Below are 57,671 nucleotides of genomic sequence, written 5' to 3'. Positions count from 1 at the left end.
TAATTCGCAATTCGTAATTCGTAATTTCAAATCTTATTTATCTTCCCCGAACCCTTCACCTCCGTTTCCACTAAACCAGGATTACCTGCATAGGTAACGTCGCCACTACCGTAAATGCCTACACGAAGTTCAGACTTCACACGAATACTGTGATCTCCGGAACCACGGATGGAGATTTCAGCATTATTTACTTCCATACCCAGCCCGTCAATATCCCCGCTTCCCTTGATCTCGCTGTTCAGCGAAACGGCATGCCCTTTCATATGGAGGTTGCCGGAACCGCTCACCACGGTTTTAAGATCGCGTGCATCCAGCACCAGCGCAGCATCACCGCTGCCGTTATTCTGATACGTAAAGATGGCGCTTTGTATGGTATCCTTATTATCCAGCGAACCGGAGCCCCAGAACTGAACGCGCTGGAAAATACGGCTGTGCACATAAATGTGTATGGGCAGATGCCTGCGCAGATTTACGCTGCTTTTTACCCGCACAAACAATGTATTGCTGGAAGTGCCCGTCTCAATCACGCCGATAATATTATCTTCCGCCTTTATTTCCACAACACCGGAACTGTCCTGTAATAAATGCACTTCAAAAGGGCCGTTTATTTCCACATCCGTAAAAGGGGAAATGCTACGCTTCTCCGCTACTACATTGCCGGAACCGGATATGCGATCCTTTGTGCAACTACTTAAAATAAGCGAGAATATGGTGATCATGAGCAGCAGCCAACTCACACTTAAACTGGTATAGGTGATGATAAACTGTTTCTTCATAAATGTCTTTTTAAGCAGTACGTTTAAAAGATGACGAATGAAGAATCATTTACCCCTACTGGAGCTGCCTTAAAAAAATAAGCCGGCCGTACAGACGTACGGAACCGGCTTTTGATTAACCCCTATGAAAACCAACTATTGCGCTTATTTATATGCTTTGCTGTCAACTTTCTGACAACTTTTTTTCGCTATAATCAGTTTTGCAATTTCGGTGCCATAATAAGTGGTAACATCTTTCTTTAACAATTCTTTTGTAAGACATTAACAAAACAAAAAAGTCTTCCGGTATTCCGGAAGACTTTCGCTTGATAACTTTGTTTGAAAGACTATCTTCTGTTCAACTTGCTTAACAGGCGCAGAATTTCGAGGTACAGCCATACCAGGGTAACCAGCAGGCCGAAAGAAGCGTACCATTCGAAGTATTTCGGAGCGCCCTGTGCAGCACCCTGCTCAATCATATCAAAATCGAGGATCAGGTTCAGCGCAGCAATACTCACTACTACCAGGGAAAAAATAATACCGATGGTACCGCTGCTGTGGATCATCGGCATTTCAATGTGGAACAGGCGCAACACCAGTGCTATCAGGTAAAATACCGCAATACCGAGGGTCGCCGTCATCACAATGGTTTTGAAACGCTCAGTAGCCCTGATGACACCGAAACGGTACAGCGCCAGCATGGCAATGAATGTACCGAAAGTAAGACCAACGGCTTGCAGTACAATACCCTGATACTGGGCGTTGAACATGGCAGAGATGGCGCCGAGGAATAAACCCTCTGCAATAGCATAGGCAGGAGCCAGGTAACCGGACCACTCCTTCTTAAAGATAATGATCATCGCCAGCACAAAGCCGCCGATCGCACCGCCTATTACCAGAGGAAGTACATTACTGCTGCCCCTTAAAAATTCACCGTAGGAAAATACTGCCGCTGCCATCAGCATAATCAGCAGAAAAGACATTTTGTTAACAGTGCCACGGATGCTCATGGTCTCACCTTCAGAATGAGCAACCTTGTCAAATACGCTTTGCTTCAGTACAGGATTGTTCGATTGAAATAATGCCATAAATTCAAGTTTAACATTTTTATAGGTTAAAAATACGATTTGATTTGACACCGAGCTATTCTATCAACATTTTTTGTAATAAAATTAGCATTTGAAGCTGATAACTTCCGGTTATCACCCATAACAAGAAGTAATCGTCAGCGCGGATTCTGCGGATAACAGTCTACCAAAGTTGTGTACTTTTGTAATCAAATCCGGAATGAATTTGAGCCGATATGGTGATAACACCTCCCGATTACCTAAATTTACAGCTTTAATAGAATACCTTAAAAGATAAATAGATGCCTAATACTTCGATTCAACAACTGGATGATGTAGTGATAAAATTCGCAGGCGACAGTGGAGACGGGATGCAGTTGACAGGTAGCCAGTTTTCAAATAATACCGCTTTGTTTGGTAACGACCTGAGCACCTTCCCGGACTTCCCGGCGGAAATCCGTGCTCCGCAAGGTACGCTGCCCGGAGTGAGCGGCTTCCAGCTTCATTTTTCTTCCAACCGAATATTTACGCCCGGCGATTCCTGCGATGTACTCGTAGCCATGAATGCGGCTGCCCTGAAAGCCAACCTGAAAGGACTTAAAAAAGGTGGTATCATCATCGCCAATACCGATGGCTTCGACGCTAAAAACCTCCGCCTCGCCAACTACCCGGATGGTATAAACCCACTGGAAGACGGCTCCCTGGCCAACTACCAGCTGCATACCATGGATGTTACCAAAATGACGCGCGAAGCGCTGAAAGATATCAACATGGGTATGAAGGAGAAAGACCGCGCAAAGAATATGTTTGTGCTGGGATTCCTCTACTGGCTCTATGACCGCAATATGGAAAACACCGAAGTTTTCCTGAAAGATAAATTCGGTAAAAAACCGGAAATCCTGGACAGTAACCTGAAAGCACTGCATGCCGGCTATAATTTCGCAGATACGGTAGAAGCATTCTCTACCCGCTTCCGCGTGGAAAAAGCCCGCATGGAACCAGGCACCTACCGCAGCATCACCGGTAATACCGCGCTGGCATACGGTCTGGTGGCAGCCGGCCGCAAAGCCAACCTGCCCCTGTTCCTCGGTACCTATCCCATCACGCCCGCATCAGACATCCTGCATGAGCTGAGCAAGTTCAAGAACTTTGGTATCCGTACCTTCCAGGCGGAAGATGAAATCGCAGGTATCGCCTCCGCTATCGGCGCCTCCTACGGCGGCCATATGGGTATTACCACCACCTCCGGCCCCGGTATGGCCCTGAAAGGAGAAGCTATGGGACTGGCTGTAATGCTGGAAATTCCGCTGCTGATCATCGATATTCAACGCGGCGGCCCTTCCACAGGGCTTCCTACCAAAACAGAGCAATCCGACCTGTTACAGGCCTACTATGGCCGTAACGGCGAATGCCCGATGCCGGTAATATCTGCCTCCACGCCGGCAGACTGCTTCGATGCCGTATTTGAGGCATTCCGCATCTCCGTGCAACACATGACACCCGTTATATTCCTGAGCGACGGTTATATTGCCAACGGCGCCGAACCCTGGAAATTCCCTAAATCGGAAGATCTCCCGGCCATCGAGGTGAAGTTCAAAAAAGGACTGGACGAAGGTGAAGAACACTTCCTGCCATACCACCGCGATGAAAACCTCGTACGCCCCTGGGCAGTACCCGGCACACCCGGACTGGAACACCGTATCGGCGGCCTGGAAAAACAGAATATCACCGGTAACGTGAGCTACGATCCCGAAAACCATGAACTCATGGTTAAAATACGCCAGGAGAAAGTAGATAAGATCGCTGATTTTATTCCCGCACAGAAAATAGAAGTAGGCCCTGAAAAAGGAAAAGTACTGGTACTGGGCTGGGGCTCTACCTTCGGCGCCATCAAAAGCGCAGTACTGGACCTCGTGGCGGATGGGCACCAGGTAGCACACGCCCACCTGCGCCATATGCGCCCGTTCCCTAAAAACCTGGGCGAAATACTGCACAGCTACGATAAAGTACTGATTCCTGAAATCAACAACGGCCAGCTGATCAAAATTATCCGCGAGCATTACCTGATCGATGCACAGGGCTATAATAAGATCATGGGCGTACCTATCACCAAAGGTGAGCTGATTACAAAGATTAAGGAAATGTTATAAAATAAAGGCGGAAACGCTATCCTGCTGAGGGCGCAAAGGTTATCAACACCTTTGCGCCCTCTTTCTTTATATCCCCCGCAGTTACTGTTCAAACTTCATGGAATTGTTGTATTTTCCATTATGGGGACTATTACAGCTACCTCCCCTCCAACTTTATTCGTCAGTTTAAGTCACCTATTATGAAATGCCTTTTTCATGTATTGTTATGCTTTACAACGGTTGCTGTATTATTTACACATGCCCAGGCACAGACCACTACCTTTGAAGTAAGGGTAGCCAATCATGCAGTCGGTACGATAGAAGCACAACGTAAAGTAACAGGAGCCAGTAAGAGTATTGTTATCAAAACCCGCATACAGACGCTCCTGGCCAAAGTTAACAGCGATATTACCAATGAGTACTCCAACAACGTACTCACCATGGCCAGATCATCGCGCGTATCCGGTAAAAACGGAGAAGACAAGCAAACTACTACCAGACGTAACGGTAATGACTATACGATAGTTTTAAACGGCGCACAGTCTGTTATCGATAATGCTGAAATTGAGCATTGCGTGGCCGACCTCTACTTTGCAGAGCCCAAACAGGTAACACGCATCTTCTCAGAAGCACTGGGCCGTTTCCTGGTGCTGAAACCCCTCGGTGGCGGCGAATATGAACTGATTCTCCCGGAAGGGAAAAAGAACATCTATAAATATCTTAACGGTAAACTGGTGGAAGTAGAGGTAAACCATACGTTTGGGAAGGCGCTGTTTGTGAGAAACAGCTAGAAATAAAATTGCGAATTACGAATTGCGAATTACGAATGTAGCCCGAAGATAAAAGCGAAGACCAAAGCGGATACAAAAGTATTACCGCTTTGGTCTTCGCTTTTATCTTCGGGCTACATTCGTAATTCGCAATTCGTAATTCGCAATTACTACTCTGTTCGTTCTATAATACTCCCCGTAACCTTATCCTTCAGGATGAGCTTTTTGGCGCCGAAGTGCGTCATTTCTTCTTTTACCAGGTAGTACTGATCGTTATAGTCGGTGAGGGTTTTGGTTTTGGATACACCTTCCTGACCGCGCCAGATGTCGAGCTGTACTGGCTCCCATTGCTTGGAGGCTGCGCTTTTGTAGGCGGCATCCAGGATAGCGTTGACTACATAGCCATCGTAGAAGGTTTCACGGGCGGGGGTATTGTTTTCCATGGCGTTGAACATATCCGTGAACATGTGGTTGTAGCCGAGTTCATTGAGTTCGTCGCCCACGGGGAACAGCCAGCCGGAATTGCTTTCTGCCTTTTCTGCTACGTAATCGGCGCCCTTGCCGGTGGTAAACATGTCAAAGCCGGTGCGCAGGAAGCTGTTGAGCCAGATGGTACCTTCTGTACCCATCACTTCGTCGCGGAGATCGAGGCCGCCACGGAAGGTCCAGCTGACTTCAAACTGACCGATAGCGCCGTTTTCATATTTAACAAGTCCGATAGCATGATCTTCCGCATCGATCGGCTTTACCTGCGTATCGGCCCAGCACATTACTTCTACGGGTTTGATATCTTTCCCGATAAAGCTGCGCGCAATTTCCACACAGTGACAGCCAAGATCCAGTATACATCCGCCGCCGGCCTGTTCTTTGTCCCAGAACCATTCGCTGTGCGGGCCAGGGTGGGTTTCGCGGGATTTGGCCCAGAGAATACGGCCTAATGCTCCTGCCTGCACGCTTTGCAGCGCTTTGGAAAACTTGGGGGTATATACCAGGTCTTCCAGGTAGCCATGGAAAATACCGGCCTTTTCTACCGCTTCCAGCATACGTTTGGCTTCCTGTGCATTTCTGCCCAGCGGTTTGGTGCAGATCACTGCTTTTTTGTGTTTACAGCAAAGATTCACTGCCGCCTCGTGGAGGTTGTTGGGCAGTGAAATACATACCACTTCCACATCCGGTTGGGATACGGCGGCTTCCATCTCTGTAGTCCAGTGCGCTACGTTATAATCTTCTGCAAACTTCTTTGCACTTTCTTCGCGGCGGGAGTAAATACTGACTATCTTATCCCGGCTACGCTGCCCCTGCAGTGAATCTGCATAAAATCGCCCGATGAAGCCCGAGCCTAACATTGCTATCTTTGCCATAGTATGAGAATTTTTTGATTTTCGGTTTTTTGATGTTGGAATTTTAAAATACAGCGAAGATTTTCGCGTATGTCTTCTAAAATTCCAACATCAAAAAATCAAAAATCCGTCAATCAGGTAGTTTGTTTTTGGTCTTTAAAGAATGCGAGGAACAGCAGCAGCACGGCGGCCGCGATGCTCGCAGGAATCAGCCATACAGCGTGCCAGTCGTGGCCGGTGCCGGTTTTGTAAGACTCTACAATCGGGCCGGAGATGAGGAAACCGATGAGCATACCTACTCCATAAGTGGCCAGTGTAACAAAGCCCTGCGCTGAACTTTTGAATTCTTCTCCGGCGAGTTTATCCGTATAGATCTGGCCGGTTACGAAGAAGAAGTCATAGCAGACGCCGTGGAGTACGATACCAACAATGAGCATCCAGTAGTTGGAATCCACGTTGCCGTAGGCGAAGAGCAGGTAGCGCAGCACCCAGGCGAGCATACCCAGTCCCAGCATTTTCTTGACACCCAGCCGGCTGAAGAACAGCGGCATTACCACCATGAAGGCTACTTCAGAAACCTGTCCCAGTGCCTGTTTACCGGCAGCGGCATTCATACCGATCTCGTTCAGGAACGGATTGGTGAAGTTGTAGTAAAACGCCAGCGGAATGCAGATGGCGATAGATGCCAGGAAGAACAGCAGGTAGGAGCGGTTCTTGAGCATGCGGATCGCATCCAGGCCGAGGATTTCCTTAACGGAAATTTTGGAACCCTTTTTCAGCGGTGGTGTTTTAGGAAGGGTGAAACTGAACAATCCCAGCACCAGAGAGGCTATAGCAGCCATTTTAAAGGTGAGGTCCAGCGTGTTGTTTCTTTCCCAGTTAAGCCATCCGATGAGCAGTCCTGCGATGATCCAGCCGATGGTGCCGAATACGCGGATAAAGGAGAAGTCCTTGCTGGGATCGTTCATCTGCCGGAAAGCAATGGAGTTGACCAGTGCCAGGGTAGGCATGTACAACACCATGTACCAGAGCAGTACCGGATAGAAACTGCCGAAGGTGGTCATGCCGGAGCACATCCACAGCAGTGCGGCGCCAACAAGGTGGATAGCGCCCAGTATCACCTGGGCGGAAATAAAACGGTCCGCAATAATCCCCACAATGAAGGGCGCAATGATGGCGCCGATGGACTGTGTAAGGAAGGCAACGCCTACTTCGGTGGCGGTAGTGCCTTGCAGATTTTTTAATACAAAAGTGCCCAGTGTTACAAACCATGCTCCCCAGATGAAAAACTCCAGGAACATCATAAAGGACAATTGTACTCTAACGGCTGATTTCATAACGTTTAATTCTTGATTATCTGATATCTAAATGAACTGTTTAAGATAGCAAATAAATATAAATCGTTATGAAAATTAATGACGGAAGAAAAAAACGGGACTGGTTTCCGGAGGTCAGGAAAAAGCTGTTCGTCCACGTATAACAATAACGGGGATCCGGCTGACCGGGGATGAAGGCGGCGTCGTTGAACGGACGACAAGGCTTATTGCGCCTTTATGGCCTGCTGGTAATACTTACACGCAGGGCGCAGGCCGCATTCACCGCATTTGGGCGTTCTGGCCACGCAGATGTATCTGCCATGCAGGATCAGCCAGTGGTGGGCTATATGTACCTTTTCTTTCGGAATATATTTCAGCAGCTGCAGCTCTGTCTGCAATGGAGTTTTGGCGTTGGTTGTCAGCCCTATTCTCGCGGAAACCCTGAATACGTGGGTATCTACGGCCATATTGGGTTGTTCGTATACAACGGAGGTGATGACGTTGGCGGTTTTACGGCCTACACCGGGGAGTTTTACCAGCTCCGGTACGGTGGAAGGGATTTCGCCGTGGAAGTCTTCCATCACCATCTGGGCCATCCCGATGAGGTGTTTGGTTTTGTTGTTGGGATAGCTGATACTGCGTATCAGCGGGAACAGTTCATCGAAAGTGGCGTGGCTGAGGGCTGCTACGTCCGGGTATTTTTCAAATATAGCCGGAGTGGTCATATTCACCCTTTTGTCGGTGCACTGCGCGGAGAGTATAACAGCTACCAGCAGCTGGTAGGTATTGTCGTAAATCAGTTCTGTTTCTGCATTAGGCGCATGTGCCTCGAAGTAGTTGAGCACGAATGCAAAACGCTCTTTTTTGGTCATGCTGTAAAGATAGGGAAAATGAGAGAGGTTACTGCGTGCCGGAGGCAGCAGTAATCGCCGGAAGTGTTTATATGGTGTTGTTTACTTCAGTGCCGGCCTGCTGGCGGCATAATCAAAAATAACCTGCAGGGTGGCTGCTCTTGGCGAATAGCGTACAGTATTGAGTGCTGCTTTGGTATCTTCGAAACAGGCCTGCTCTTCGCGGGTTAAGGTTTCTTCCTGTTGAAGACTTTTTATTTCGCTATCAGTAACAAGACACAGGGTTGACAGGGGAGATAGTGTAAAATTACTCATGCATTAATAATTTAATAAAAGAATCGTGTTCAGGAATAATAACGACAGAAAGGGAGAATGTATTGTTAATTTAAGAATAATTTTTGAGATTACCCGGAACGGGGAAAAGGCTTATTTCTCTGGGGCAGGGGTGATAATGAACAGGTCTTCATTATCTTTCTTCATATAGTATTTCTCCCGGGCAAATTTTTCCAGCTTTTCCGGGCTGGAAAGGAGTTCCTGCTGTTCTTCCCTGGTCTGTTTGATTTCTTTGATGAAGAACTCTTTCTGGCCTTCCAGTTTATTCACTTCAGACTGGAACTGATATTGGAACATGAGGTTGGTTTTGTCCAGGAACGCAATCCAGATGACAAAAGCAAGCCCCGTGATGAAGAACTTGTTCTTCACATATTTAGGCAACCTTATGGATTTGAGTTTGGACATACGTGCAAGATAGTAAATTCTGAATTGCGAATTACAAATTGCGAATTACGAATGTAACTCGAAGATAAAAGCGAAGACCGAAGCGATCATACTTTAAGTATCCGCTTCGGTCTTCGCTTTTATCTTCGAGTTACATTCGTAATTCGCAATTTGTAATTCGTAATTACTTCTTCAAATTACTTCTTCACACTAATAGCATTAGTCGGATAGTAAGCCACATCTCCCAGTGCTTCTTCGATGCGCAGCAGCTGGTTGTATTTAGCCATACGGTCGGTGCGGGAAGCGGAGCCGGTTTTGATCTGGCCGCAGTTCAGGGCAACGGCGAGGTCAGCGATGGTAGTATCTTCGGTTTCACCGGAGCGGTGGCTCATGATGGAAGTGTAACCGGCTTTGTGTGCCATGTTAACAGCGTCGATAGTTTCTGTAACGGTACCGATCTGGTTTACTTTAATCAGGATGCTGTTACCGATATGTTGATCGATACCTTGTTTCAGGCGTTTTACGTTGGTAACGAACAGATCGTCACCTACCAGCTGTACGCGGTTGCCAACGGATTCGGTCAGTTTTTTCCAGCCTTCCCAATCGTCTTCAGCCATACCGTCTTCGATGGAAACGATCGGATATTTGTTGCACCATTCAGTCCAGTAAGCCACCATTTCATCGCTGGTGATTTCTTTCTGGGAGCTTTTGTAGAATTTATATTTTTTGGTTTCGTCGCTGTACATTTCGCTGCTGGCGGCATCCAGGGCGATAGCAATCTGTTCGCCGGGAGTGTAGCCTGCTGCTTTGATAGCTTCGATAACGGTTTCGATAGCTTCTTCGTTGCTCTGGATTTCAGGAGCAAAGCCGCCTTCATCACCTACGTTGGTGCTGTAGCCTTTGCCTTTCAGTACAGATTTCAGTTTGTGGAATACTTCCACGCCCCAGCGCAGGCCTTCGGAGAAGGTGGCAGCGCCTACCGGCACGATCATAAATTCCTGGAAATCAATTTTATTATCTGCGTGCGCACCGCCGTTGATGATGTTCATCAAAGGAATGGGCAGTGTGTAAGCGTTTACGCCGCCGAGGTAGCGGTAGAGTGGCTGGTTGCATTCTTCTGCGGCAGCTTTGGCAACGGCCATGCTCACTGCGAGGGTAGCGTTGGCGCCCAGTTTGGCTTTATTGGGAGTGCCATCCAGTCCGATCAGCATTTTATCTATACCAGCCTGGTCGGTTACTTCCCAGCCAACCAGCTCTTCAGCGATGATTTCATTTACGTTCTTAACGGCTTCCAGTACGCCTTTTCCGCCATAAACACTCTTATCGTTGTCACGCAGTTCCACGGCTTCGTGTTTACCTGTAGACGCTCCGGATGGAACGGCAGCACGGCCGAAATGACCATCTTCTGTGGTTACATCCACTTCAATTGTAGGATTACCGCGGCTGTCGAGGATCTGCCTGGCATGGATTTCTGAAATAGTACTCATAATTCGAAAGTTATAATTGTTAGCTGTTAGCGGTTAGCGGCTTTGGCACCGGGCCCAAAGCTAGTGGCTTTTCGTTATTTCCCGGAATATGGTTTCCAGGTTTTGTGAATTGCTATGCAAAGAAAGGATGTTCCGGTTATTAATCAAAGCAAATTGCAACAGGTTTTTTCGCACAAGGTCTGCTTCGCTGGTAAACAGCTGCCAGGAGTTGCCTTCCTGCGCCACCACCCTGGTAATGCCGGCTATCGCCTGTAATTCGGCCAGGGTAGCAGGCTCTCCGAAAGTTACCTGCAGGCAGGTATTGTCTGCCTGCCCGGCCTGCAGCCCGGATAACCGGTCGTCGGCCACTATTTTCCCCTTGTTGATGATAATCACCCGTTCACAGAGCGCTTCCACTTCCTGCATGATGTGGGTGGACAGTATCACTGTTTTATCTTTCCCCAGCGTTTTGATCAGCTGCCGGATATCCGCCAGCTGGTTGGGATCCAGCCCGGTGGTAGGCTCGTCCAGGATGAGTACTTCCGGATTGTGCAGCAGTGCGGCTGCCAGCCCGGTACGTTGTTTATATCCATTGGAGAGGGCGCCTATCTTTTTCCGGCTTTCCGGTGTCAGGCCCGTCTGTTCAATGACCGCTGCAATACGCGCCGGTGCTGCGTCGCCCAGCTGATGCACGCCGGCAATAAACGCCAGGAACTCCTTCACGTACATATCGTAGTACAGCGGGTTGGACTCCGGAAGGTATCCTACTCGTTTGCGCACTTCCAGCGATTGCGATACTATATCGAACCCGCAGACACTGGCGGTGCCGCTGGTTGGCGGCAGAAAACCGGTGATCATTTTCATGGTAGTGGATTTACCCGCGCCGTTTGGCCCCAGAAAACCGGTGATCTCCCCCTTTTTCAGTTCAAAGGATATAGCATCTACTGCCCGCTGTTCGCCATAGACTTTACTCAATTGTGATACCTGGATAGACATGTATGATTGCTCGTTTTGCGGCAACTAAAGTACATAACAAATTATGAATTATCAGAAAGAAACAGCTGTTTTTTGAAGGATTTAACGGTTGTATAAAACGTCGTGCGTGCGGGTATCATGAAAAGCTGGCTACCTGTGTCTTTCCGTAATTATCGTGTTATTTCTGCAGTTGTTTAGAAACTTCTGACAATAATATATATATTTAGCACAAATTCCTTAGAACCTATGTGTGAAGAGCCTTACCTGTGACAGATCTGGCATGCGAGTTGCATATCTGGCATCACCTATACGGTTATAACCTATACGAATATACGACTACACAAATATCACCTTACATGTATCAACTACATTAGCGATGTCAAATTTTCTTAAAAAAGCAATGGGCCTTTTTGTGGAATTTGAACCCGATGAAAAAAGTCACACCGGCAGCGCAGACCAGCCATCCCTGTCCGAAAAATTCCCCCTGAGCAACAGTGCGGCAAAACCCGCTGCTGCAGCAGTTCCGGCTCCGTCTTCCGCCATCTCAGCGGCAGATCTGGACAAATTTGAACAACACTTTTCACAGCTGTTTGAGAAAAGCAACCTGCCAGGGCCTGATTATTTCGAGTTCTGGAAGATGATGGATGCACTGGAAGCACACGTGAAAGACGAAACCGCCAGGGTAGCCGCTGTATTTGCTACGCTCAGCATTCAGGGGCTGACGAAAGCCAAACTCATTGAAACGGCTGCGCAGTACAAACAGATCATTGAACAGGACAGAGCCGAGTTTGAAAAAGCCGCCAGCCAGAAAACCGCTGCTGAAGTGGACGGACGGCAGCAGCAACTGCAGGACCTGGAGAAAAAAATTGCAGATAATGCGGCACTCATCCAGCAGCTGACAAAAGAAATCAGCGAAGCGCAGGCAATGGCTGAACAACTGAAAACACAGATGGCAGAACAGGAACAGAAAATCGTTTCCAACCGCCAGGGGTACCAGTTAGCCTGCGAAGCAATGATCAGAAAAATCAATACAGACATTCAAAAAATCGAAACATCCTTATAACATGGAAACGCAATACTTTCCTGCTGAACAGGGCCAGAAGCTGAAATCTTACTGGAACAGACCCGGTGGCAAATTTGGTATCCTCATCGGGATAGGCGTGCTGGTAGTCATCGGTTACTACGTAGTACCCATCCTTACCCAGGTGGTATGGAATACCTTCAACTTCGGCGTAGCCCTGGTATGCCTCGGGATATTCCTGTACTGCGTCACACACCGCAAACTGCGACTCAGCCTGATGTACCTCTACGAATGGATCATGAAGAAACTCGTAGGACTGGTCATTGAACTGGACCCTTTCATCATTGCGGAAGACTATATCACCGACATGGAAGAGCAACGCGAAAAACTCTATAACCAGTCTATCGATGTGGATGCACAGAAAGAAAAGATTGATCTGAAGATCAATGAAAAACAAAAGGAAGCATCTACCCTGATGACCCGCGCAAAAGCCGCGCAGGACAATAACATGCTGCCTGAACTGGGAAATGCTACCCGTCAGATTGCACGCATCAAGGAATATATCGCACAGCTGACACCTATCCGCGATAACCTGGCACGCATCGGCGACTACCTCACCAAAGTGCACAAGAACAGCGGATACATGATCGAAGATGCACGCAATGAACTGGAACTGAAAAAAGACCTGTATAAGTCCGTTACCTCCGGTAACAAGGCGTTGACATCTGCCCTGAAAATTTTCAATGGCGATCCGGAGAAAAAACTGATGGTGGAACAATCCATGGAGTTCCTGAAAGAGGATATTGCTACCAAGCTCTCCAGCATGAAGAAAGCCATCAACTACTCTACAGACTTTATGCGCTCCATAGACCTGGATAATGCCACCTATGAGCTGGAAGGACTGAAAATGCTGGAATCATACGATCCGGACAAAGCCTTCAAACTGGATGTGCAGAAATGGGAACCTTCCCGCGAACCACGCCTGCCGGGCACCATTGCGAAAGATAACTATACCGATCTGTTGAGCTAAAAACGATAGCAGCGGTTAGTGCGTACTAACGGTAACGGCTAACCGCTGAACCTGAAAAATCTTAAAAAATAAAAGTAAAATATTACTACTATGGCTGTGAAAGTTAAACCTGGTGGAAAGGTTGTAGGCATCCTACTGCTGTTAGGTGCCATTTATGCAGGTAAAGTTCTTTGGTGGGATAAACGCCCGCAGGAAGCTAAAGCCTCTGCTGTTATAGGTTCTGTGGCATTGCCAGATGCTCCGGAAGCATCCCTGAAAGGAAATGCTGCTAAACTCGCCCTGCCGGAAAGCATTGTGTCCATGAACAGCGGTACCAAAATTTCCTGGCGTGTAATGGCCTGGAACTCCCAGTTCGCACTCATGTATGCCAATGGCGGCCCTAAAACCACCAAAAATTCACTGATCGATAAAGCCAAACTGCAGATAGAACTGGTACGCCAGGACGACTGTAACAAATCTATCGCCGATATGGTGAAATTTGCACAGGAGTATAAAACCAATCCGAATGCTACCGGCGTATTCGCTTCCTTCATGGGCGATGGTATGCCTGCCTTCTTTGCCGCACTGGCAAAGGAACTGGAGCCGCTTGGCCCCGATTACCAGCCTATTGCCTTCTATACCATGGGTAAAAGCTATGGTGAAGATAAACTGATGGGCCCCGTAGAATGGAAACGCGACCCTAAAACCGCTATCGGTAAAACCGTGTCCGGCGTACTGCGCGACGGTGATATCAACATCCTCATCAAATGGGCCGGTGATAACGGTCTGCGCGTAAACCCGGATGAAACCACCTACGACCGCAACGCTATCAACCTGGTAGCTGCCAACGACTTCCTCGATGCCGGCGCCAAATATATTGCCGGTTACAAGGAAACCCGCAAGCTGATTATTGATGGTAAGAAAACCAGTAAAGATACTACCGTGGGCGTAGACGGCGTAGCCACCTGGACTCCCGGCGACGTAAACGTAGCGCAGAAAAAAGGTGGCCTGGTGAATATCGCATCTACCCGTGAATATGCTTCACAGATGCCTAACATCACCATCACTATCAAGAAATTTGCCTACGATCACCGTACAGATATCGAAAACCTGATTATCGCACTGGCGCAGGCCGGCGACCAGGTGCGCTCCTTCAGCGATGCCAAAGCCTTTGCCGGCGACGTGTCCGCGAAAGTATACAATGAACAGAACGGCGCCTACTGGCTGAAATACTACAACGGCGTGGAAGAAAAGGATGTGCAGGGCTTAACCGTTCCGCTGGGAGGCTCTATGGCCTTCAACCTCAACGATGCCGCCAATACCTTCGGTATGGGTAAAGATGCGATTGACCGTTATAAAATCGTATACAGCACTTTCGGCGATATCCTCGTAAAAATGTATCCTGAAATCATGTCTACCTACCCGGTATATACCCAGATCGTGGATAAATCCTTCCTCGCTTCTGTAGTGGCTAACCACCCGGAACTGCTGGAAGGTACTGCCATCCAGGAGAAATACGCAGAGAACATCACCAGCGAAGTATCTTCCAAATCCTACCAGATTCAGTTTGAAACAGGTAGCTCTGTGATCAAAGCCAACTCCCACGCGGTACTGGACGAAATCCTGAAAAGCGCGGTGGTAGCAGAAGGTCTGAAGATAGGCGTATACGGTCATACCGACAATATCGGTAATGAAACCGCCAATACCAAGCTGTCCAACGAACGTGCAGAAGCCGTGAAAAACTACCTGATGGGTAAAGGCTTACCTGTCAGCCGTATTGAATCCAAAGGTTATGGCAGCACCAAGCCGGTAGCAGACAACAACACCAACGACGGCCGCGCGCAAAACCGCCGCGTACAGATCGTGCTGGGTTCTTAATAACATTTTCCTCCTGAAGGCAGCAGGCATAAGTCGTTTTCCCCGTGAATACAGCTTATGCCTGCTGCCTTCTGCTTTTATCAACTTTTATTGTTATTACTGTGATTAAATCTTTCTTTGAACCACTACGGATACTCAGCCGGAAAGCCATGCTGACGCTGATTATCATAGAAGTAGTGATTGCGGTAGCTGCCTGGCAGCTGAGCGGGGGAGGCCTGATACCTACTCCTTCTAAAGTGCTGCAGGCACTGGCTAAAATTGTACAGGATCCGGGTTTTATCGATAACTTTTTCAGCAGCGTAGTACTGACCATCAAAGGGATGTTTGCCTCTATCGTCATCGCCCTTATCATCAGCTATCTGTCTATCGTTCCGTTTTTCAATCCCATCGCGCGTTTTGTAGTTAAATGCCGCTACCTGACACTGACAGGCTTAACCTTCCTGTTCACCCTGTGGACAAAAGACGGTCATGACCTGAAAATCAGCCTGCTCATTTTTGGTATCGTTCCTTTCTTCGTAACCTCGCTGCTGTCTGTTATCGACAGCATCAACAAGCAGGAATTCGATCTCTGCACCACGCTGCGTATGAACAGCTGGAAAACCTTATGGGAAGTGGTGATCATCGGCCGCCTGGACCAGGTGTTCGAGGTAATGCGCCAGAATTTTGCCATTGCCTGGATGATGATCACCTTCGTGGAAGGGCTGAGCATGAGCGAAGGAGGCCTCGGCGTTATGCTGATTAAAGCCAACAAATATGTACAGCTGGATATTGTATTCGGCACCCTCGTGATCATCTTCCTGCTGGGTATCTTCTTCGACTATATCCTCGGCAAGTTCCGCGAATGGCTTTTCCCTTACACTAAACTTCAAACCCGCAGCTGATGAACGCTAACGTATATACGAAAAGTGCGCCACTGATTACAGCGGAACACGTAGGATTGCAATATGGAGAGAAAACGATTCTGCGCGATATCAATTTCTGCGTGCATGATATTCACCGCCCTGATATGCAGCAGGGACAGGTTGTTTCGCTGATCGGCAGAAGCGGTATCGGCAAAACACAGCTCTTCAGGATATTATCCGGCCTGATGAAGCCGACCGCCGGCGTAGTGAAAATAGACATGGACCAGCACCCGGTAAAAGCCGGTGAAGTGGGTATTGTGCCGCAGAATTACATCCTGTTCAATCACCGCACCATCTACCAGAACCTGAAGATTGGTCTGGATAATGCCGCTGTAAAGCTGACAGAAAGCGAAAAAAAGGCTGTCATCGAAGACTATGCCGGCACTTTCCAGCTGACCGAGCACCTGAAGAAATATCCGGCCCAGATCAGTGGCGGCCAGCGTCAGCGCGTAAGCATCATCCAACAGGTGCTGACCGGCAATAAATTCATCCTCCTGGATGAGCCCTTCTCCGGCCTGGACATACTGATGATTGATAAAGTCATCCAGCTACTGCTGAAAGTTTCTACTTTACACGAAACCAATACCCTCATTATTGTCAGCCACGATATAGAGAATGCTACCGCCATCTCTGATACCATCTGGCTGCTCGCCCCTGAAGAAGGCAAGGAAGGAGCCACTATTGTACAGGAATATGATCTTTGTAAGATGGGGCTGGCGTGGCAACCCAATATAAGGGAGGAATCATCGTTTCAGCAGTTAATTACGGAGATTAAGAACAAGTTATAACGGGGAATTACGAATTACGAATTGTAGCGAGAAGATAAAAGCGAAGAACCCATTGGTGATGAAACCAATGGGTTCTTCGCTTTTATCTTCTGTCATCTTCGCTACTATCTTCGCTACTATCTTCGCACCTCATTCGTAATTCGTAATTCGCAATTCGTAATTTTCTCATAACGCCTCTCCAATCCCTATATTTGCAATATTATGAAAAGAGTCATTGGTTTATTTTGCTTACTACCCCACCTGATACAGGCGCAAACGATTCCTGAGAAGCATTATCCGCAGGGCTTTTTCAGGAATCCGTTGAATGTTCCGATAGAACTGGCGGGTAATTTCGGGGAGCTGCGTCCGAATCACTTTCATTCCGGCATGGATATGAAAACACAGCAGCGGGAGAATCTGGCGGTACATGCGGCGGCAGATGGATATGTGAGCCGTATTGGTGTATCGCATACAGGTTTTGGAAATGTGTTATATATCACTCACCCTAATGGTTATACGACCGTATATGCGCATCTGAACAGCTTCTTCCCCGCATTGCAGGCTTATGTAAAGCAGCAGCAGTATGCAGCAGAGAGCTGGGCCAGCGACCTGACCATACCGGAAGGCAGGTTCCCCGTACGTAAGGGCGATTTTGTGGCGTGGAGCGGTAATACCGGCGGATCTGCCGGCCCGCACCTGCATTTTGAAATAAGAAATACACAGACCGAAAAACCGCTGAATCCGCTGCTGTTCGGATTCGATATTGCTGACTCCCGCGCGCCGGATGTATATCGTATAGCCGTTTACGATATGAAGAAAAGCCTGTATGAGCAGCAGCCGCTGATGTTGCCGGTGAAAAAGGTAGGCACTACCTATGTGACTACCCAGCCGTTGATTAAAGTAAAGTCAGATAAAATAGGGCTGGCGCTGAATGCTATTGACCGCATGAACAATGCCCCCAATACCTATGGTATCTATGAGGTGACCCTGCTGCATAACGGTGCGCCGGATATAGACTTTCAGCTGGATAACATCGGGTACGATGAAACCCGCTATATCAATGCACATGTGGATTACAAGCTGAAAAAGGGCGGAGGCCCGTACATGCAGCTGCTGTTTTCTCTGCCAGGTAATGAACTGGATATTTACCGCGACCTGAAAGGAGATGGTACCATTAACCTGCAGGACGGCGCAGTACATGAACTGCAGATGCTGGTGAAAGACGCGTATGGCAATACTTCCACCGTGAAACTGAATGTTCAGTACAACGAAACGGAAGAAGGAGAGAAGACCTGCGCCAATACCATGTACCCGGATTCCCGCAACATCTTTGAAAACAACCAGGTGGAATTTTTCCTGGATGAAAGAGCACTATACGATCATATCTGCTTCAACTACCTGGAAGTCCCCACCACAGCTCCGAAGTCTGTTTCAAATATTTACCGCCTGCATTCCGCCCTGGTGCCGGTGCACGACTTCTTCGATGTGCGCCTGAAAGCAAACCGCCCGGTGCCGGAATACCTGCAATCAAAAATTGTGATGGTGCGGGAGGCGCTCGGCAGTGAGAATACATCAGCTACTACCCTGGAAAACGGCTGGTATAAAGGACGGTTCCGCGAGTTCGGTAATTTTCACCTGGAGATAGATACCATTGCTCCAAGAGTTACGCCGGTGGCGGTAAAGCCTGGCGCTAACCTCGCTAAGGCCGCAAAGCTGTCTTTCGTGATGAGCGACGCCAGCGGTATTAAAAATTACCGCGCTGAGCTGGATGGTAAATGGCTGCTCTTCTCCCGTAAGGGGAATACGCTTACCTATTCTTTTGATGACCGTTGCGCTCCCGGCAATCATGTGCTGGTAATGAAGGTCACAGATATAGCAGGTAATGAAGGCGTATACCGTCTTTCTTTTAAAAGATAGATATCCTGACAATCATTGTTTTAAAAAAATATAATTACTATGACAAACTTACAAGAAGGAGATAAAGCCCCGGTTTTTAAAGGCAAGGATCAGCATGGCAAAACCGTTTCGCTGACAGACTTTAAAGGCAAGCGCGTGGTATTGTATTTCTACCCGAAAGATATGACCCCTGGCTGTACTGCTCAGGCCTGCAACCTGCGTGATAACTATGATGTATTACTGAAGAAAGGTTATGTAGTGGTAGGAGTAAGCACCGACAGCGAACAAAGTCACCAGAAATTCATTGAGAAATACGATCTGCCATTCACCTTGCTGGCAGATGAAGACCATAAGATCGTTAATCAGTATGGTGTTTTCGGGGAGAAGAAGTTTATGGGCAAAGTATACGATGGAATCCACCGCACTACTTTCCTGATCAATGAAAATGGCGTGATCGATCACATCATCAGTAAGCCGGATACCAAGAATCACACAGAAGAAATCCTTGAACTCTGGGAAAAGAAGCAATAGCATTTGATTATTTGATTATTTGAGATTTTATATTCAATAAAAAAGCCCGCTGAACTGTTCAGCGGGCTTTTTTATTGAATATAAAATCTCAAATAATCAAATAATCAAATAATCAAATAATCAAATAATCAAATAATCAAATAATCAAATAATCAAATAATCAAATAATCAAATAATCAAATAATCAAATAATCAAATAATCAAATAATCAAATAATCAAATGACTATCGTTTTTGTCTTTGTTTTCTGAAGAGGTTACCGGTTTTGAACTTGTTACCTTCAGGGCTACCTACGCGGTCCATGGCGCAGCGGAAGCCAACGGTGTTAGTGGCCATGTCTTCCTGCATGTAGCGGCGGGTGCCGGGTGAAAGCCAGTAGGCGCGGTCATTCCAGCTACCACCTTTGATCACGTGTGTTTTATCGTTGATCAGGGAGGTGAAACCGTAACCATATTCCACCTGGGAGAGGGAGTCGCCATCGAGGTAGTTGATTACATCGCCTTTCTGGTAGTTGAGGCGGTTAGCGCTTTCCTCGTCGGTTACATCACGCATTTTCAGGTGACCCAGGCTGTCTTTTTCGAACTCTTTGTTTTCGTTCTGGTAAACAGTCTGGAATTTATTACCACGGAAGTAGTTGAAGTCTTCCCCGTCGATCGGGTTGAGTGGTCTGTACACATCCAGTACCCATTCTGCAACGTTACCTGACATATTGTAGATACCGAAGGTGTTAGGATAGAAGGAGCGGGTAGGGCCAGGGATGGAAGCACGGTCGTTCAAACCGCCGGCCACACCCATGTTATCACCGGAACCACGTTTGAAGTTGGCCAGGAACTGACCCTGCATGGTACCGCGGCGGATATCGCGCAGGCCGCTGGTGTTGGTGCCCCAGGAGTATACCTGTTTGTTCATGATGAGCTCTTCCCCGTGTTTACCTTCTTTTTTGGAAGGACCAGGGTTCTGACCGATGTAGCCGAGTGCAGCATATTCCCATTCAGCTTCTGTCGGGAGGCGGTAGCTGGGTAACATCACGCCGTCCTCAAACTGAGCGGTGCGTGGAGTACCATCAGGGTTTTTGAACTGATCCTTGGTAGTTTTGGACATTTTACCCGGAGTACCTTCATATAAACCGGCGCTGTAGGCTTTGGTATCGAAAGTATTATCGTCTGACTGATTGGTAATATCTGCTTTGGAGAGCAGACCCTTGTCCATCAGCATTTTTTCGTTTACACGGTTGGAACGCCATTTACAGTAGTCTGTGGCCTGTTTCCAGCTAACACCTACCACCGGATAGTCGTTATAGGCCGGGTGGCGGAAGTAATATTCTACCAGCGGCTCATTATATGCCAGCTCACTGCGCCATACCAGGGTATCCGGTAAAGCGTTGCGGTATACATCCGGGAATGACTCGCCGTAAACGCGGGCCAGCCAGAAGAGATATTCGCGGTAATGAACGTTTGCTACTTCGGATTCATCAATGTAGAAAGAGGAAACTGTAATACGACGCGGAATATTGTTCCAGTCGCCCATTACATCCTGCTCGGTGGCTCCCATGGCAAAAGTACCACCTTGTACAAATACGAGGCCGGGACCAGTTTGCTGGTTTCTGTTCTTTGCTACACTGAAACCACCCATTTTCTGGTCGTTATAGTTCCAGCCGGTAGCAGACGATACTTCTTTCTTTTTGCCGAATAGTCCTCCGCCGTCTTTGTGACAGGCCGTCATGGATAGCATTACGCCGGTACCTACGAGCAATGATAAAGAGGTTAATCTACGCATGCGATACAGCTTTAGTCGATTATATTTACAGTAAACGCAAATGTAATCTTTTTTATTTTATGGCGAAAAAAATTAATTTGTAATTTGTGCTTATAAGTCAATACTCCCTTCACATCAGATAGTAATACTGTAGCGAATATATACAGATATATTTAAATTATTTATGTTATATTTTCTTTACCTTGACCTATCTTTCAGTAGCCAGCTTTCAAGATAATGAAACCCAGGTATATTTTCCTGGTGACCATGGTTATTTTTTTATCCGGATATACCATCGTTACAGGACAGCGTACATACAGTCAACACAGCATCCTTGCCCGCGGCAGCTGGCATAAACTGGCTGTTACCGCTCCGGGTATCTATAAGATAGACATTCCTCTGCTGAACAGTATGGGAATAACCGGCAACCTGCCCTCAGCAGCCCTCCGGTTGTTCGGTTCCGGCGGCGCCATGCTGCCCGAAAGCTGCGGACAGCCCCGTTACGATGACCTGCCGGAAGTAGCCCTGCACATAGAAGACGGTAACGATGGCTTTATTAACGGTAACGACTATATCCTTTTCTACGCTCCCGGTACCCATCGCTGGCTATATAACGCAGTACAGGGTGGTTTTATGCATCAGCATAACCTATACAGCGACACGGCCTGGTATTTTATCAGTACCGGCGATGATGGCCTGCGGATACAGCAGGATAACAACCCGGCTGCCGGAGCGGTAACCGTCCGGGATTTCGATTACCGTGTTTTCTATGAAAGAGACAGCATCAACTTTTTACAAAGCGGAAAACAATGGTGGGGGCAGGAATTCGGTAAGGTATCGGGCAATAGCCGTACCTATGACTTTCAGCTGCCGGCGGCGCCTGCCGGCCCTGTCACCGTCAGCATCCGCGCGGCTGCCCGCGGTGCTGCCGGCAGTAACTTCCGCGTAAGCCTCAATAATACCGCCGCCACAGAAATATACCTGCTGCCCGTGGGAGGCAGCGTCTTTGAATCGATAGCTACTGCTGCTGCCGGCAGCGGCCAGGCGGTCGTTAACCAGGCGGCTGTACAGGCAGGCGTTACCTTCCTGCCCGGAGATCTGAATGCCAAAGGCTGGCTGGACTACCTGGAGATAACAGCCCGCTGTCCCTTGCAGCTGCCGGCATCCGGGGCGCTTTCTTTTCGCAGGCCCGTTACCGTAGGCCAGGGAGAGTCTGTGCGATATGTTCTGCACCATGCCACCGCAGAAACGCAGGTCTGGGATGTAACCGATCCGCTGCGGCCGGTGGCAGTGCGCGGGCTCCTGGCCGGCGATTCCCTGGCGTTTAGCCGTTCGGGTGACCGGCTGCGGGAATTCATCGCCTTCGGTAGCAGCGATATGCGCAAACCCCTGCCTGCAGGGGCAGTGCCTAATCAGGACCTCCACGGAGCTGCAAAAGGGGAGATGATTATTGTTACCGCCCCCGCCTTTATCAGCCAGGCGCAGCGTATAGCTGCCTGGCACCGTGCCCGTGGTATGGCAGATGTGGTAGTAGCCACCACCAGCGAAATCTACAACGAATTCGCCTCCGGAAGCCCGGACCCCGCCGCTATACGTGATTACGTGAAAATGTTCTATGACCGGGGCGTTGCCCCCCGCTACCTGCTGCTCTTCGGCGCCGCCTCTTACGATTACCGGCAACGCATTAATAACAATACCAGCCTGGTACCTGCCTGGCAAAGCGAAGCCTCGCTGGACGCCATACGGTCACATATGTCAGATGACTTCTTCGGGTTCCTGGATGATGCGGAAGACATCTCCCGTACAGATATTACCAATCTTCTGGACATCAGCATCGGCCGCCTGCCCGCCCGTAACATCACAGAAGCTACCCTGGCAGCAGATAAAATCATCCGCTACCACCAGCCCGGCGGCTTCGGGGAATGGCGTAACCGCGTCACCTTGCTGGCAGATGATGAAGATGATAACCTCCACTTCGATGATGCAGAAATAATGAGCAGTACCCTCATAAAAAGCAATCATCTCCCCAACATCAGTAAAATATACATAGATGCTTACCCGCAGGAGGCTACCCCCCAGGGCAGCCGGTCGCCGGAAGTAAACCGCGCCCTTGCCACCACCATCAATAAAGGCACACTGGTGCTGAATTACAACGGCCATGGCAGCAGCTCCCGGCTGGCAGAAGAAACGGTGATGGATGAAAAAAGTATCGACAGCTGGCAGCATGAAAACAAGTTGCCACTGCTGATTACCGCTACCTGCGACTTTGCGCCTTTTGACAACCCTGCGGTGCAGTCGCTGGGCCATCAATTGCTCATGCAGCGCAGCAGCGGAGCCATAGCACTCATGACAACAACAAGGGCTGTTTTCGCCAACGCCAACAGGGTGATGAACAGCAACTACCTGCAGGCCCTGTTCACCCCGCTGCCGGATGGTACGATGCCTCCCCTGGGAACCGCAGCCATGCAGGCTAAAAACCTCACCTATCTTACTTCCGGTGATGTCATCAACAACCGGAAATTCCAGCTGCTGGGAGATCCGGCGCTTACCCTCGCGTTTCCGCACTACCGGGTGGTGACAGACAGTATCAACGGGCGCGCAGTCACTACCGGAACAGATACCCTGCGGGCGCTGCAGCATTGCACTATAAAAGGCCATATTGCAGATCCGCTGGGTAATCCCGTTCAGGATTTCAATGGGGCGCTCACAACTACCGTATTTGATAAACCAGCCACCCGCAGGACAAGAGGGAACGATCCCCGCAGCCGGGCCGCTGACTATCAGTTGCAGCAACAGGTATTGTTCAAGGGTACCCAGACCGTGCAGGACGGGCAGTTCATAATAAATTTCACTGTGCCGGCAGATCTGCAGCAAGGTAACGGGATGGCTAAAGTCAGCTACTATGCAGCGGGAGCGCAGGAGGATGCCGGTGGTTATTATGACAGGCTGACTACCGGCGATAAAGCAGGTGCTGTTCCGGAAGATAAAAAAGGGCCGGATATAAAGCTATGGCTGGATTCCAGGGCATTTGTGAACGGAGATATCACCGGGCCGTCGCCGGTATTGCTGGTGGAACTGGCAGACAGCAGCGGTATCAGTATATCCGGTAACAACCCGGCGCATAACCTGGTGGCAATACTGGATAGTTTAGAATATTTTACATTAAATGATTATTTTGAGGCATCTTTGAACGAATATAGAAAGGGGGAGATACGGTTTCCATTAACAGGGCTGCCGGCCGGGGAACACCGTATCACGGTAAAGGCATGGGACACCCATAATAACGGCGCTACCAGTACACTATCCTTTAAAGTTGCAGAACCAGGTACATTGGCCATTGAGGAAGTCACAAATTATCCTAATCCTGTTTCCCACTCAACCAGATTTACTTTTTTGCATAACCAGCAGGGGCAAGAACTTCAGATAGCGTTACAGATTTTTACAACAGACGGGCGTTTAGTTAAGACAATGCACAACACAATAATTTCCGGAAACAGTCGTTTTGATGGAATCCCCTGGGATGGGCGGAGCGAATCGGGAGCGAGATTACCCGCCGGCATTTATATTTACAGGCTGATCATTGGCAGTAGCGGTAAAACCAGGGCGATGGGTGGAAAAATGGTATTATTATGACCTATGCAGAGAGACAAATTTTGCCGTTATCCCTTATCAACCCCTTTTGTAGTAATATTAATAAATAAGTTTATTTTTACACCCTATCAAAATTCGAACGTTGCATGATCCGAAAGGTAACTTTGAGCCTTGTGTTCATTTACAGTACTTTCACTAGTTTTGAAACCTCAGCCCAAACTATAGACTCTACTGGTCAGTTAGATGGCCGTACCAATACTATTAACACTGCGGTGCCATTTCTCAGGATCACACCTGATGCACGTAGTGGGGCCATGGGAGACGTGGGCGTAGCTATTGCTCCTGATGCATCATCCATTTACTGGAACCTGTCCAAACTGCCTTTTGCACAAGCCAAATCCAGTCTTGCAGTCACCTACACCCCCTGGTTGAAGGAACTGGTAAACGATGTTTTTCTTGCTACTGTCAGCGGTTATACAAAACTGGATGAATACCAGGCCATCTCCGCATCATTACGCTATTTCTCACTGGGTACCATCAACTTCAGGGATGTTACCAATCAGGACCTCGGCGACTTTCACCCGCGCGAATTCGCATTCGATGCGGGATACAGCCGTAAGCTGTCAGAACACTTCTCTGTGGGGCTGACCGGCCGGTACATTTACTCTAACCTCGCCGGCGGGCAATCCAACGGCAGCGTGACCATTAAACCCGGTAAAGCGTTTGCCGCAGATATCTCTGCCTTCTACACCAAAGATTTTGAAAAGGATGACGGTACCGTGAATAAACTGAATTTCGGTGTCAATATCTCCAATATAGGTACAAAGATCTCCTACACCAGCTCGGCGCAGAAAGACTTTATACCTACAAACCTGGCTCTCGGTGGCGCCTATACGCTGAGCCTGGATGAAGCCAATCAGCTCACCTTCGCGCTGGACATAAATAAACTGCTGGTGCCAACTTCAACGAGAGGAGACAGCACCTACAAGGACAAAAGCGTTCTGCAGGGCATCTTCAGTTCTTTCGGCGATGCGCCCGGCGGCTTAAAGGAAGAACTGCAGGAGCTCATGTACTCTGTAGGCATGGAATACTGGTATAACCAGCAGTTTGCCGTCAGAGCCGGTTATTTCAACGAAAACAAGAATAAAGGTAACCGTAAGTATTTCACCGCAGGTATCGGTATCAAGTACGATATCTTCGGACTGAACTTCTCTTACCTGGTGCCCTCCGGTTCCGGTATACAGCGTAACCCGCTCTCCAACACCCTGCGGTTTACCCTGACCTTCGACCTCGGCGCCAGAGATGATGAGAGCAGAACCGGCTGGTAAGCTACTGCGAAATGATATACAACGAATCCCTCCGTTTTTCGCGGGGGGATTTTTGTTTATAATGGCTTACCTTGCGGGTTGGCAAAAACGTTTTAAAAAATAAGATATGAGTAAGATACGCATTGGCCAGGGCATAGATTTCCATCAGCTGACAGAAGGACGTGACTTCTGGCTGGGGGGCGTGCTGGTGCCACATCACAAGGGAGCGCTCGGGCACAGCGATGCCGATGTGCTGCTGCATGCCATCTGCGACGCCATGTTAGGTGCGCTCGCGCTGGGCGATATCGGAGTACACTTTCCGGATACGGACAATACCTACAAGAATATCGACAGCAAAATACTCCTGGCCCGCTGTGCGCAGCTGATCGGGGAAAAAGGGTATAACGTAGTGAATGTAGACAGTACCCTGTGCCTCCAGGCGCCCAAAATAAAGCCGTTTGTACCGCAAATGCAGGCTGTCATTGCAGAAATACTGCGCCTCAGCATTGAGGACGTTTCCATTAAAGCCACCACTACAGAGAAATTGGGATTTGTGGGAAGAGAAGAAGGCGTAACGGCACAAGCCGTCGTATTACTGGAAAAATTCAATTAACTGCGAATCACGGATGATGAATGACGAATGGCAGGCAGAGATCAAACAGAATGTTAAAATTCCCTGTGCTTTGATCTCTGCCCGTCATTCGTCATTTGTTATGCATAATTCGTAATTAATTTAAAATATCTTTGTTCAATGGCTGATATTATTGTGAAAATTATCAACAAGTCGGATAACGAATTACCGGCTTATGCAACTGCACAAGCGGCAGGAATGGACCTCCGCGCACACCTGGAAACCGCCATCACCCTGCAGCCACTGGAACGTACCCTGGTACCTACCGGATTGTTTATGGAACTGCCCGCAGGATATGAAGCCCAGCTCCGCCCCCGTAGCGGCCTGGCCATCAAACAAGGGCTTACCCTGCTCAATACGCCTGGCACGATAGATGCGGACTACAGAGGAGAGATCAAAATTATTATGATCAACTTGTCCAACGAACCACAAACCATACAACCCGGCGACCGTATCGCACAGATGATTATCGCGCCTTTTGTTCAGGCAAAGATGGAAGCTGTGGAAATGCTTACCACCACTGAACGTGGCAGCGGAGGCTTCGGTCATACCGGTAAATCCTGATAGATGCGTATATTCCTGACCGTTATAGGACTGGCCGGCATATTGTTGACAGGCGCGTGCAGCGGAGCCAAAAAGGTATCCGCCCAGCGGTCCTCTTCCCTGAAAGATCCTGCCGTAGTGGAACAACGGGCCGACAGCCTGTTTTTCGCAGCACAGCGTTCCAAAATGCTGGGAGACTACCGCACCGCTATCACCCAGTATTCCGACTATCTGCGGCTCAATAAGAATAACGCTACCGTGTATTACGAACTGGCAAGGCTTTTTATTGAAGTGCAGAATCCCGGCTATGCCCTGGGATTTGCCCGCAAAGCCGCTGCCCTGGATAATTCCAACCACTGGTTTCAGATAACCCTCGCTGACGCATTTGCCGTAAACGAAATGTACGACAGCGCCGCCGTCGTATTTCAGCAACTCACAGCAAAATATCCTGAAAGCGAAGATTATCTCTACAACCGTGCTATGTTCCTGGCTAAAGCCAATAAACCCGCCGACGCCCTCGCCGTACTGAATGAACTGGAGAAAAAGACCGGCGTGGTGGAAGAACTGATCTACCAGAAACAAAAACTGTTACTGAAGATGAGTAAGGTGGAGGAAGCTGCCGCCGAAATTAAAAAACTGGTGGACCTCAACCCCCAGGAGATGCGCTACAACTACCTGCTGGCTGAAGTATACGATGCCAACGACAGGATCAAAGAAGCATCCGACATCTACAACACCATCCTGCTGAAGGATCCCGATAATGCCAGGGCGCTGATAGGACTGGCTTCCTACGCGAAGAAAAGAGGAGACATGCGCAGCTACCAGGACTACCTGACCCGTGCATTCGCCAACCCCGGCTACAGCATCGATGAAAAGGTGGCGTATGTTTATCCTTATCTGCAGATGCTGCAGCTGGATTCCGCCAAACTCGTGGAAGGCCTGCAGCTTACGGATCTTATTGTAAAAGCACATCCCGGAGATGCCAAATCATACGCCCTCAGAGGCGATATGTACTCACAGGCGGATATGCTGGACAGTGCGCAGCAGAACTACAGCAAAGCCCTGAGCCTTGATTCCAGCCGCTTTTCCGTCTGGTACCAGCTCATGTGGATATACTCCCGCAAGGAAGATCCCAACGCATTGCTGGCACTCAGCAATACTGTGACCACTAAGTTTCCGCAGGAGTTCATGGGCTTCTATTTCAAAGGAGTGGCCAGCTTCCTGCTGCAACAGTACCCTGCTGCCATCGCATCGCTGAATGAAGCGCTGAAAACAGGGAACGGAGAGAAAAAATTCCAGGCAGACGTCCACTCACTGCTGGGAGATGCCTATCACGCTACCGGCCAGCATCAGCTGTCTGACAGCAGCTACGAGCACTCCCTGTTGCTGCGCCCGAAAGATGCGCTGGTACTGAATAACTACAGCTATTACCTGTCTCTCCGCGGAGAAAACCTCGACCGGGCTGCTGAAATGTCCAGACGCTCACTGGAAATTGAACCGAACAGCCCAACCTACATGGACACCTACGCCTGGATATTATTCCGTCAGGATAAATTTGAAGAAGCAAAGCTGTGGATAGAAAAAGCATTGCAATACCCGGAAGCCCAGCAGAATCCGAATGTGCTGGAGCATTACGGCGATATACTGTTCAATCTGAAAGATGTCACAAAAGCGGTAGAATACTGGCAGAGAGCCAAAGACAAAGGAGCTAACTCCGTTGGCCTTGTCCGTAAAATCGCTGAGAAAAAATATATTCAATAACGGTCACCATTTAACTTCAGTCGGCAATCCGCCACCTGATTCACTTGTAAGAAGATTGCTAAAAGCAAATAGCTGCATGAAAAGAAAGATACTTTTTTTAACAGGAATAATCAGTCTGGGTCTGTTCGCCTGCCGCCATCCTAAAAAGCTGGCCCGTACTACCTTTCCGGCTACAGATACCAGCAGGGTTATTGCACATAAAGACACTACTTCCGAAGAAGATCGTAATAAATTTATTGGCGATATGCTGAAAGGCATACACAGCAAGGAAATCGTGTTCAACACCTTTTCCGGCAGGGTAAGACTGGGATATGAAGATGAAAGAAAAAGCCACAATAACCTGACGGCCACCATCCGCATGAAGAAGGATAGTATCATCTGGATTTCTGTCAGCGCCCCTATCATTGATGAGGTGATGAGAGCCGTTATCACTCCAGACAGCCTGAAACTCTATAACCGTATGGAAAAGCAGCTGTTTCTCCGGAAGATGTCCGACGCAGAGGAACTCCTGAATATCCCCTTCGATTTTAAAACCATGCAGGACCTGTTGATCGGCAATCCTGTGTATCTGACGGATTCTGTTTTTGGTGTGGTGAAAACGCCGTCCATCATATCTTTCAGCTGCGAACATCCTAAATTCATCAGCCTGTTTAATGTATTTGCAGATGATTTCGGATTACAGCAAAGCAAGGTGATGGATAAAGACAGCACCAATCCGAATAAACGCTCCTGTGAGCTGACCTACGGCGACTATACAACCGTGGCCGGGCACCGGTTTCCGACTGTGCGCAGAATTTTTGTTGAAGAAAAAAGCGTCACCAAAATTGCGCTGGACTTCACCCGCTATGATTTCGACATACCGTTGAGCTTTCCGTTCAATACCCCGGCAAGCTACAAGCGGATGTAACAACATTCCGGTAAATGTCGTCCTCATAAACTAATAAACATCGTATATTTATCGTTTATATACTTAAACCTGATTTTAATTGCAGTTACTAAAATAGTCATGTTGTATTTGAAGAAGATTATCCCGTTTATATTGATGATGTGGTTAGTGCCTGCAATGCTGGCGGCACAGAGCAACGGGCAGCAGTCGCGGGAAGAACTGGAGCGCAGGAAAAAGGAGCTGCAGAAGGAAATCGAGGAAGCGAACCAGCAGCTGAAGGAAACCAAGAAATCCACTAAGGAGAGCCTGGGCCAGCTTCGTGCACTGCGTGATAAAATCACGCTGCGCTCACGACTCATCAACAATATCAACGAAGAAATCAACTTCATCAACGGAGACATCAATACTGCCGCCCGCGATGTAAAAACATTGCAGAAAGACCTGGACACCCTGAAAGCCCAGTATGCACAGCTGGTGATCTATGCCTATAAAAACCGCTCTTCCTACGACATGCTCAACTTTGTGTTTTCTGCACAGAACTTCAACGATGCCGTAAAGCGCTTTCAATACCTGAAACAATACCGCGAATACCGCCGCCGCCAGGCCGACAATATCGTGTCTACCCAGGATCAGCTGAACAGAAAAATCCAGAACCTGGAGAATCAGCGGGTGAAACGCTCCGAAACACTGAAAACAGAGCAGGACGAACGAGCCACACTGGAAACAGATAAGAAGGAAAAAGACGAAGTACTGGCCAAGCTGAAAGGACGCGAAAAAGAACTGGTAACAGATATTAACCAGCGTAACAAAGACGCACAGAAAGTACAGGCAGCCATCCGCGCGGTAATCCGCCGTGAAATTGAAGAGGCACGCCGTAAAGCCATTGAGGAAGAGGCTGCCCGCCGCAAAGCCGCAGAAGAAAAACGCAGGCGTGAGGAAGAAGCCCGTAAAGCTGCACTGGCCGCCGCCGCAGAAAAAGCCAGAGCTGCCGCCGCTGCCGCTGCCAACAACAATAATAACAACGCCGCCAATAATACCCCCGCGCCGGTGAAACCAGCACCGGAACCTGTAAAACCAGCACCCGCACCGGAACCGGAAAAACCGGTGACCCGCAGCGAAAACGTGCTGGAAGCTACCCCGGAAGCACTGGCATTATCAGAAAGCTTTGAAGCCAACCGCGGAAAACTCCCATGGCCCGTAGATGCCGGTAATATCATCGAACATTTCGGTATACACCAACACGCGGTAATGGAACATATACAGGTGCCTTCAGATGGTATCGTTATCGCCACCAACAAAGGCGGCGCCGTGAAATCCATCTTCGACGGAGAAGTAAAATCAGTAGTAGTAATGCCGGGATCAGGATATGTGATTATTATCCGTCACGGACAATACTTTACCACCTACGTACGCTTGCAGACTACCCGCGTGAAAAAAGGAGATAACGTGAAAACCGGACAGGTAATAGGTACTGCCAGCGTAAATGATATTGAAAACACCGGTGAAGTAGAACTCCAGATCTGGAAAGGAGTAACCAAACAGAATCCGGAGCAGTGGATAAGAAGACGATAGCATTTAGTTATTTGGTTATTTGAGATTTGGTTATTTGATTGACGGATTTTGGAATTTTTTAGTTTTGAAATTTAAAAATGCAGCGGAGTTATACGCGAAAATCTTTGCTGCATCTTTAAATTCCAAAATCAAAAAATTCCAAAATCCGTCAATCAAATAACCAAATCTCAAATAACCAAATCTCAAATAGAACCCGCTTACTAAAACATTATTTTTTGAGAAAGTTGATCCCCCTTTTAATGGCGTTGTGGCTGTTACCGGCAGTGTTGTATGCACAGCAGGGTAAGCGGCCTACACGTGCGGCGCTGGAGAACCGTAAGAAAGAGCTGTTAAAGGAAATAGAAGAAGCTACCCGTTCACTCCGGGAAACCAAGAAATCAACAAAGCAGAATATTGGCCTGCAACAGGAACTGCAGCAGAAAATTGATACCCGTAACACCCAGATAGCAGGTATTAATGCTGAAATAAGCCAGATAGACGGAGATATCAGCAGTACTAACAGTAACGTACAAACGCTGGAGCGGGAGGTCGATTCTCTCCGTGCCCGCTATGCACAGCTGATCGTATATGCCTGGAAAACCAAAGGCTCCTATGATATACTGAACTTCCTGTTTTCCGCAACCAGCTTTAATGATGCGTTGCGCCGCTATCAATACCTGCGGCAGTACCGCGAAAACCGTCGCCGCCAGGCGGAAAACCTCTTATCCACTAAAGTATTGCTGGGACAGAAGCTGCAAAGCCTGGAAGAATTGCGGGCTGCCAAAGCCGGTGCACTGTACTCGGAAAAGAAAGAGCGTGTAGCCCTGATCGTTAATAAGAAAGAAACAGATCAGACTATTGAACAGCTGAAAGATAAAGAGAAAGAGCTGCAGCAGAATATCAATAAAAGCAGGGCAGAAGCGCGTCAGGTGGATATAGCCATCCAGAATGCGATCCGCCGGGAGATAGAGCTGGCGCGTAAACGGGAGCTTGCTGCCGCTGCCGCACGTAAAAAGGCTGCTGAAGCCAAACGCCGCGCACTCAGGGAAGAAGCCAGGAGAAAAGCCATCGCCGCTGCAAAAAAAGCAGGTACCAAACCTAAGCCGCTGCCTAAAGTAAAAGAAGAAGAAGAGGAGCCGGAAGTAGCCGCTACACCTAAAGAAGATGTGCTGGCTGCCACACCGGAAGCGATGTCATTATCCCGCGACTTTGAAGCTAACCGGGGCAGGCTGCCATGGCCCGTGGATGCCGGCAGGATCACCGGTCATTTCGGAAAAGGCAATATCGGTAAGGTGGAAGTGGAACACAGTGGTATTGTAATAGCCACTGCCAGAGGTGCTGCGGTGAAAGCCATCTTCGACGGCGAAGTAATTATGGTGTTTTCAGTTCCCGGCGCAGGGTATATGGTCACCCTGCGCCATGGAAAATATTTTACCAACTATGTCAGATTAGTAGATGTACGTGTCAGCAAGGGCATGTCTGTAAAACGAGGTCATGTGCTGGGCGCCGCTGCTGCCGGTACTTCCGGTGGCAACGGAGAAATAGAATTACAGATTTACCGTAACATGGTACAACAAAATCCCGAAAGATGGATACGTAGCCGTTAAAGCAGCTGCGCCTGCTGTTGTAATACCTGTTCGTACAGGGCCTCATACTGCGGGATGATATTATCGATATGAAAGCGCTGCGCCTGTGCCAGCGCGCCTTTGCGCACCTTTGCCAGCAGTTCTTCATCCTGCAGCAGTTTCAGGGCATGGGCCGCCATACCGTCCACATCGCCAACATCACTCATGTAGCCGGTCTGGCCAGGAATGTTGATTTCCGGTAAGCCGCCTGCATTGGAGGAAATCACCGGAACCTGGGCAGCCATCGCTTCCAGGGCAGCCAGACCAAAGCTTTCGTATTCTGATGGCAGGATGAACAGGTCGCTGACTGACATCACATCTTCCAGCTGTTCCTGCTTACCTACAAAACGAACATCTTCACAGATACCCAGCTCACGGCACAGGCATTCAATAGCGGGCCTGTCTGGTCCATCGCCTACCAGCAACAGTTTGGCAGGAATCTGCTCTCTTACCCTGGCAAATACCTTCACCACATCGGGTACCCTTTTGACCTTACGGAAGTTGGATACATGCAGCAGGATTTTTTCGCCGTTGGGGGCGATAGCATTTCTGAAATGCGGCATCTCCCTGCGTTTGAAACGTTGTGTATCTACAAAGTTGTAGATCACGGATATATCTTTTTCAATCTGGAAATACTTGTAGGTTTCATCCCGCAGGTTTTCCGATACGGCTGTGATAGCATCCGATTCATTGATGGAGAAGGTTACCACGGGAGCGTAGGTTTTATCTTTCCCCACCAGCGTAATGTCAGTGCCATGAAGCGTGGTAATAAAAGGTACCACTCGTCCCTGTTTGCTCACAATCTGTTTAGCCATATATGCGGTGGATGCATGAGGGATGGCGTAGTGAACGTGTAGCAGGTCCAGCTTCTGATTGAGGATTACATCCACCATAGTACTGCTGAGCGCAGATTCATAAGGCGGAAAATCGAAAAGCGGGTACGTAGGTACCTGTACCTCGTGATAATAAATGTTCGCGTGAAAAGCATTGAGCCTTACCGGCTGCTGGTAGGTAATGAAGTGCACCATATGGCCTTTGTCTGCCAGGGCTTTGCCCAGCTCCGTAGCCAGTACTCCGCTACCACCGTATGTCGGATAACATACTATTCCTATGCGCATGATCTTTTTTTTAATAAAACGGAAAGCCGAAAAAATTGCAATGACGGAGGATGGCAGATGATGAAAGCCACCGGCCGGATTGCTTTGCTACAACGAAGGTAACGCTACATTTCGAATTACCGGAACCGCCAAAACCATTTATTTGTTATTTGTATTCACCCCGCAATTAGTTAGTTTTAGAACCAAATTTTGCCGCTTATGAGAAAATACCTTTTGCCAATTATGTTCGCCTGTGCTTTACCGGTGACAACGATGGCCCAGCAGCAGTCAGATTCCTTGGTATTACGGCAGCTGGCTGACGAAGTGCTGACGCATAGCACCGCCTACGAAAATCTGCGGGTACTCACCAAAACCATCGGCGCCCGCCTGGCAGGCTCCCCTCAGATGGTGAAGGCGGAAAAATGGGGATTTGAGGCCCTCAAAGCCGCCGGCGCGGATACCGTATACTACCAGGAATGCATGGTGCCCCACTGGGTCCGCGGCGCGAAGGAAGAAGCCCGCATCATCTCCCGGTTGCGCGACTTTGTACCGCCGCTCAATGTGCTGGCCCTGGGCAACTCGGTGGGCAGCGGCCCCAAAGGTATTACCGCTCCTGTACTGGAAGTAGCTTCCTTTGAAGACCTGGAAGCCAAAAAAGACCAGGTGAAAGGCAAGATCGTCTTTTATAACTATCATTTTGCGCCTACCCACATCAAAACGTTCCATTCCTACCGGGATGCCTACATTTACCGCTCCCACGGCGCCAGCCGCGCGGCTAAGTACGGCGCGCTGGCGGTAATTGTACGTTCTATGTCGCACGGCGCCAATAACTTCCCGCATACGGGCGCTATGGCCTACGACTCTGCCTTTCCGAAAATTCCGGCAGTAGCTATTGGTCTGCAGGATGCAGACCGTCTCAGCAAGAGACTGGAAACTGATAAAAGCATGCAGGTATTCCTGCGTACCAATTGCCAGATGCTGCAGGATACCATCGGACATAATGTAGTGGCGGAACTGCGCGGCAGCAAATACCAGGACCAGTTCATCACAGTGGGCGGCCACCTCGACTCCTGGGATGTATGCGAAGGCGCACATGACGACGGCGCCGGCTGCGTGCAGTCCATTGAAGTGCTGAGAGCTTTTAAAGCCCGTGGTATCAAACCTTTACGTACCCTGCGCGTAGTGCTTTTTGCCAATGAGGAAAATGGTACCCGCGGTGCACGTAAATATGCAGCCCTGGCCAAAGCGCGCGGCGAAAAGCATATCATGGCGCTGGAAAGCGATGCCGGCGGCTTTACACCAAGAGGATTCTCCTCTACCATGCCGGCAGATAAACACGCCATCATGGTCAGCTGGAAACCGCTGTTCCTACCCTATGGGCTATACGACTTTGAAGAAGAAGGCGGAGGTACGGACGTAGGCATGCTGCATGCAGCAACCGGCGCTCCGATGGTTGAACTTTCTCCCGACTCACAGCGTTATTTTGATATTCATCATGCTGCCTCCGATGTGTTTGAAGCCGTGAATAAACGGGAACTGGAATTAGGCGCGTTCGGCATGGCCGGCCTGATTTATATGGCAGATCTATACTTTTAAATCATAAAACAGCAACATGGGCCGGTTCGTTTTTATTGTCGTTACGATCATCATCCTGATACTGGGCGGCATCTTTTTTTATAAATTCTATTTTGTATTCGGACAAGGGGTGAAGGCAGGAGAACTGAACTATTTCGTACAGAAAGGTTACGTCTTCAAAACCTACGAAGGAAAACTGATTCAGTCCGGCTACAAGGGCCAGCGGGCAGGCACTATCCAGTCCAATGAATTCCAGTTTTCTGTCGGCAGTGAAAAAGTAGCCCAACAGCTAATGACCGCCAGCGGCAGGTTTGTGGAACTGCATTATAAAGAATACCTGGGGGCGCTCCCATGGCGCGGTTACAGCCCTTTTATTGTCGATAGTATTATTAGTATATCTGAACCGAACAGGAACGTGGCACCGTGATGATCATGTGATTATTTGGTTATTTGAGATTTGGTTATATAAAATGCAGCGGAGATCTAAGCGTAATAATTTGCTCAGATCTCCGCTGCATTTTATATAACCAAATCTCAAATAACCAAATAATCACATGATACTATCGGGCATACAGCAAAAATATCGCCGGCTTCTTATGCAGTTCCGGCAGCGCCTTTTTCCATTCCCGGATAGTTTTTGTTTTGATGTATTCGTCGGGAGCAGTGATGTCGCAGGCGATGCAGAGGCGGGTGTTATCCCGGCAGTGGTCCAGGATATCTTTCAGCAGCTGGTTATTGCGGTAAGGTGTTTCAATGAAGAGCTGCGTTTGATTTTTTCTGTCAGATTCTTCTTCCAGCTGCCGTAACATTTTACCTCTTTCCGGTTGTTTGATGGGAAGATAGCCGGTAAACTGGAAATTCTGCCCGTTCATTCCGGAGGCCATGAGGGCCAGCAGCATGGAGTTAGGGCCGATCATAGGAATAACGCGGGCGTCTATACTATGGGCCGCCTGTACTACGAGGTGGCCGGGATCGGCTATGGCCGGGCATCCGGCTTCGCTGAGGATGCCTATATCTTTCCCTTCCTGTAATATTTTTTTCGCGAGCGCTACATCCGGCGGCTGGTTTTCATGCATGGGCAGCAGTTGCAGCTCATCAATGTTGATATTTCTGTCCAGCGCTTTCAGGTAGCGGCGCGCAGTACGTTCATTTTCTACATAGAACACGCGCAGTTGCTGCGCAATGGTGGTGATGTAGGCAGGAATGCTGAACAGGGCGTCCGGGCTTAACACGGTAGGAATCAGGTACACTTTGCCTGTTGCGCTCATTATATCAGTTTTTTATGTTGTAAATCAATGGTGGCGGCAATGACGGCGTAAGACGGCGCCAATACCCAGCCAACTACCGGTACCAGCATGAACACATAGAATACCATTCCGTTACCCAGGGCCATGCCACGGTGCTGACGTATAAAGTTAATACTTTGAGACATCGTCAGGCGATGACGTTCACAGGAATAATCCATCATAGAAAATCCATAGAAGTAGGATTCAATGAAGAAGCCTATCATGGGGGTAATCCAGCCTACCACCGGAATGAAAGATACTACCAGCAGGATAAGAATAGCGGCAGTCTGATATACCAGGTTGCGGCAAGACATGCGGATACCTCGCCAGATGTCCTTGCCAAGCTGCTCCCAGCTGAAGGGAAAGTCACGGTGCTCCAGTATGGCCTCTGTTTTTTCAGATAGCCAGGAGAATACGGGAGAAGCTACTATGAGAAACAAATATTTGAAATAGGAGAAATACCAGAGCACGAATATTATTCTGACAGAAAAGGCCACCAGTATAAATAAAAAGCTCAGCCAGCTGCTTTCCAGGTCCTGTACCCATTCGGTGATGTGCATCAGGCGGGTCAGGTATTCAATGAAATATCCTGAATAACTCCAGACAAAGAACAGTCCTGAAAAGAAAAGCAGGCAGAAAATGACGCCCGGGATGAGTATCCACTTCCATAATTTATGCTGTATGATAAACTGATGGGCCTTTCCATAAGACTGTACAGCTGATAGCACCTCTCTGAATGAAAACAACGTTGTGTATTTTAAGTGACAGAATTAATTTTTATTATAACCTCTGGTTATTGAGGGATGAACGAAACTAAGGCAAAAATATTTTAAAATGATCCGGGAAATATGGATTTAGGTTTTTGTTCACTGTTTTTCTTCGGGTATTGGTTATAAAAAACCGCGCAGAACGGGTGCTGCACGGTTCGGGTATCTTTCAGTTCACATGATAGTTATGTCAGGCAGTATCCTTGTCAGAAGCGGGGACAGAGCGTTTTATACTTATTGTTCTCGTTCCTGGTATGAATATAAATAAGCGACAGTTCTATACCTCCGCGGTATTGTGATGCCGCTTTCAGGGAAGACATGTTGGTATCATAGGAAAGGCCCACCTGGAAGCCCTTTATTTCCATACCGATATACGGGATGAGCGCATCTTTCAGCCTGCAGAATGCACCGAGGTAAAAGATAGTAGGGTTATCTTCCATATCGCTGAGCGCAAAGCCATAGGCGCCGCCGAGCGCAAATTCAGAGGCGGTGCTTTGCTTCATGTACAGTACACTTCCATGCAGGCGGTCTTTGCCGTTTACTGGTACAGACCCGCCACCATGCAGTGTCCAGCGGTAGCTGAGGCGGTTCTGGGTAATATCCATGAATGATTCGGTGGGCTGGGTAATATGGTAATAGGAAGCGCCCAGGTATATATTGGAGGCTTCGCCGATTAGGCCATTATATAATATACCGATGTTGGGATCGAAATAGGATATTTTAGGATTCACGAGGGTTTCGCCACTGGGGATAGCCGGATTGAAGCCATTGTTATCAATCTGCGATTCAAACTGCAGCTTGGAGTTGTCCAGTCTCTTCTGTACCAGCGTTCCCTGCAAGCCAATCGCCAGTGTGTGGTTGCCTTCCGGGTCCAGTCCTTTATGGTAGGCCGTACTCATTGAAAGGTAGGTGGACGTCAGCGCTCCACCGCCTGTTCTGTCATACATAGCCATCAGACCAACACCCCAGATATCCGTATACGAGATGGTATTTTTCAGGATGCCGAAATCGATGGCTGCCGTACCGGTCACAAACGGAGAAGCAATGCTGCGCCATTGTGAACGATAGTTACCTGATATACGGTAATCACCTGAAAATAAACCGGTAAACGCCGGGTTAAGTGTCAGCGGAGAGGCAAAAAACTGTGAAAAATGCGGGTCCTGTGCCCGTAACGGATTTAAATAAAGGAATATGGCCAGGAATAGTAAAGCTCTTCTCATAAAATAAAGCTTAAAGCATAGGGTTTATGCAATGGTGGTGAAGGTACACCAATTATGTCATATTTCAAATTAAATCCATGTATAAAAAACTTTATAGAACAATTGCTCATAAAAATTTTCCATTTTCTCATCCGGATATTTTCCTGTTGAAAAATTTCAAAATGAGAAAATGGAAAAATTCTTTGTTATAAATCCTTAAACGTCAGACAAATATTATTGTTGTAATTTATTTCCGAAAGCCAGATCACCGGCATCGCCCAGGCCAGGTACGATGTAACCTTTAGCCGTAAGCTCGTCATCAATATCTCCGGCCCAGATGGTCAGGTTGGCCTTGGTATTACGGAGCACATATTCAATACCTACCGTACAGGCAATAGCCACCACCAGGTGAATATGGCTGGGTTTTCCTATTTCTTCCAGGTGCTCGATGGTTTTCACCAGGGAAGCGCCTGTAGCCAGCATCGGATCAGAGAGTATAAGCACCTGACCTTCAATAGAAGGACTGCTTACATATTCCAGGCTGATATCAAAAGAACCATCATGGTTGTGCTTGCGGTAAGCGGAAATAAACGCGTGGTCCGCCTTATCAAAATAATGCAGCAAACCCTGGTGCAACGCCAGTCCGGCCCGCAGAATGGTGGCCAGCACAGGCTGTGCCTTCAGTACGCGGCAGGTAGCTATTCCCATCGGCGTAGTCACTTCCTTGTCTACGTATTCCAGCGTTTTACTGATTTCATAAGCTGCTACTTCTCCGAGCCTTTCCATATTACGCCGGAAGCGCATACGGTCCTGCTGAACATCTACATTTCTGATCTCGCTTAGCCATTCTCCTACCAGCGAATTAGTTTCACTTAAGTTTATTATCATGTGCGTCCCTCTTTGAAGCGGCAAATTACCGAAAATTCATGTAACCTACTCGTTATCCTTATCCTGATCCCTGTCCAGCAGGCTGGCCTTTTTCACCAGTTGCACGAATTCGGCACGATAGCCTTCCGGATCGTCCCCGCGCGACTTCCCGGCCAGTTCCAGCACATCCTTCCAGGTGGCTGTGCCTTTAAAAGCAGAGTTGCGCAGCAGCTGACCAAACGCGGCGGCGGCCGCTGCCATCCTGAAATCCTCCGGAGCCTCCTGTATTGTACGGGAACCGTAAGGCAGTACTTTCTGCAGCAGTTTACTCTTTTCCTCATCAGGTTGTTTGTAACGCAACTTCACGGTGAGTACTTCTGTTACATTGCCTGTGATGGCCGTCTGCTGATATTTCAGCGGATCTACCCAGTTTACTGCCGGTATTTTACCGCCAACAGGCACAATCTCGTACAACGCTGTAACCGTGTGCCCTACGCCCATATCGCCGGCATCTTTCTGGTCATTGTTAAAATCTTCGTTCTGCAGCATACGGTTTTCATACCCTACTAACCTGTACGACTGTACGAATTTTGGATTGAATTCTATCTGCAATTTCACATCTTTGGCAATCGTGAAAAGGGTACCGCCAAACTCGGTAACGAAGGTGCGGCGGGCTTCTTCAAAATTATCGATATAGGCATAGTTGCCATTACCCTTGTCTGCCAGCAGCTCCAGCTTGTTATCCTTATAGTTGCCCATACCAAAACCCAGTACTGAAAGGAAGATACCTTTCTTCTTCTCCGTTTCAATGATGCGCTGCAATTCGCCATCGCTGGAGGGGCCTACGTTGAAATCGCCGTCTGTAGCCAGAATAACACGGTTGTTACTGTGTTTTGACATGTTCTCAGCCGCAATTTTATACGCCAGCTGAATACCAGCGCCTCCTGCTGTAGAACCGCCGGCCTGCAGGTTTTCAATGGCTTCCAGGATCTTTGTTTTTTCATTGCCGGAGGTAGAGGGCAACACCACGCCGGCGGCGCCGGCATATACTACAACAGATACTTTGTCCTGTGGCCGTAATTGCTGCACCAGTGCGGCAAATGCCCGTTTTACCAATGGCAGTTTATTGGCGGATTCCATAGAGCCGGAAACATCCACCAGGAATACCAGGTTGGAGGGCGGCAGCTCGCGGGCATCTACCTGCTTGCCTTTCAGCGCAATACGTACCAGCTGATGCTGAATATTCCAGGGACAGATCGCCATATCTGCATAGATCGCCACAGGATCCTGGCCACTGGGACCTTTATATTTGTAATCAAAGTAATTGATCATCTCTTCGACACGCACGGCATCCGGTGGCGGCAGCTGGCCATTGTTGAGGAAGCGGCGCACATTGCTGTAGGAGGCGCGGTCTACATCCACGCTGAATGTACTCAGTGGCTGATCGGTGGCTGCATGGAAAATATTTTCGTTGATAGGACTGTAGTCCTCAGTACTGGCAGCAGGTTGTATATAAAGACCCGGTGTCGGCGCCGGCATTATGTATCCGGAGTGATCAGCTTTTGCCGCCATCACGCCTTTTACATATGTTTTTTCTGCCATTCTTACCCGTGCTTCGCTGCCCTGCAGCGCTACCCGGGCCCGCTTTGCAGCAGGCAGCAGCTCCAGTCTGAAATGTACTGTGCCTTGTTTGGGAGATACTGCTACTTCCGCACGTTTGTAGCTGGTAGCAATGGCTTCCAGTATAATAGCGCCGGCAGGCACTTTCAGGGTAAAATTCCCCTGTTTGTCTGTAGCAGTCATATAATCGGTGCCCTTTACACGTACTACCGTATTATAAATACCGGTATTGCCGTCTTTATCTTTTACCGTGCCGGAAACCGGCCGTAGCTGCGCTGATGCATCAATTGCCAGCAGGCAGGAGAGCAGGAATAAGGAAAGATATTTTTTCATGATGTACCTATTTTCTGCGCACATGATGCCGGTTCATCCATGTATTCCATAAATCATTTTCATAACCCCTTAAAAAGCTATTTGCTACCTTTGCCGAAATTTTATTAGATGGTTTATAATGTGATTGGCACCATGTCCGGTAGCTCATTGGACGGACTGGATATCGTTTTCGCTGAGCTGACAGAAATACGCGGACAATGGACCTATGCTATCAAAGCGTCTGAAAGCCTGCCATATGAGCCGGAATGGGCGGAGAAGCTGGCTGCTGCCACCGCTCTTGCTGCAAAGGACTACCTGTTGCTGCATACTGCCTACGGCCATTATACCGGCCGGCGGATATTATCTTTTATTGAGAAAAATAATCTGGATCATAAAGTACATTTCATTGCCTCCCATGGCCATACTACCTTTCACCTGCCAGGGCAGCAAATGACAGCTCAGCTGGGCGACGGCGCAGCTATTGCAGCTGTTACAGGCCTGCCGGTCATCACCGACCTGCGTGCCGTGGATGTGGCTCTTGGCGGCCAGGGAGCGCCTATCGTACCTATCGGGGAAAAATATCTGTTTGGTAATTACCAGTTCTGGCTCAACCTGGGAGGTATTGCCAATATCTCCGCACAACTGCCCGGCCAGTTTGTAGCGTTCGATGTTTGCCCTGCCAACCGCGTATTGAATGGCCTGGCTGCCGCCCTTAACAAGGCCTACGACGAAGGCGGCGCACTCGCTGCCGGCGGCGTTACCGACACGGCTCTCCTGGAACAACTGAACGCATTACCATATTATCATCAGTCCTGGCCCAAATCACTGGCCAACGACTTCGGTACGGATACCATTCTGCCCATGATCAATACATTGCGTATATCCGTTCAGGGTAAACTGCGTACCTACACTGAACATATTGCCACACAAATAGCCCAGGCTGCCGCCTCCCTGAAAACACAGCTGCCCGATGCTCCCGCCAGCATGCTGATCACCGGAGGCGGGGCTTTCAACACCTTCCTCGTTGAAACCATCCGCCAGCAACTGGAACCACTCGGCATCACCGTTGAAATACCTGATGAACAAGCCATCAGCTTCAAAGAAGCCCTGATTATGGCCCTGATAGGCGCGCTGCGCTGGAGACAGGAAGACAACGTGCTGTCTTCTGTTACAGGCGCAACGAGAGACAGTATTAACGGGGCGTTGTGGACAACGAAGTAATAAATAATTACGAATTACGAATTGCGAATTGCGAATGAGGAGCGAAGATATAAGCGGATAAAGAATTTACTTCCGCTTATATCTTCGCTCCTCATTCGCAATTCGCAATTCGCAATTCGTAATTCGTAATTAAATCAAATCATTGTGTTTGTAAAGGCAAATTTATCTCCATCAAACAGCCCCATATCGCTCAGCTTCAGATGCGGTATTACCAGTAATGCCATAAACGATAATGTCATATAGGGAGATGCGAGCGCGGATCCCAGCTTTTTGGCGGCCTGATCGAAATGACTGTATTGTTTTGAAATCGTATAGCCGTCAAGGTTACTCATCAGTCCGGCTACCGGAAGGGGGAGTACCTGTACATCGTTGTCACTGGCGATGCTGATACCGCCCTGGTGGGTAATAACGCCGTTAATGGCAGCGCAAAGGCTGGCATCGTCTGTACCCACGGCGATGATATTATGACTGTCATGTGCTACGGAAGACGCTATAGCGCCGGACTTCAGGCCGAAACTCCGGATGAAGGCAGTGGCAACGGGCGCTTTACGGTAACGGTTTACTACAGCCAGTTTCAATACATCCTGAGTAGTGTCTGATAGTAATGCGCCGTCCGTTACCGGCAGGGTAGCAGTAATAGCATTGGTAATCAGCTGTCCGTCCATCGCTTCTATCACGTTGACTTTAGCGGAATTACCGGTGGCTGGTATGCGGAAATCGGCCGGTGACAACGGATCGCAGACGAAGTTGTTTACCGGGGTAACAGGTATGGAAGATATCAGCGTACGGCCGTTGTCTGCCACCTGCTGACCGTTGATATAGGTCGCGATGATATTGAAGTCATGCAGGTTGTCTGCGATAATAAAATCTGCTGCATCATTTTCGCGGAGCAGGCCGTTGTCCAGGTTGTAGTGGAGCACGGGGTTTACGCAGGCGGCCCGGAGAACTTTGAACAGGTCTATCCCATGTGCCAGCGCGCGTTTCACCAGCTGGTTGATGTGGCCTTCCTCCAGGTTGTCGGGGTGTTTATCATCGCTGCAGAACATAATTTTTTCCGGATAGTCGTGCAGCAGGGGAATGAGAGCTTCAAAGTTTTTGGCGGCGCTGCCTTCGCGGATAAGTATGTGCATGCCGAGCTGCAGTTTCTCCAGTCCTTCTTCCAGTGTAAAGCACTCGTGATCTGTGCTGATACCAGCCTGAATATAGTTGCTGGCAGCGTTTCCGCTAAGCCCGGGTGCATGCCCGTCTACCGGCTTGTTATATTTTTTTGCAGCGGCTATTTTCGCCATCACTTCCGGGTCTTTGTTCAGTACACCGGGGAAGTTCATCATCTCTGTAAGATATTTAATGTCGTCCCGTTGCAGCAGCTGTTCAATATCTGCTACGCTGACGGTGGCGCCGGCGGTTTCAAAGGTGGTGGCGGGTACGCAGGAAGGTGCGCCGAAGTTGAATTTAAAAGGTACCTGTTTCCCGTTTTCCAGCATAAATGTTACACCGTCAACCCCCATCACATTGGCAATTTCATGCGGATCGCTGACAGTGGCAACGGTGCCATGTACAACAGCCAGCCGGGCAAATTCGGAGGGGATGAGCATGGAGCTTTCTATGTGCACATGCGCATCTGTAAATCCGGGAAGGAGGAATTGCGTATATACGTTGTTGTTTCTTTCAATACTGATGATACGGCCATTCTCAATATGCAGTGTTGCCGGATATATTTCTTGTTGCAGGACATCCACAAGATTGCCTGAAATCTGGTATGTATTCATGCCGTAAAGCTAAGGAATAGCGGGGATTTTCAGCTTCCGGTATTTTTTGGCTGCGGTGAAGCGGCAACCTGTTTTTTGGCTATCTTTATTTGCCCGCTGGCGTTTAAAAAAATACTATGAGACATTTAAGAATCCTATCACTGGCAGCAGTATTCATGGCGGCTGTCAACGGTTTACAGGCGCAGACACTGCAGGAAATACTGGATCGCTATACCCAGGCAATGGGCGGCGCCGATAAGCTGAGTGCTATCAGAACGCAGTATTCCGAAGGAGTGATGATTGCCAGGGAGATGGAAGTACCTATCAGGCGCTGGGTAAAGCAGGGACAGGCCCTGCGGGTGGAGTTCGATGCACTGAATACCAAAAACATTCAGGTAGTTACCCCTACCGGTGGCTGGCAGTATCTGCCGGTAGCGCATAAAACGGAAGTGGAAGAGCTGGACCCTGCCGTGCGTACATTTATCAAATCGCAGCTGGATGTTACCGGCGAACTGTTTAATGTGGAAGCCAAAGGAAAGAAGGTAGAGTTTATAGGTAAAGATACGGCCAACGGCGCCCCTGCCTATAAGCTGAAGGTATATACGGCAGATAGCCTCTCGGCGCTGGTATACCTGGATGCCAAAACCTGCTTCATTGTTAAAGCCGTCAATTTTATTGAATATATGGGCGCCAGAACAGAGCTGGTCACTATCCTGTCCGACTACAGGCACACCCCCGAAGGATACGCATACGCCGCCACCACAGAACAAACGCCCATAGGCTCCGGCATGAAAATCCACCTTACCAGGGTAGAAATCAATAAGCCGATAGCTGATGAGTTGTTTGAAAGGCCCCAAGGGAAATAATTACAAATTACGAATTGCGAATTACGAATGAGGAGCGAAGACATAAGCAAAGAAGTAAATTCTTTATCCGCTTATGTCTTCGCTCCTCATTCGTAATTCGCAATTTGTAATTCGTAATTACTTCTTATATAGTTTCATCATTTCTTTTGCTTCTTCCGCGAGTTTTTCCGCCAGATGTGCGGGCTGCAGCACTTTTACCTGGGCGCCGTAGCTGAGGAGGGTCATGGTGAGTTCCGGATTAATGACCACGTTCAGGGATATACGGCATTCTTTGCCATTGTCTTCCACGACCTGCTGGGAGGCGTGGATAGGTTGTGATTTTACATATTTTCCCTGTCGGGGGCTGAAGGACAGCAGTACGTTTTCCGGTTCTGCATCATGTACGGTAATGCCGATGGCGTGCTGGAAGTAGCTGGCGTCATCGAAGTTTTTCTCATCAAAATGTTTTCCGGTGGGCCATAGTTTTACAATCCGGTCGAGGCCGAAGGTAAGTACGGCCCCGCCGCGGGTTTGCTGGCTTTTCCCGATGAGGTAGAAGCGGTGCTGGTATTCCCGGAGGTGATAGGGTTCTACCCAGTGTTCCTTGGGTTCGTTGCGATCAAAACTCTGATAGGCGAGGCGGATGATTTCCAGGTTTTTGATAGCATCTACTATTTCCGGGATATGTTCTGCGCCTTTGTATTGGGAGGTGCGGGTAAATTTGATGAGGCCTTTATGCTGCAGGGCTTCCCTGTTCATTTTAAGGCTGGCGGCTATTTTGAGGATAGCGTCTTCAAATTGCTGTACGACCGGCAATCCGCGGAATTGTTCCAGTATACCGATGGCGATTTCCAGGCCCTGGAGGTCAGCTTCTTCAATAGGAATATTACTGATGGAAAATGATTCATCAGCATAACGGTAGGTGCGGGAGCTGCGATCGTATACGATAGGGGCCATGTAATTGAGTTCAGGGTCCTGTCGCATGTCCTGCAGGTCCTTCTGAATGGTACGGGTGGAAACATTGCTGTCCATTTTTTCAGATACGTACTCAATCAGGTTTTCAAGTGTGGGTTTGGGTAACCTTTTGTTGCGCAGCCGCTCGTCGATCCAACGATAACGTGATACTGCATCCTTGTTCTTTGGCACAAGATTAAATTTAGGTTTAAAAATAAGCAATTCCCCGCCTTTACTCCGGATCAAAAATTTTTTTATCAGATTGTTACTACGCAAATCCTCTGCGTGAGGCCGTAGTAACTTTGTATTGTTATCAAAAAGCTGACAGTTATGAGTAAAGTACATACAACAGCCACTAAACAGATACAGGCTATTTCTATCGGCCAGATTATTTTGGATGATTCCAATTATCTCACACTGTGGGGCCATGTGCAACAGGATGGCGTGTGGTATCCTTGTGATCTTGTAACTACTTACGAAGTAATGAATACAATGCTAAGGTACAGCCATGAAAAAAATGATGCAGTTCAAATGACCATTGTGGAGAAGCTGGAGAATATGTGCCGGATCCCGGAAATGATAGACCTGGAAGCTGAATTGGGTGCTGCGGTTGTTTTTGATAATATGACCTTTTACCTGAGCAGGCCGGAATCCCATGAATGGGAAATCTGTACAGATGATGCCTGCTATTTTATTCAGAAGGTAGTTGCCCTCCCGCCGGCAGGGCCTCCGCAGCCGCCCGCTGTACGCGCGGATCTGACAGAAACAATGGAGCATTGTATGCAAACGCTCCTCAATTATTATGACCTGTACCTTGGATATATTGAAATAGAACTGGAAGATGAAGCTGCCCGCATAAAAGCCGGACTGGCCGATGACCTGAGCTTCACCATGGCTTATTATGCCTGGCAGCTACATCATTCAGATCAGGCGTAACCGTTATTATCATCCATACCGTCTGATAACCCCGTCATCCATCTGTTTGATTCACCCTTTTAACCATTAGTATTGAAAACACCGCTATCCATGTGTTGTAACCTTGTCAACTTGTCCATATGTTGTAACCCTTTTCATTCATGATTTGTAAACCCTGATCTCCATTTGTTTTGTTAAACCCTTTATCCGTATGTGTTGTAAGCCCCTTTCTCTCACATAGTTTGTAAAAGCCCCCTCATCCAGTGATTTGCGGACCCCAAATACCTTCCCCCTTAAATCCCTGGCCTTACTTCCATACGGATAAACTCCCTGTTATCTCCTATACCTGTGTCTGATATTATATTGTCAGTCTCCATAATGTTTTGTTAACCACGTTCTTATATTGTTGATTACACATTGTTTGTTTGCCCGTTTGTTAACCCCAAATCCCTTTTTTTAAAAAAAGCACTGAAAAAAAAGAAAAAGTTCCTTTAAAGTCTATAATTTTTGTAGGAAAATGCTATTTTTGAACGCGTAAACCTGAAATTATGAGTTTAAGACTGGGAGATATTGCTCCAAATTTCAAAGCCAACACCACCTTAGGAGAAATTGATTTCTATGAATACCTCGGTGACAGCTGGGGCGTGCTCTTTTCTCACCCGGCAGATTTTACCCCGGTTTGTACAACCGAACTCGGCAAAACTGCCCTCTTAAAAGATGAGTTTGCAAAACGCGACGTTAAAGTGCTGGCACTCAGCGTTGATCCACTGGATAAACATAAAAGTTGGATAGGAGATATTAACGAAACACAACATTGTGACGTAACTTTTCCTATTATTGCAGATGAAGACAAAACGGTAGCCAACCTCTACGGTATGATTCACCCGAATGCTTCAGAAACATTCACCGTCAGATCCCTGTTTATCATCGGACCCGACAAAAAAGTAAAACTCACCATTACCTACCCGGCTTCTACCGGCAGGAATTTTCACGAAGTTTTACGCGTTATAGACTCTCTGCAACTCACCGCCAAATATAGCGTGGCAACACCTGCAGACTGGAAAGACGGAGAAGATGTGATTGTTACGGCAGCTGTACCCACCGCAGATATCCCGGAACGTTTTCCCAAAGGCCATAAAATTATTAAGCCTTACCTGAGAACAACACCACAGCCTAACAAATAAAAATATTCAGCCACCGGATAACCACCAGCCGCTCCGGTTGCTTAAACGATTTTTTAATGGTTGGTTTTTGATTTTTACGAAACGGGGATTTTTCCCCGTTTTTTTATTTTATTATGTTCCCATTTTATTATTTGAGATTTAAATAAAAGCAAAGACCAGAGCAAATACTTCATGTATCATCGCTCTGGTCTTCGCTTTTATTTAAATCTCAAATAATGAAATAATAAAATAAAAAATCATCCCCTGTGTTTTCGAAGCTGATTCAGTACAGCACTGATGTCCTTTGGTAAGGGGGCTTCTATACTGTATTCCTTGCCCTGCGGGTCCTTGAATACCAGTATAGCGGCGTGCAGTGCCAGCCGGCTCAGTAGCGGCCGCTCTTCTTCGGTATGCTTGCCCAGCTTGAATTTCTTCTTGATGGAAGATAACAATACCGGTTGCGCGCTGCCATACAATTCATCCACAGCAATAGGATGTCCCAGGTGCTTCATATGCACCCTGATCTGGTGGGTACGGCCGGTATGAATCTGCCATTTAATCAGGCTGTACAAACCGAATTTTTCCTGCACTTCGTAATCGGTAACGGAAGGCTTTCCTTTGCGGTTGGTCACCATTTTACCTTTCTGCACGGGATGCTCCATAATACCTTCGTTGATAGTGCCTTTTTCCGGTTCCGGCTCTCCATGTACCAGGCCCAGGTAAAACTTCTGCACATCCCTGCTCTCAAAAAGCTGGGAAAAATATTTGTGCGCTGCCTCATGCCTTGCAAACAGGATGATACCGCTGGTATCCCGGTCCAGCCGGTGTACGGTGAAGATATCGCCGTAAGCCTTCTTCATGACAGCTATCAGGGAAGTCAGTTCATTGTCGTGCCGGTCAGGAAGCGTCAACATCCCCGATGGCTTGTTCACTACAACAAAATCAGGTGTCTCCAGTATAATATGCTCTTCTAATCGCATCAGGTTATCGGGCGGTTATTTTTTAAAATGTTTCAGCAGAATCACTTCTTTTTCGCTGAGATGACGCCATTGGCCACGGTTCAGCGTTTTCTTGGTGAGACCCGCATACATCACGCGATCCAGCTTTTCTACAGAATAGGAGAGATGTTCGAAGATACGGCGCACAATACGGTTCTTGCCGCTGTGGATTTCTATGCCTATCTGCTTTTTATCTTTCGGATCTACATAACCCAGCGCATCTACCAGTGCCACACCATCTTCCAGGGTCAGACCAGCAATGATTTTCTCGAAATCACCTTTGGTAAGCGGTTTGTCCAGTTCTACCTGGTATATTTTTTTGATGTTATGTTTAGGATGTGCCAGGGTTTGCGCCAGTTCGCCATCGTTGGTGAGCAGGAGCAGACCAGAAGTGTTACGGTCCAGGCGGCCCACAGGGTATACCCTTTCATCTTCGGTAGCGCCCTTGATGAGGTCCATGACGGTTTTCCGGCCTTCCGGATCGTCGGTAGTGGTAATAAATCCTTTCGGTTTATTGAGAAGGATATACACCAGGTTTTTGGTGAGATTGATTTTCTTATCCTGCAGGGTCACCACATCTTTCGCGGTAACCTTGGTAGCAGGTTCTGTAACGGTTTGACCGTTAACGGTTACTTTTCCGTCCTTGATGAAATCTACCGCCTTTCTGCGGGAGCACAGTCCGCAATGCGCGATATATTTATTCAGCGGCATTTCGCCGGGGCCAAAAATACTTTCTTTGGATTCTTTTTTAGGCTTCGGTGACTCGGTGCCGGCATCTGCCTTTCTGATGCGGGTATGTTTTTCATGTTTATCAGCGAAGCGGTCGTTGGTGCGGTCAAAGAACTTTTTGCGGTTAAAGCCGCTGGGGGTGTCTTTGTGTTTAGGTCCTTTGCGCTCTCCGGAGCCGCCGTGGAAGGCGCTTTCATCTTTAGGGGCGTAGGCGTCGGAAGATTTTTTGCCGAAGCTTTTTTTATCTTCTCCAAAGCTGCGCTTACGGAAAGCCGGTTTGTCGTCATTATCGGAAAAGCGTTTGCCTGCCGGCTTTTCGCTGTTGCCGAAGGTCCGCCTGCGTGGTTGCTCATCGCCGGATTTACCGGTGCTGAGATAGGTACGTTTGCGGAAAGTTGGTTTATCATCTCCGGTATTGTCATTGCTGAAAGAGCGTTTGCCCTTTACCGGCTCATCGCTGCCAACGCTGCGTTTGCGGAAAGTTGGTTTATCGTCTCCGGTATTATCCCTGCTGAAAGAGCGCTTGCCTTTTACCGGCTCATCACCGCCAACGCTACGTTTGCGGAACGCTGGTTTTTCATCTCCGGAGAAACTGTTTTTTGCAGATGTTCTTCCTGGTCTTTCACCATCAAAGGACGAGCTGTTGCGGTTGCCTGCTGCCGGTTTGCCGGTATTGTCCGTTTTTCTTCCTTTAAAAGGAGCGGTACCCTTCTTAGCAGGTATTTTCTTCTTCATAAATTATTATTAATTGATGATCATGCACGCATGACCCATGTAAGTTCAGTTTTAGTAATTAGCCTTTATTGGCCAGTTGTCCGCAGGCAGCATCAATATCCTTACCACGGCTGCGGCGCAATCTTGCATTCACGCGGTTACGGGAAAGGTATTCCATGAATTCTTCTGCTGTCTGCGAGTCCGGCTTCTGGAAGCGGGCATTATCTATCGGGTTGTATTCGATGATATTTACCAGGTCTGCAGGCACCTGACGGTAGATTTTTATCAGCTCGTCAGCATCCTGTTTGCTGTCATTGAAGTCCTTGAAGAGGATATATTCAAAGGAGATTTCATTTTCTGTTGCCTTATAGAAATAATTCAACGCGCTAATCAGTTCCTTCAGGTTGTTGGAATCGTTGATAGGCATGATCTCACTGCGCTTTTTATCATTGGCGGCGTGTAAAGACAGCGCCAGGTTAAAGCGGACTTTATCATCGCCCAGCTGCCGGATCATTTTGGCCACGCCTGCTGTGGAAACGGTAATACGTTTCGGCGACATGCCCAGCCCATCAGGAGCGGTGATCCGCTCAATGGATGCCAGCACGTTTTTATAGTTGAGCAGGGGTTCACCCATACCCATAAATACGATGTTACTGAGTTTTTTGCCGTTGTGTTCGAGTGCCTGCTGATTAATGAGGGCTACTTCATCATAGATCTCATCAAAATCGAGGTTACGTTTACGGTCCATATAACCGGTGGCGCAGAATTTACAGCTGAGGCTGCAACCTACCTGAGACGATACACAGGCTGTTTGCCGGGTATCAGTGGGTATCAGCACACCTTCTACCAGGTGGTTGTCGTGCAACCGGAACCTGCTTTTGATAGTGCCGTCATTGCTCTGCTGAATGCCGTCTACCCGCACTGCCGGAATGTGAAAGTTTTCTTCCAGCTTGTGACGTAAATCTTTGGAAAGATTGGTCATTGCATCAAAACTGCCTGCATGGCGTAACCATAGCCACTCGTATACCTGCTTGGCACGGAATGGCTTCTCATCAATAGAACCAAAATATTCCTGTAAGGCCGGCAGACTTAAATGCCGGATGTTTTTTTTGTCAGACTTCATTAATAGACTGTTATATGAGCAAATGGCTGCCTTACGGCAGTCGGAAAGCATCTGCAAAGATACAAAAATAGCCGTTAGCCACCAGTTTTAGCTTTTAGATTGATTATCAACCTGCAAAGATAGGAAACTCGGTTGTAACGGATCAGTCCGTAAGCGTGTAAAAACGACATTTTTCTGGTTGCCGGGGCATTGGCGCACCCTTTACCTGTCACGATGAAAAGTGAAAAAGAGTTTTATATTGCAGCCAAACCAATTGATCCACATGCAAACCGCTTATATAGTTGATGCAGTACGTACGCCGATAGGTCGCTATGGTGGCGCATTGAGCACCATCCGGCCAGATGATATGCTGGCGCATGTACTGAAAGCGCTGTTAACCAGGAATCCCACTATAGATCCCGCTGCTATTGAAGATGTAATTGCCGGCGCTGCCAACCAGGCCGGAGAAGATAACCGGGACGTAGCCCGGATGGCCGCTCTGCTGGCAGGCCTGCCCGTAACCGTTGCCGGTAACACCGTCAACCGCCTGTGCGCCTCCGGTATGCAGGCTATTATGGATGCCGCCAGAGCCGTTATGTGCGGGGAAGGGGACATATACCTCGCCGGTGGCGTGGAAAGTATGACCCGCGCGCCTTTTGTAATGGGCAAGGCAGAAGGGCCTTTCAGCCGTAAATCAGAGATCTTTGATTCTACCATCGGCTGGCGCTTTACCAATAAGAAGCTGGCAGATATGCATCATCCCTATTCCATGGGGGAAACTGCCGAGAATGTAGCGCGGCAGTGGAAAGTGAGCCGGGAAGAGCAGGACCTCTTCGCCCTTCGCAGCCAGTTCAACTACAAACAGGCCCTGGATGCGGGCAAATGGGAAGATGAAATCATCCCGGTGCCCATCACGCCCAATAAAGAAGAGCAGGTTGTGTTTTCCCGCGATGAGCATCCCAGGGAAACAACCATGGAAAAACTGGCTGGCCTGAGGCCAGCCTTTGCAAAAGACGGTACCGTTACTGCCGGCAACTCCTCCGGTATTAATGACGGCGCCGCCGCCGTACTGGTGGTATCAGAAAAGGCCCTGCGACAGTTTAATCTGCAGCCGCTCGCCATTATCCGTGGCATGGCGGTGGCAGGCGTAGATCCCTCTATCATGGGGATAGGCCCTATACCCGCCAGCAGAAAAGCATTGCAACGAGCCGGACTTACCATAGACCAGCTCCATCTGGCTGAATTCAATGAGGCCTTTGCTGTACAGGCACTGGTATGTATGAACGCACTGGGCGTCAACCCGGACATCGTCAATGTAAACGGCGGCTCTATCGCCATCGGTCACCCGCTTGGTTGCAGCGGCTCCCGCATCACAGCCACCCTCCTTCACGAAATGAAACGCCGTCCTGCCGCCAGATACGGCCTTGCTACCATGTGCGTGGGCGTAGGGCAGGGAGCGGCGGTTGTGTTTGAAAAGCCCTGATGCAGTTTAAAAAAATTACGAATTACGAATTGCGAATTACGAATGTGACCCGAAGATAAAAGCGAAGAACCCATTAGATTCTTCGCTTTTATCTTCGGGTCACATTCGTAATTCGCAATTCGTAATTCGTAATTTTTTTAAAAAAAACGGGCGGTCGGACATTACATCCGGCCGCCCGCTGCTGGCAAGCAAAAAAAGGGTCGTTCATAGACATATCTGCTTCTCCGTCATCATTTTACGGAGATTGATCAGTCCATACCGCATACGACCTAATGCGGTATTGATGCTCACTTGCGTGAGGTCAGCAATTTCTTTGAAACTGAGTTCGGCATAGTGGCGGAGGATAATTACTTCACGTTGTTCTTCCGGAAGCATGTCCAGCATAATGCGGACACGATCGTGGCTCTGGCGGGTCATTATTTTTTCTTCTACACAACTATCGCTGAAACCAAGTACATCAAATATATCTTTGTCGTCGCCGGTTTTGATCATCGGCGTGCGTTTGATTTTTCTAAAGTGGTCCACACACAGGTTGTGTGCAATACGCATCGCCCAGGGCAAAAATTTTCCTTTCTCCGTATAGCGCTCGGCCCTGATGGTATCAATAATTTTTATGAAAGTGTCCTGGAAAATGTCTTCCGCCAGAAAAGAGTCTTTGACAAGCAACAGAATAGATGTATACACCTTGTCTTTATGGCGACGGACCAATTCCTCCAATGCTGAAGTATGTCCTTTCTTAAAAAGGGTAATCAACTGCTCGTCGCACAATTTGTACATTATTTGCATAAACTTCTACAACTAGACGGGTTAGTAAATAAATACGGACTTTACAGCCAGTTGGTTGTTTTAATTGAGTAGAGTTTATGCGATAATGAGCAGTTTTAAGCGTTAAAGATTTTGTTACTTATTCCACGGTATAGGACAGGTCCTTTGCAAATATAAAAGAATAGTTCAATAAAACAAATAATAAAAATAGCTTCCTGCCTTTGGATATTAGCTTTCAGCGACTTTTTCCGCACATTTTTTTTCCGCAGTAAATCAGTTAAATACGAGATACTTAGCTAACATCTTTTCCCGTAAATTTGTTCTGTCATGGGTACAAAAGTTAAGAAAAAGGAAGCCGTAATTGATCCTCAGCAGGTTAACGCGCAGGACAATATCTTCATAAAAGGAGCCAGGGTTCACAACCTGAAGAATGTAAGCGTATCTATCCCCCGTAATAAGCTGGTGGTAGTAACCGGTGTGTCTGGGTCAGGGAAATCCTCTCTCACAATGGACACGCTGTACGCAGAAGGGCAGCGCCGCTATGCGGAAAGCCTCAGTGCTTACGCCCGCCAGTTCCTGATGCGTATGAATAAGCCGGATGTGGATTATATAAAAGGCATCTGCCCGGCTATCGCCATCGAACAAAAGGTAATCACCCGTACTCCCCGGTCTACCGTGGGGTCTATGACGGAAATATATGATTACCTGCGCCTGCTCTTTGGCCGCGTCGGAAAAACCTATTCCCCTGTTTCAGGGCAGCTCGTAAAAAAGCATGAGGTAAGCGATGTGGTGGACTATATCGTGAAGCTGAAACACGGCAGTAAAGTATTGCTGCTGGCGCCTTTCCGCCGTCATGCCAAACGCGATGCCAAAGAAGAACTGAATATTCTTCTGCAGAAAGGTTTCTCCCGGTTATATGCCCCCTCTGCCGGTGGTACCGGGCTATTGCGTATTGAAGAGCTGCTGGAGCAAAAGAAACCGGCCGTTCCGGAAGATGCCTGGATACTGATAGACAGGCTGGTGGTAAAGGATTTTGAGGAAGATGATAAACACCGTATAGCCGACAGCGTGCAGACGGCCTTCTACGAAAGTGAGGGCGACTGTTACCTGGAAATTGACGGTACCACTACCGAACATTTTGCCAACAGGTTTGAGCTGGACGGCATTCAGTTCGAAGAGCCCGTTCCAAACCTGTTCTCCTTCAATAACCCCTATGGTGCATGCCCTACCTGTGAGGGCTTCGGGCAGGTGCTGGGTATTGATGCTGACCTCGTTATACCGGACAAACGGCTCAGCGTTTTTGAAGGCGCCGTAGCGCCCTGGAGAGGAGAGAAAATGGGCGAATACAAGGAAGCGCTGATAAAAGCCGCCCGTAAATTCGGATTTCCTGTACATAAGCCCATAGCGGATCTTACCGAAGAACAGGTAAAACTGCTGTGGACAGGTAATGAACATTTCTACGGCCTGAATGAGTTCTTCAAAATGGTGGAACAGAACCTGTATAAGGTACAATACCGTGTACTGCAGGCCCGCTACCGTGGACGTACCGTATGCCACGACTGTGGCGGCGGCCGCCTGCGTAAGGAAGCGCTCTATATCAGGGTGGGCGGGCATAACATCGCTGCCCTGGTAGATATGCCCGTGCAGGACCTCAAAGCCTGGTTTGAAAAACTGGAACTGAACGAATACGATCAGCAGGTAGGAAAACGTATTCTCTTTGAAATAAACCACCGCCTCAAAACTTTGCTGGACGTAGGCCTGGGTTACCTTACCCTCAACCGTGTTGCCAATACACTCAGCGGCGGAGAAAGCCAGCGTATACAACTCACCAGAACACTGGGAAGCAACCTCACCAATTCCATGTACATCCTGGATGAGCCCAGTATAGGGCTGCATGCCAGAGATACCCACCGCCTCATCAGCGTGCTGAAAGAACTGCGCGACCTGGGCAACACCGTGGTAGTGGTAGAACATGATGAACAGATGATGGAAGAGGCAGACTATATCATCGATATGGGACCGCTGGCCAGCCACCTGGGTGGAGAAGTGATTTTTGCCGGTAGTTATCCTGCCATTCTCAAAGATCCGAAAAGCCTTACCGGCAGGTATCTCAGCGGAACGCTCCGCATTGATCCGCCGCTGAAGCAACGTAAATGGAAAAAGGCCATCACCCTCGAAGGTTGCCGTCAGCATAATCTGAAAGATATTACTGTAGATTTCCCGTTAGAGGTGCTGACAGTAGTAACAGGCGTGAGCGGATCCGGTAAAACCACGCTGGTAAAACAGATTCTCTATCCGGCCCTGATGAAGCTGAAAGGAGAATTTGCCGAAAAAGTGGGTTATCATAAAGCCATGAAAGGCGCCATGGATGATATTACCCAGATTGAAATGATTGATCAGAATCCGATTGGTAAATCATCCCGCTCCAATCCGGTGACCTATATCAAAGCCTACGATGAAATCAGGGATCTGTTTTCCCGGCAGCCACTCAGCAAAATGCGTGGTTTCCAGCCTAAACATTTTTCTTTCAACGTGGACGGCGGCCGCTGTGATGCATGTAAAGGAGAAGGAGAGGTGATCGTGGAAATGCAGTTCCTCGCAGACGTACACCTGACCTGCGAAAGCTGCGGCGGCAAAAGATTTAAAGACGAAGTACTGGAAGTAGCCTATAAAGGCAAAAACATCTATGAAATTCTGGAGCTGAGCGTAGATGAAGCCCTGGAGTTTTTTGAAGATGAAAAGGACGTATGCAATAAAATACGTCCGCTCAGCGATGTGGGCCTCGGATATATCAAACTGGGGCAAAGCAGCGATACCCTCAGTGGTGGCGAGGCACAGCGTGTTAAGCTCGCCTCCTTCCTCGGCAAGGGTAAAGCCCAGGGGAAAATCCTCTTCATCTTCGATGAACCTACTACCGGCTTACACTTCCATGATATCAAAAAATTACTGAACTCATTCAATGCCCTCATAGACCAGGGCCATACTGTACTGGTTATTGAACACAACCTGGATGTTATCCGCAGCGCAGACTGGGTCATAGATCTGGGGCCTGAAGGCGGCGCCGGTGGCGGTAATCTGTTGTACGCTGGTCTTCCGGACGGGCTGAAGAAAGTGAAGGAAAGCTATACGGGGAAGTTTATCTGATGCTGATTGTTATTAACATAATTACGAATTACGAATTGCGAATTACGAATGAGGAGCGAAGATCTAAGAGGATATTAAGTTATACTTAATCGCTTAGATCTTCGCTCCTCATTCGTAATTCGCAATTC

At 48.4% G+C, this 57,671-nt stretch carries 47 protein-coding genes; 25 read left to right on the top strand and 22 right to left on the bottom strand.

Going from position 1 to position 57,671, the window contains the following annotated elements:
• Positions 1-26: 26 nt before the first annotated feature.
• Both GWG06_RS15710 and GWG06_RS15705 read right to left on the bottom strand, forming a co-directional pair.
• Positions 27-776, bottom strand: coding sequence for a head GIN domain-containing protein (locus GWG06_RS15710; protein WP_160714347.1), 750 nt, complete (start codon positions 774-776; stop codon positions 27-29).
• Positions 777-1,102: 326 nt separating this feature from the next.
• The gene (locus tag GWG06_RS15705) at positions 1,103-1,843 is read right to left on the bottom strand and encodes a Bax inhibitor-1/YccA family protein (RefSeq protein WP_127037658.1); all 741 of its coding nucleotides are present in this window, start codon (positions 1,841-1,843) and stop codon (positions 1,103-1,105) included.
• Between the two features lie 281 nt (positions 1,844-2,124).
• Between GWG06_RS15705 and GWG06_RS15700 the strand changes: the two genes are divergently transcribed.
• Positions 2,125-3,972, top strand: coding sequence for a 2-oxoacid:acceptor oxidoreductase subunit alpha (locus tag GWG06_RS15700; protein WP_160714345.1), 1,848 nt, complete (start codon positions 2,125-2,127; stop codon positions 3,970-3,972).
• A 179-nt stretch (positions 3,973-4,151) separates the two neighbouring features.
• Complete coding sequence (locus GWG06_RS15695) at positions 4,152-4,742, top strand: DUF6134 family protein (protein WP_160714343.1); 591 nt, start codon at positions 4,152-4,154, stop codon at positions 4,740-4,742.
• Positions 4,743-4,891: 149 nt separating this feature from the next.
• Here GWG06_RS15695 and GWG06_RS15690 read toward each other — a convergent pair whose 3' ends face one another.
• The 7 genes from GWG06_RS15690 to gldA form a co-directional block, all read right to left on the bottom strand.
• A complete protein-coding gene (locus tag GWG06_RS15690) occupies positions 4,892-6,082 on the bottom strand; it encodes a Gfo/Idh/MocA family protein (RefSeq protein ID WP_160714341.1) in 1,191 nt (396 codons plus the stop codon).
• Positions 6,083-6,195: 113 nt separating this feature from the next.
• Entirely contained in the window at positions 6,196-7,398 is a 1,203-nt protein-coding gene (locus GWG06_RS15685) for a nucleoside permease (RefSeq protein ID WP_127037666.1), read from the bottom strand.
• A gap of 203 nt (positions 7,399-7,601) precedes the next feature.
• The gene (nth, locus tag GWG06_RS15680; RefSeq protein WP_160714339.1) at positions 7,602-8,249 is read right to left on the bottom strand and encodes an endonuclease III; all 648 of its coding nucleotides are present in this window, start codon (positions 8,247-8,249) and stop codon (positions 7,602-7,604) included.
• An 81-nt stretch (positions 8,250-8,330) separates the two neighbouring features.
• Positions 8,331-8,543 (bottom strand): hypothetical protein, encoded by a 213-nt coding sequence (locus GWG06_RS15675; protein WP_127037670.1) that lies wholly within the window; start codon positions 8,541-8,543, stop codon positions 8,331-8,333.
• A 111-nt stretch (positions 8,544-8,654) separates the two neighbouring features.
• Positions 8,655-8,966 (bottom strand): FtsB family cell division protein, encoded by a 312-nt coding sequence (locus GWG06_RS15670; RefSeq protein WP_127037672.1) that lies wholly within the window; start codon positions 8,964-8,966, stop codon positions 8,655-8,657.
• Between the two features lie 176 nt (positions 8,967-9,142).
• Entirely contained in the window at positions 9,143-10,432 is a 1,290-nt protein-coding gene (eno, locus tag GWG06_RS15665) for a phosphopyruvate hydratase (protein ID WP_127037674.1), read from the bottom strand.
• Positions 10,433-10,492: 60 nt separating this feature from the next.
• Entirely contained in the window at positions 10,493-11,407 is a 915-nt protein-coding gene (gene gldA / locus GWG06_RS15660) for a gliding motility-associated ABC transporter ATP-binding subunit GldA (protein WP_127037676.1), read from the bottom strand.
• Positions 11,408-11,762: 355 nt separating this feature from the next.
• Here gldA and GWG06_RS15655 point away from each other — a divergent pair, with 355 nt between their 5' ends.
• From GWG06_RS15655 to bcp, 7 genes are all read left to right on the top strand, one after another.
• Positions 11,763-12,449, top strand: a complete 687-nt coding sequence (locus tag GWG06_RS15655; protein WP_127037678.1) for a DUF4047 domain-containing protein — start codon at positions 11,763-11,765, stop codon at positions 12,447-12,449.
• Between the two features lies 1 nt (position 12,450).
• Positions 12,451-13,437 (top strand): PspA/IM30 family protein, encoded by a 987-nt coding sequence (locus GWG06_RS15650; RefSeq protein WP_160714337.1) that lies wholly within the window; start codon positions 12,451-12,453, stop codon positions 13,435-13,437.
• A gap of 90 nt (positions 13,438-13,527) precedes the next feature.
• Positions 13,528-15,294 (top strand): OmpA family protein, encoded by a 1,767-nt coding sequence (locus GWG06_RS15645; RefSeq protein ID WP_160714335.1) that lies wholly within the window; start codon positions 13,528-13,530, stop codon positions 15,292-15,294.
• Between the two features lie 101 nt (positions 15,295-15,395).
• Positions 15,396-16,175 carry an ABC transporter permease gene (locus tag GWG06_RS15640; protein WP_160714333.1) on the top strand — a complete coding sequence of 260 codons (780 nt, stop codon included), beginning with the start codon at positions 15,396-15,398 and terminating at the stop codon, positions 16,173-16,175.
• Positions 16,175-16,984 carry an ABC transporter ATP-binding protein gene (locus GWG06_RS15635; RefSeq protein WP_160714331.1) on the top strand — a complete coding sequence of 270 codons (810 nt, stop codon included), beginning with the start codon at positions 16,175-16,177 and terminating at the stop codon, positions 16,982-16,984. The genes GWG06_RS15640 and GWG06_RS15635 overlap by 1 nt, the downstream gene beginning before the upstream one ends.
• 201 nt (positions 16,985-17,185) lie before the next feature.
• Positions 17,186-18,880 (top strand): M23 family metallopeptidase, encoded by a 1,695-nt coding sequence (locus tag GWG06_RS15630; RefSeq protein WP_160714329.1) that lies wholly within the window; start codon positions 17,186-17,188, stop codon positions 18,878-18,880.
• 39 nt (positions 18,881-18,919) lie between these two features.
• Positions 18,920-19,390, top strand: coding sequence for a thioredoxin-dependent thiol peroxidase (bcp, locus tag GWG06_RS15625; protein ID WP_160714327.1), 471 nt, complete (start codon positions 18,920-18,922; stop codon positions 19,388-19,390).
• A gap of 224 nt (positions 19,391-19,614) precedes the next feature.
• Here the strand turns inward: bcp and GWG06_RS15620 are convergent, their stop codons facing one another.
• Positions 19,615-21,165 (bottom strand): SUMF1/EgtB/PvdO family nonheme iron enzyme, encoded by a 1,551-nt coding sequence (locus GWG06_RS15620; protein WP_160714325.1) that lies wholly within the window; start codon positions 21,163-21,165, stop codon positions 19,615-19,617.
• Positions 21,166-21,381: 216 nt separating this feature from the next.
• On the opposite strand from GWG06_RS15620, the gene porU reads away from it, so the two are divergent.
• From porU to GWG06_RS15580, 8 genes are all read left to right on the top strand, one after another.
• Complete coding sequence (porU, locus tag GWG06_RS15615; protein ID WP_160714323.1) at positions 21,382-24,777, top strand: type IX secretion system sortase PorU; 3,396 nt, start codon at positions 21,382-21,384, stop codon at positions 24,775-24,777.
• Between the two features lie 104 nt (positions 24,778-24,881).
• Positions 24,882-26,063 (top strand): type IX secretion system outer membrane channel protein PorV, encoded by a 1,182-nt coding sequence (porV, locus tag GWG06_RS15610; protein WP_127037696.1) that lies wholly within the window; start codon positions 24,882-24,884, stop codon positions 26,061-26,063.
• Between the two features lie 106 nt (positions 26,064-26,169).
• Positions 26,170-26,655 carry a 2-C-methyl-D-erythritol 2,4-cyclodiphosphate synthase gene (gene ispF, locus GWG06_RS15605; protein WP_127037698.1) on the top strand — a complete coding sequence of 162 codons (486 nt, stop codon included), beginning with the start codon at positions 26,170-26,172 and terminating at the stop codon, positions 26,653-26,655.
• A 138-nt stretch (positions 26,656-26,793) separates the two neighbouring features.
• Complete coding sequence (dut, locus tag GWG06_RS15600) at positions 26,794-27,237, top strand: dUTP diphosphatase (RefSeq protein WP_127037700.1); 444 nt, start codon at positions 26,794-26,796, stop codon at positions 27,235-27,237.
• A 3-nt stretch (positions 27,238-27,240) separates the two neighbouring features.
• On the top strand, positions 27,241-28,977 hold the full coding sequence (locus GWG06_RS15595; protein WP_160714321.1) for a tetratricopeptide repeat protein: 1,737 nt from the start codon (positions 27,241-27,243) through the stop codon (positions 28,975-28,977).
• A 76-nt stretch (positions 28,978-29,053) separates the two neighbouring features.
• A complete protein-coding gene (gene lolB1, locus GWG06_RS15590) occupies positions 29,054-29,884 on the top strand; it encodes a lipoprotein insertase outer membrane protein LolB1 (RefSeq protein ID WP_127037704.1) in 831 nt (276 codons plus the stop codon).
• A gap of 108 nt (positions 29,885-29,992) precedes the next feature.
• Positions 29,993-31,435, top strand: coding sequence for a murein hydrolase activator EnvC family protein (locus GWG06_RS15585; RefSeq protein WP_160714319.1), 1,443 nt, complete (start codon positions 29,993-29,995; stop codon positions 31,433-31,435).
• A 215-nt stretch (positions 31,436-31,650) separates the two neighbouring features.
• On the top strand, positions 31,651-33,021 hold the full coding sequence (locus GWG06_RS15580; protein WP_127037708.1) for a murein hydrolase activator EnvC family protein: 1,371 nt from the start codon (positions 31,651-31,653) through the stop codon (positions 33,019-33,021).
• Here GWG06_RS15580 and bshA read toward each other — a convergent pair.
• Positions 33,018-34,157 (bottom strand): N-acetyl-alpha-D-glucosaminyl L-malate synthase BshA, encoded by a 1,140-nt coding sequence (bshA, locus tag GWG06_RS15575; protein ID WP_127037710.1) that lies wholly within the window; start codon positions 34,155-34,157, stop codon positions 33,018-33,020. The genes GWG06_RS15580 and bshA overlap by 4 nt on opposite strands.
• Before the next feature lie 198 nt (positions 34,158-34,355).
• Between bshA and GWG06_RS15570 the strand changes: the two genes are divergently transcribed.
• Positions 34,356-35,732 carry a M20/M25/M40 family metallo-hydrolase gene (locus tag GWG06_RS15570; protein ID WP_160714317.1) on the top strand — a complete coding sequence of 459 codons (1,377 nt, stop codon included), beginning with the start codon at positions 34,356-34,358 and terminating at the stop codon, positions 35,730-35,732.
• 16 nt (positions 35,733-35,748) lie between these two features.
• Positions 35,749-36,138, top strand: a complete 390-nt coding sequence (locus GWG06_RS15565; RefSeq protein ID WP_160714315.1) for a hypothetical protein — start codon at positions 35,749-35,751, stop codon at positions 36,136-36,138.
• Positions 36,139-36,271: 133 nt separating this feature from the next.
• Here the strand turns inward: GWG06_RS15565 and GWG06_RS15560 are convergent, their stop codons facing one another.
• The 5 genes from GWG06_RS15560 to GWG06_RS15540 form a co-directional block, all read right to left on the bottom strand.
• Entirely contained in the window at positions 36,272-36,979 is a 708-nt protein-coding gene (locus tag GWG06_RS15560) for an SAM-dependent methyltransferase (protein WP_160714313.1), read from the bottom strand.
• On the bottom strand, positions 36,979-37,743 hold the full coding sequence (locus tag GWG06_RS15555; protein WP_127043397.1) for an EI24 domain-containing protein: 765 nt from the start codon (positions 37,741-37,743) through the stop codon (positions 36,979-36,981). The genes GWG06_RS15560 and GWG06_RS15555 overlap by 1 nt, the downstream gene beginning before the upstream one ends.
• Before the next feature lie 227 nt (positions 37,744-37,970).
• Positions 37,971-38,984: a PorP/SprF family type IX secretion system membrane protein gene (locus GWG06_RS15550; protein ID WP_127043396.1), complete on the bottom strand. Its 1,014-nt coding sequence runs from the start codon at positions 38,982-38,984 to the stop codon at positions 37,971-37,973.
• A 213-nt stretch (positions 38,985-39,197) separates the two neighbouring features.
• Positions 39,198-39,851, bottom strand: coding sequence for a uracil phosphoribosyltransferase (upp, locus tag GWG06_RS15545; RefSeq protein ID WP_127043395.1), 654 nt, complete (start codon positions 39,849-39,851; stop codon positions 39,198-39,200).
• A gap of 45 nt (positions 39,852-39,896) precedes the next feature.
• Positions 39,897-41,783: a YfbK domain-containing protein gene (locus tag GWG06_RS15540; protein ID WP_160714311.1), complete on the bottom strand. Its 1,887-nt coding sequence runs from the start codon at positions 41,781-41,783 to the stop codon at positions 39,897-39,899.
• Between the two features lie 108 nt (positions 41,784-41,891).
• Between GWG06_RS15540 and GWG06_RS15535 the strand changes: the two genes are divergently transcribed.
• On the top strand, positions 41,892-42,983 hold the full coding sequence (locus GWG06_RS15535) for an anhydro-N-acetylmuramic acid kinase (RefSeq protein WP_160714309.1): 1,092 nt from the start codon (positions 41,892-41,894) through the stop codon (positions 42,981-42,983).
• Positions 42,984-43,117: 134 nt separating this feature from the next.
• Here the strand turns inward: GWG06_RS15535 and ade are convergent, their stop codons facing one another.
• A complete protein-coding gene (gene ade, locus GWG06_RS15530) occupies positions 43,118-44,752 on the bottom strand; it encodes an adenine deaminase (protein ID WP_160714307.1) in 1,635 nt (544 codons plus the stop codon).
• Between the two features lie 116 nt (positions 44,753-44,868).
• Between ade and GWG06_RS15525 the strand changes: the two genes are divergently transcribed.
• On the top strand, positions 44,869-45,597 hold the full coding sequence (locus GWG06_RS15525) for a LolA family protein (protein WP_160714305.1): 729 nt from the start codon (positions 44,869-44,871) through the stop codon (positions 45,595-45,597).
• Between the two features lie 117 nt (positions 45,598-45,714).
• Here the strand turns inward: GWG06_RS15525 and GWG06_RS15520 are convergent, their stop codons facing one another.
• Positions 45,715-46,722, bottom strand: coding sequence for a helix-turn-helix transcriptional regulator (locus GWG06_RS15520; protein ID WP_158631623.1), 1,008 nt, complete (start codon positions 46,720-46,722; stop codon positions 45,715-45,717).
• 138 nt (positions 46,723-46,860) lie between these two features.
• Here GWG06_RS15520 and GWG06_RS15515 point away from each other — a divergent pair, with 138 nt between their 5' ends.
• Both GWG06_RS15515 and GWG06_RS15510 read left to right on the top strand, forming a co-directional pair.
• On the top strand, positions 46,861-47,466 hold the full coding sequence (locus GWG06_RS15515; protein WP_160714303.1) for a hypothetical protein: 606 nt from the start codon (positions 46,861-46,863) through the stop codon (positions 47,464-47,466).
• Between the two features lie 527 nt (positions 47,467-47,993).
• Positions 47,994-48,629: a peroxiredoxin gene (locus GWG06_RS15510; RefSeq protein WP_127043388.1), complete on the top strand. Its 636-nt coding sequence runs from the start codon at positions 47,994-47,996 to the stop codon at positions 48,627-48,629.
• A gap of 236 nt (positions 48,630-48,865) precedes the next feature.
• Here the strand turns inward: GWG06_RS15510 and GWG06_RS15505 are convergent, their stop codons facing one another.
• From GWG06_RS15505 to rlmN, 3 genes are read right to left on the bottom strand one after another with little or no spacing between them, the layout of a single operon-like run.
• On the bottom strand, positions 48,866-49,588 hold the full coding sequence (locus GWG06_RS15505; protein WP_127043387.1) for an RluA family pseudouridine synthase: 723 nt from the start codon (positions 49,586-49,588) through the stop codon (positions 48,866-48,868).
• Between the two features lie 15 nt (positions 49,589-49,603).
• On the bottom strand, positions 49,604-51,070 hold the full coding sequence (locus GWG06_RS30595; protein ID WP_235938374.1) for a pseudouridine synthase: 1,467 nt from the start codon (positions 51,068-51,070) through the stop codon (positions 49,604-49,606).
• Positions 51,071-51,128: 58 nt separating this feature from the next.
• The gene (rlmN, locus tag GWG06_RS15495; protein WP_127038157.1) at positions 51,129-52,172 is read right to left on the bottom strand and encodes a dual-specificity RNA methyltransferase RlmN; all 1,044 of its coding nucleotides are present in this window, start codon (positions 52,170-52,172) and stop codon (positions 51,129-51,131) included.
• A gap of 262 nt (positions 52,173-52,434) precedes the next feature.
• On the opposite strand from rlmN, the gene GWG06_RS15490 reads away from it, so the two are divergent.
• Positions 52,435-53,634, top strand: coding sequence for a thiolase family protein (locus tag GWG06_RS15490; protein WP_160714301.1), 1,200 nt, complete (start codon positions 52,435-52,437; stop codon positions 53,632-53,634).
• A gap of 204 nt (positions 53,635-53,838) precedes the next feature.
• Here the strand turns inward: GWG06_RS15490 and GWG06_RS15485 are convergent, their stop codons facing one another.
• Positions 53,839-54,411: an RNA polymerase sigma factor gene (locus tag GWG06_RS15485; RefSeq protein ID WP_127038153.1), complete on the bottom strand. Its 573-nt coding sequence runs from the start codon at positions 54,409-54,411 to the stop codon at positions 53,839-53,841.
• A 315-nt stretch (positions 54,412-54,726) separates the two neighbouring features.
• Between GWG06_RS15485 and uvrA the strand changes: the two genes are divergently transcribed.
• Entirely contained in the window at positions 54,727-57,543 is a 2,817-nt protein-coding gene (gene uvrA, locus GWG06_RS15480) for an excinuclease ABC subunit UvrA (RefSeq protein ID WP_160714299.1), read from the top strand.
• The last annotated feature ends 128 nt before the right edge of the window (positions 57,544-57,671 follow it).

This window comes from Chitinophaga solisilvae (assembly GCF_009928525.1).
In the GTDB taxonomy this organism is placed as follows: domain Bacteria; phylum Bacteroidota; class Bacteroidia; order Chitinophagales; family Chitinophagaceae; genus Chitinophaga; species Chitinophaga solisilvae.
Note: the sequence above shows the minus strand (reverse complement) of the source record. Positions and strands in the feature narration are given on the sequence as shown.

Bases quoted from the DNA above. Each gene is read 5' to 3' on its own strand.
- GWG06_RS15710 (WP_160714347.1), bottom strand. From the start codon at position 776: ATGAAGAAACAGTTTATCATCACCTATACCAGTTTAAGTGTGAGTTGG.
- GWG06_RS15705 (WP_127037658.1), bottom strand. From the start codon at position 1,843: ATGGCATTATTTCAATCGAACAATCCTGTACTGAAGCAAAGCGTATTT.
- GWG06_RS15700 (WP_160714345.1), top strand. From the start codon at position 2,125: ATGCCTAATACTTCGATTCAACAACTGGATGATGTAGTGATAAAATTC.
- GWG06_RS15695 (WP_160714343.1), top strand. From the start codon at position 4,152: ATGAAATGCCTTTTTCATGTATTGTTATGCTTTACAACGGTTGCTGTA.
- GWG06_RS15690 (WP_160714341.1), bottom strand. From the start codon at position 6,082: ATGGCAAAGATAGCAATGTTAGGCTCGGGCTTCATCGGGCGATTTTAT.
- GWG06_RS15685 (WP_127037666.1), bottom strand. From the start codon at position 7,398: ATGAAATCAGCCGTTAGAGTACAATTGTCCTTTATGATGTTCCTGGAG.
- nth (WP_160714339.1), bottom strand. From the start codon at position 8,249: ATGACCAAAAAAGAGCGTTTTGCATTCGTGCTCAACTACTTCGAGGCA.
- GWG06_RS15675 (WP_127037670.1), bottom strand. From the start codon at position 8,543: ATGAGTAATTTTACACTATCTCCCCTGTCAACCCTGTGTCTTGTTACT.
- GWG06_RS15670 (WP_127037672.1), bottom strand. From the start codon at position 8,966: ATGTCCAAACTCAAATCCATAAGGTTGCCTAAATATGTGAAGAACAAG.
- eno (WP_127037674.1), bottom strand. From the start codon at position 10,432: ATGAGTACTATTTCAGAAATCCATGCCAGGCAGATCCTCGACAGCCGC.
- gldA (WP_127037676.1), bottom strand. From the start codon at position 11,407: ATGTCTATCCAGGTATCACAATTGAGTAAAGTCTATGGCGAACAGCGG.
- GWG06_RS15655 (WP_127037678.1), top strand. From the start codon at position 11,763: ATGTCAAATTTTCTTAAAAAAGCAATGGGCCTTTTTGTGGAATTTGAA.
- GWG06_RS15650 (WP_160714337.1), top strand. From the start codon at position 12,451: ATGGAAACGCAATACTTTCCTGCTGAACAGGGCCAGAAGCTGAAATCT.
- GWG06_RS15645 (WP_160714335.1), top strand. From the start codon at position 13,528: ATGGCTGTGAAAGTTAAACCTGGTGGAAAGGTTGTAGGCATCCTACTG.
- GWG06_RS15635 (WP_160714331.1), top strand. From the start codon at position 16,175: ATGAACGCTAACGTATATACGAAAAGTGCGCCACTGATTACAGCGGAA.
- GWG06_RS15630 (WP_160714329.1), top strand. From the start codon at position 17,186: ATGAAAAGAGTCATTGGTTTATTTTGCTTACTACCCCACCTGATACAG.
- bcp (WP_160714327.1), top strand. From the start codon at position 18,920: ATGACAAACTTACAAGAAGGAGATAAAGCCCCGGTTTTTAAAGGCAAG.
- GWG06_RS15620 (WP_160714325.1), bottom strand. From the start codon at position 21,165: ATGCGTAGATTAACCTCTTTATCATTGCTCGTAGGTACCGGCGTAATG.
- porU (WP_160714323.1), top strand. From the start codon at position 21,382: ATGAAACCCAGGTATATTTTCCTGGTGACCATGGTTATTTTTTTATCC.
- porV (WP_127037696.1), top strand. From the start codon at position 24,882: ATGATCCGAAAGGTAACTTTGAGCCTTGTGTTCATTTACAGTACTTTC.
- ispF (WP_127037698.1), top strand. From the start codon at position 26,170: ATGAGTAAGATACGCATTGGCCAGGGCATAGATTTCCATCAGCTGACA.
- dut (WP_127037700.1), top strand. From the start codon at position 26,794: ATGGCTGATATTATTGTGAAAATTATCAACAAGTCGGATAACGAATTA.
- GWG06_RS15595 (WP_160714321.1), top strand. From the start codon at position 27,241: ATGCGTATATTCCTGACCGTTATAGGACTGGCCGGCATATTGTTGACA.
- lolB1 (WP_127037704.1), top strand. From the start codon at position 29,054: ATGAAAAGAAAGATACTTTTTTTAACAGGAATAATCAGTCTGGGTCTG.
- bshA (WP_127037710.1), bottom strand. From the start codon at position 34,157: ATGCGCATAGGAATAGTATGTTATCCGACATACGGTGGTAGCGGAGTA.
- GWG06_RS15570 (WP_160714317.1), top strand. From the start codon at position 34,356: ATGAGAAAATACCTTTTGCCAATTATGTTCGCCTGTGCTTTACCGGTG.
- GWG06_RS15565 (WP_160714315.1), top strand. From the start codon at position 35,749: ATGGGCCGGTTCGTTTTTATTGTCGTTACGATCATCATCCTGATACTG.
- GWG06_RS15560 (WP_160714313.1), bottom strand. From the start codon at position 36,979: ATGAGCGCAACAGGCAAAGTGTACCTGATTCCTACCGTGTTAAGCCCG.
- GWG06_RS15550 (WP_127043396.1), bottom strand. From the start codon at position 38,984: ATGAGAAGAGCTTTACTATTCCTGGCCATATTCCTTTATTTAAATCCG.
- upp (WP_127043395.1), bottom strand. From the start codon at position 39,851: ATGATAATAAACTTAAGTGAAACTAATTCGCTGGTAGGAGAATGGCTA.
- GWG06_RS15540 (WP_160714311.1), bottom strand. From the start codon at position 41,783: ATGAAAAAATATCTTTCCTTATTCCTGCTCTCCTGCCTGCTGGCAATT.
- GWG06_RS15535 (WP_160714309.1), top strand. From the start codon at position 41,892: ATGGTTTATAATGTGATTGGCACCATGTCCGGTAGCTCATTGGACGGA.
- ade (WP_160714307.1), bottom strand. From the start codon at position 44,752: ATGAATACATACCAGATTTCAGGCAATCTTGTGGATGTCCTGCAACAA.
- GWG06_RS15525 (WP_160714305.1), top strand. From the start codon at position 44,869: ATGAGACATTTAAGAATCCTATCACTGGCAGCAGTATTCATGGCGGCT.
- GWG06_RS15515 (WP_160714303.1), top strand. From the start codon at position 46,861: ATGAGTAAAGTACATACAACAGCCACTAAACAGATACAGGCTATTTCT.
- GWG06_RS15510 (WP_127043388.1), top strand. From the start codon at position 47,994: ATGAGTTTAAGACTGGGAGATATTGCTCCAAATTTCAAAGCCAACACC.
- GWG06_RS15505 (WP_127043387.1), bottom strand. From the start codon at position 49,588: ATGCGATTAGAAGAGCATATTATACTGGAGACACCTGATTTTGTTGTA.
- GWG06_RS30595 (WP_235938374.1), bottom strand. From the start codon at position 51,070: ATGAAGAAGAAAATACCTGCTAAGAAGGGTACCGCTCCTTTTAAAGGA.
- rlmN (WP_127038157.1), bottom strand. From the start codon at position 52,172: ATGAAGTCTGACAAAAAAAACATCCGGCATTTAAGTCTGCCGGCCTTA.
- GWG06_RS15490 (WP_160714301.1), top strand. From the start codon at position 52,435: ATGCAAACCGCTTATATAGTTGATGCAGTACGTACGCCGATAGGTCGC.
- GWG06_RS15485 (WP_127038153.1), bottom strand. From the start codon at position 54,411: ATGTACAAATTGTGCGACGAGCAGTTGATTACCCTTTTTAAGAAAGGA.
- uvrA (WP_160714299.1), top strand. From the start codon at position 54,727: ATGGGTACAAAAGTTAAGAAAAAGGAAGCCGTAATTGATCCTCAGCAG.